Annotated in this window: 48 protein-coding genes and 1 pseudogene (2 of these 49 cut by a window edge); 20 read left to right on the top strand and 29 right to left on the bottom strand. The window is 70.4% G+C overall.

What is annotated here, in order from left to right:
* From ACVFYP_RS01545 to ACVFYP_RS01535, 3 genes are all read right to left on the bottom strand, one after another.
* Positions 1-776, bottom strand: partial view of a multidrug effflux MFS transporter gene (locus tag ACVFYP_RS01545; protein ID WP_499198358.1) — the 5' portion only. The gene continues 373 nt to the left of window position 1, outside the view; 776 of the gene's 1,149 nt are visible here — the first part of the coding sequence; the start codon lies at positions 774-776; the stop codon falls past the left edge of the window.
* A 154-nt stretch (positions 777-930) separates the two neighbouring features.
* Positions 931-1,794, bottom strand: coding sequence for a TIGR01459 family HAD-type hydrolase (locus ACVFYP_RS01540; RefSeq protein WP_499198357.1), 864 nt, complete (start codon positions 1,792-1,794; stop codon positions 931-933).
* Entirely contained in the window at positions 1,791-2,858 is a 1,068-nt protein-coding gene (locus ACVFYP_RS01535; RefSeq protein ID WP_499198356.1) for a quinone-dependent dihydroorotate dehydrogenase, read from the bottom strand. The genes ACVFYP_RS01540 and ACVFYP_RS01535 overlap by 4 nt, the downstream gene beginning before the upstream one ends.
* A 154-nt stretch (positions 2,859-3,012) precedes the next feature.
* On the opposite strand from ACVFYP_RS01535, the gene ACVFYP_RS01530 reads away from it, so the two are divergent.
* From ACVFYP_RS01530 to ACVFYP_RS01500, 7 genes are all read left to right on the top strand, one after another.
* Entirely contained in the window at positions 3,013-3,876 is an 864-nt protein-coding gene (locus tag ACVFYP_RS01530) for a DMT family transporter (protein ID WP_499198355.1), read from the top strand.
* Positions 3,877-4,088: 212 nt separating this feature from the next.
* Positions 4,089-4,175: a K(+)-transporting ATPase subunit F gene (kdpF, locus tag ACVFYP_RS01525; RefSeq protein WP_499199524.1), complete on the top strand. Its 87-nt coding sequence runs from the start codon at positions 4,089-4,091 to the stop codon at positions 4,173-4,175.
* The gene (gene kdpA / locus ACVFYP_RS01520) at positions 4,175-5,860 is read left to right on the top strand and encodes a potassium-transporting ATPase subunit KdpA (RefSeq protein WP_499198354.1); all 1,686 of its coding nucleotides are present in this window, start codon (positions 4,175-4,177) and stop codon (positions 5,858-5,860) included. The genes kdpF and kdpA overlap by 1 nt, the downstream gene beginning before the upstream one ends.
* A gap of 11 nt (positions 5,861-5,871) precedes the next feature.
* On the top strand, positions 5,872-7,899 hold the full coding sequence (kdpB, locus tag ACVFYP_RS01515) for a potassium-transporting ATPase subunit KdpB (protein ID WP_499198353.1): 2,028 nt from the start codon (positions 5,872-5,874) through the stop codon (positions 7,897-7,899).
* Positions 7,900-7,902: 3 nt separating this feature from the next.
* Positions 7,903-8,430, top strand: coding sequence for a potassium-transporting ATPase subunit KdpC (kdpC, locus tag ACVFYP_RS01510; protein ID WP_499198352.1), 528 nt, complete (start codon positions 7,903-7,905; stop codon positions 8,428-8,430).
* A gap of 20 nt (positions 8,431-8,450) precedes the next feature.
* Positions 8,451-11,108, top strand: coding sequence for an ATP-binding protein (locus tag ACVFYP_RS01505; RefSeq protein ID WP_499198351.1), 2,658 nt, complete (start codon positions 8,451-8,453; stop codon positions 11,106-11,108).
* A complete protein-coding gene (locus tag ACVFYP_RS01500) occupies positions 11,105-11,803 on the top strand; it encodes a response regulator (RefSeq protein ID WP_499198350.1) in 699 nt (232 codons plus the stop codon). Before ACVFYP_RS01505 ends, ACVFYP_RS01500 begins: the two co-directional genes overlap by 4 nt.
* A gap of 16 nt (positions 11,804-11,819) precedes the next feature.
* Here the strand turns inward: ACVFYP_RS01500 and ACVFYP_RS01495 are convergent, their stop codons facing one another.
* The 4 genes from ACVFYP_RS01495 to ACVFYP_RS01480 all read right to left on the bottom strand — a co-directional run bounded on the left by ACVFYP_RS01495 (position 11,820) and on the right by ACVFYP_RS01480 (position 18,135).
* Positions 11,820-13,403, bottom strand: coding sequence for a sensor domain-containing diguanylate cyclase (locus tag ACVFYP_RS01495; protein ID WP_499198349.1), 1,584 nt, complete (start codon positions 13,401-13,403; stop codon positions 11,820-11,822).
* A 176-nt stretch (positions 13,404-13,579) separates the two neighbouring features.
* Positions 13,580-15,055, bottom strand: a complete 1,476-nt coding sequence (locus ACVFYP_RS01490; RefSeq protein WP_499198348.1) for an MFS transporter — start codon at positions 15,053-15,055, stop codon at positions 13,580-13,582.
* On the bottom strand, positions 15,052-15,858 hold the full coding sequence (locus tag ACVFYP_RS01485; protein ID WP_499198347.1) for a TSUP family transporter: 807 nt from the start codon (positions 15,856-15,858) through the stop codon (positions 15,052-15,054). The genes ACVFYP_RS01490 and ACVFYP_RS01485 overlap by 4 nt, the downstream gene beginning before the upstream one ends.
* 3 nt (positions 15,859-15,861) lie before the next feature.
* A complete protein-coding gene (locus ACVFYP_RS01480; protein WP_499198346.1) occupies positions 15,862-18,135 on the bottom strand; it encodes a heavy metal translocating P-type ATPase in 2,274 nt (757 codons plus the stop codon).
* A gap of 152 nt (positions 18,136-18,287) precedes the next feature.
* Here ACVFYP_RS01480 and ACVFYP_RS01475 point away from each other — a divergent pair, with 152 nt between their 5' ends.
* The 4 genes from ACVFYP_RS01475 to ACVFYP_RS01460 are packed head-to-tail and all read left to right on the top strand — an operon-like array spanning position 18,288 to position 22,887.
* Entirely contained in the window at positions 18,288-19,265 is a 978-nt protein-coding gene (locus ACVFYP_RS01475; protein WP_499198345.1) for a Bug family tripartite tricarboxylate transporter substrate binding protein, read from the top strand.
* The gene (locus ACVFYP_RS01470) at positions 19,262-20,407 is read left to right on the top strand and encodes a mandelate racemase/muconate lactonizing enzyme family protein (RefSeq protein ID WP_499198344.1); all 1,146 of its coding nucleotides are present in this window, start codon (positions 19,262-19,264) and stop codon (positions 20,405-20,407) included. The genes ACVFYP_RS01475 and ACVFYP_RS01470 overlap by 4 nt, the downstream gene beginning before the upstream one ends.
* A 9-nt stretch (positions 20,408-20,416) precedes the next feature.
* Positions 20,417-21,328, top strand: coding sequence for a DMT family transporter (locus ACVFYP_RS01465; protein WP_499198343.1), 912 nt, complete (start codon positions 20,417-20,419; stop codon positions 21,326-21,328).
* Complete coding sequence (locus tag ACVFYP_RS01460; RefSeq protein ID WP_499198342.1) at positions 21,328-22,887, top strand: D-aminopeptidase; 1,560 nt, start codon at positions 21,328-21,330, stop codon at positions 22,885-22,887. The genes ACVFYP_RS01465 and ACVFYP_RS01460 overlap by 1 nt, the downstream gene beginning before the upstream one ends.
* A gap of 47 nt (positions 22,888-22,934) precedes the next feature.
* Here the strand turns inward: ACVFYP_RS01460 and ACVFYP_RS01455 are convergent, their stop codons facing one another.
* From ACVFYP_RS01455 to ACVFYP_RS01415, 9 genes are all read right to left on the bottom strand, one after another.
* Positions 22,935-24,335 carry an amidase family protein gene (locus ACVFYP_RS01455; protein WP_499198341.1) on the bottom strand — a complete coding sequence of 467 codons (1,401 nt, stop codon included), beginning with the start codon at positions 24,333-24,335 and terminating at the stop codon, positions 22,935-22,937.
* 52 nt (positions 24,336-24,387) lie between these two features.
* Positions 24,388-25,164 carry an enoyl-CoA hydratase/isomerase family protein gene (locus ACVFYP_RS01450; RefSeq protein WP_499198340.1) on the bottom strand — a complete coding sequence of 259 codons (777 nt, stop codon included), beginning with the start codon at positions 25,162-25,164 and terminating at the stop codon, positions 24,388-24,390.
* Positions 25,161-25,823 carry a 3-oxoacid CoA-transferase subunit B gene (locus tag ACVFYP_RS01445; RefSeq protein WP_499198339.1) on the bottom strand — a complete coding sequence of 221 codons (663 nt, stop codon included), beginning with the start codon at positions 25,821-25,823 and terminating at the stop codon, positions 25,161-25,163. The genes ACVFYP_RS01450 and ACVFYP_RS01445 overlap by 4 nt, the downstream gene beginning before the upstream one ends.
* 279 nt (positions 25,824-26,102) lie before the next feature.
* Entirely contained in the window at positions 26,103-26,783 is a 681-nt protein-coding gene (locus ACVFYP_RS01440; protein WP_499198338.1) for a 3-oxoacid CoA-transferase subunit A, read from the bottom strand.
* Positions 26,784-26,837: 54 nt separating this feature from the next.
* Entirely contained in the window at positions 26,838-27,698 is an 861-nt protein-coding gene (locus tag ACVFYP_RS01435) for a MaoC family dehydratase (protein WP_499198337.1), read from the bottom strand.
* Positions 27,699-27,700: 2 nt separating this feature from the next.
* Complete coding sequence (locus ACVFYP_RS01430; protein ID WP_499198336.1) at positions 27,701-29,779, bottom strand: acetate--CoA ligase family protein; 2,079 nt, start codon at positions 29,777-29,779, stop codon at positions 27,701-27,703.
* Between the two features lie 133 nt (positions 29,780-29,912).
* A complete protein-coding gene (locus ACVFYP_RS01425; protein ID WP_499198335.1) occupies positions 29,913-30,161 on the bottom strand; it encodes a hypothetical protein in 249 nt (82 codons plus the stop codon).
* A gap of 153 nt (positions 30,162-30,314) precedes the next feature.
* Positions 30,315-30,944 (bottom strand): NeuD/PglB/VioB family sugar acetyltransferase, encoded by a 630-nt coding sequence (locus tag ACVFYP_RS01420; RefSeq protein ID WP_499198334.1) that lies wholly within the window; start codon positions 30,942-30,944, stop codon positions 30,315-30,317.
* Between the two features lie 3 nt (positions 30,945-30,947).
* The gene (locus tag ACVFYP_RS01415) at positions 30,948-32,513 is read right to left on the bottom strand and encodes a transglycosylase SLT domain-containing protein (protein WP_499198333.1); all 1,566 of its coding nucleotides are present in this window, start codon (positions 32,511-32,513) and stop codon (positions 30,948-30,950) included.
* 387 nt (positions 32,514-32,900) lie between these two features.
* Here ACVFYP_RS01415 and ACVFYP_RS01410 point away from each other — a divergent pair, with 387 nt between their 5' ends.
* The 6 genes from ACVFYP_RS01410 (at position 32,901) to ACVFYP_RS01385 (ending at position 37,774) form a co-directional block, all read left to right on the top strand.
* A complete protein-coding gene (locus tag ACVFYP_RS01410; protein ID WP_499198332.1) occupies positions 32,901-33,458 on the top strand; it encodes a glycine zipper 2TM domain-containing protein in 558 nt (185 codons plus the stop codon).
* Between the two features lie 62 nt (positions 33,459-33,520).
* On the top strand, positions 33,521-34,363 hold the full coding sequence (locus tag ACVFYP_RS01405) for an ABC transporter permease (protein ID WP_499198331.1): 843 nt from the start codon (positions 33,521-33,523) through the stop codon (positions 34,361-34,363).
* A 3-nt stretch (positions 34,364-34,366) separates the two neighbouring features.
* Positions 34,367-35,113: an ABC transporter ATP-binding protein gene (locus tag ACVFYP_RS01400; protein ID WP_499198330.1), complete on the top strand. Its 747-nt coding sequence runs from the start codon at positions 34,367-34,369 to the stop codon at positions 35,111-35,113.
* Between the two features lie 57 nt (positions 35,114-35,170).
* The gene (locus tag ACVFYP_RS01395) at positions 35,171-36,394 is read left to right on the top strand and encodes an MFS transporter (protein ID WP_499198329.1); all 1,224 of its coding nucleotides are present in this window, start codon (positions 35,171-35,173) and stop codon (positions 36,392-36,394) included.
* Positions 36,395-37,042, top strand: coding sequence for a trimeric intracellular cation channel family protein (locus ACVFYP_RS01390; protein WP_499198328.1), 648 nt, complete (start codon positions 36,395-36,397; stop codon positions 37,040-37,042).
* 96 nt (positions 37,043-37,138) lie between these two features.
* On the top strand, positions 37,139-37,774 hold the full coding sequence (locus ACVFYP_RS01385) for a calcium-binding protein (RefSeq protein ID WP_499198327.1): 636 nt from the start codon (positions 37,139-37,141) through the stop codon (positions 37,772-37,774).
* A gap of 89 nt (positions 37,775-37,863) precedes the next feature.
* Here the strand turns inward: ACVFYP_RS01385 and ACVFYP_RS01380 are convergent, their stop codons facing one another.
* The 3 genes from ACVFYP_RS01380 to ACVFYP_RS01370 form a co-directional block, all read right to left on the bottom strand.
* Positions 37,864-38,274, bottom strand: coding sequence for a hypothetical protein (locus tag ACVFYP_RS01380; RefSeq protein WP_499198326.1), 411 nt, complete (start codon positions 38,272-38,274; stop codon positions 37,864-37,866).
* A gap of 81 nt (positions 38,275-38,355) precedes the next feature.
* Positions 38,356-39,468 carry an alanine racemase gene (locus ACVFYP_RS01375; protein WP_499198325.1) on the bottom strand — a complete coding sequence of 371 codons (1,113 nt, stop codon included), beginning with the start codon at positions 39,466-39,468 and terminating at the stop codon, positions 38,356-38,358.
* On the bottom strand, positions 39,468-40,592 hold the full coding sequence (locus tag ACVFYP_RS01370; RefSeq protein WP_499198324.1) for a pyridoxal-phosphate dependent enzyme: 1,125 nt from the start codon (positions 40,590-40,592) through the stop codon (positions 39,468-39,470). Before ACVFYP_RS01370 ends, ACVFYP_RS01375 begins: the two co-directional genes overlap by 1 nt.
* A 50-nt stretch (positions 40,593-40,642) precedes the next feature.
* On the opposite strand from ACVFYP_RS01370, the gene ACVFYP_RS01365 reads away from it, so the two are divergent.
* A complete protein-coding gene (locus tag ACVFYP_RS01365; RefSeq protein ID WP_499198323.1) occupies positions 40,643-41,758 on the top strand; it encodes a M20/M25/M40 family metallo-hydrolase in 1,116 nt (371 codons plus the stop codon).
* A gap of 63 nt (positions 41,759-41,821) precedes the next feature.
* Here the strand turns inward: ACVFYP_RS01365 and ACVFYP_RS01360 are convergent, their stop codons facing one another.
* The 5 genes and pseudogenes from ACVFYP_RS01360 to ACVFYP_RS01340 form a co-directional block, all read right to left on the bottom strand.
* Positions 41,822-42,961 carry an alginate O-acetyltransferase AlgX-related protein gene (locus ACVFYP_RS01360; protein WP_499198322.1) on the bottom strand — a complete coding sequence of 380 codons (1,140 nt, stop codon included), beginning with the start codon at positions 42,959-42,961 and terminating at the stop codon, positions 41,822-41,824.
* 10 nt (positions 42,962-42,971) lie between these two features.
* Complete coding sequence (locus ACVFYP_RS01355; RefSeq protein ID WP_499198321.1) at positions 42,972-44,519, bottom strand: MBOAT family O-acyltransferase; 1,548 nt, start codon at positions 44,517-44,519, stop codon at positions 42,972-42,974.
* 110 nt (positions 44,520-44,629) lie between these two features.
* Positions 44,630-44,792: pseudogene (locus tag ACVFYP_RS01350) on the bottom strand (argininosuccinate synthase); the annotation flags it as partial.
* 24 nt (positions 44,793-44,816) lie between these two features.
* A complete protein-coding gene (locus ACVFYP_RS01345) occupies positions 44,817-46,820 on the bottom strand; it encodes a leucine-rich repeat domain-containing protein (RefSeq protein ID WP_499198320.1) in 2,004 nt (667 codons plus the stop codon).
* A gap of 253 nt (positions 46,821-47,073) precedes the next feature.
* Positions 47,074-48,309, bottom strand: a complete 1,236-nt coding sequence (locus ACVFYP_RS01340) for an argininosuccinate synthase (protein WP_499198319.1) — start codon at positions 48,307-48,309, stop codon at positions 47,074-47,076.
* Between the two features lie 160 nt (positions 48,310-48,469).
* On the opposite strand from ACVFYP_RS01340, the gene ACVFYP_RS01335 reads away from it, so the two are divergent.
* Together ACVFYP_RS01335 and ACVFYP_RS01330 are read left to right on the top strand one after the other, a co-directional pair.
* Positions 48,470-49,498, top strand: coding sequence for an alpha/beta fold hydrolase (locus tag ACVFYP_RS01335; protein WP_499198318.1), 1,029 nt, complete (start codon positions 48,470-48,472; stop codon positions 49,496-49,498).
* Between the two features lie 50 nt (positions 49,499-49,548).
* Positions 49,549-50,529 (top strand): Bug family tripartite tricarboxylate transporter substrate binding protein, encoded by a 981-nt coding sequence (locus ACVFYP_RS01330; protein WP_499198317.1) that lies wholly within the window; start codon positions 49,549-49,551, stop codon positions 50,527-50,529.
* Between the two features lie 118 nt (positions 50,530-50,647).
* Here the strand turns inward: ACVFYP_RS01330 and ACVFYP_RS01325 are convergent, their stop codons facing one another.
* The 5 genes from ACVFYP_RS01325 to ACVFYP_RS01305 form a co-directional block, all read right to left on the bottom strand.
* A complete protein-coding gene (locus ACVFYP_RS01325; protein ID WP_499198316.1) occupies positions 50,648-51,943 on the bottom strand; it encodes a hypothetical protein in 1,296 nt (431 codons plus the stop codon).
* Between the two features lie 246 nt (positions 51,944-52,189).
* The gene (locus tag ACVFYP_RS01320; RefSeq protein WP_499198315.1) at positions 52,190-53,701 is read right to left on the bottom strand and encodes a tripartite tricarboxylate transporter permease; all 1,512 of its coding nucleotides are present in this window, start codon (positions 53,699-53,701) and stop codon (positions 52,190-52,192) included.
* A gap of 10 nt (positions 53,702-53,711) precedes the next feature.
* Positions 53,712-54,230: a tripartite tricarboxylate transporter TctB family protein gene (locus ACVFYP_RS01315; protein ID WP_499198314.1), complete on the bottom strand. Its 519-nt coding sequence runs from the start codon at positions 54,228-54,230 to the stop codon at positions 53,712-53,714.
* Positions 54,227-55,240 carry a Bug family tripartite tricarboxylate transporter substrate binding protein gene (locus ACVFYP_RS01310; protein WP_499198313.1) on the bottom strand — a complete coding sequence of 338 codons (1,014 nt, stop codon included), beginning with the start codon at positions 55,238-55,240 and terminating at the stop codon, positions 54,227-54,229. Before ACVFYP_RS01310 ends, ACVFYP_RS01315 begins: the two co-directional genes overlap by 4 nt.
* 73 nt (positions 55,241-55,313) lie before the next feature.
* On the bottom strand, positions 55,314-55,736 hold the 3' portion of the coding sequence (locus tag ACVFYP_RS01305; protein WP_499198312.1) for a GNAT family N-acetyltransferase. Its footprint extends 399 nt past the window's final position; 423 of the gene's 822 nt are visible here — the last part of the coding sequence; its start codon lies beyond the right edge, outside the window; the stop codon is at positions 55,314-55,316.

Genomic DNA, 55,736 nt, shown 5'->3' with positions numbered 1-55,736 from the left:
GAAAGCCGCCCCGCCAGCCAGTTGCCGGCGGCGAAGAACACCGAAATGCCCGCGAAGGCCATGGCGAAGGTCACCGGCGAGTAGCCCATGCCCTGCACCACCACATAGGGTGCGCCGCCGAGGAAGGCGAAGAAAATGCCCGTGGCGCAGGCGGTCAGCGCGGTATAGGCGCGGAAGGCCGGCAGCGCCCAAAGGCTGCGATAGGCCCGCAGGATGGCCCCGATTCCCGGCAAAGGCTGTGGCGCCGGCAGCGTTTCCTCCAGCCGCAGCCAGGCCACCAGCGCCAGGGGCAGGCCAAAGCCGAGGCAGGCCCACATGCTGGCGCGCCAGCCGAAACTCTGCTCCAGCAGGCTGCCGAGGATCGGGGCGATCATCGGCGCGATGGTCATGCCCATGGTGACATAGCCGAGCACGCTCGCCGCCTCGTCCCGCGCCCAGACGTCCCGGATCACCGCCCGCACCAGCACCACCCCGGCGCAGGCGCCCACAGCCTGCACCACCCGCGCTACCACCAGCGCCCCAATCCCCCCCGCCAGCGCCGCCGCTAGGCTCGCCAGGGCATAAAGAGCGAGGCCGCCCATCAGCAGCGGTCGCCGCCCGAAACGGTCGGAGAGCGGCCCGTAGATCAATTGCCCGGCACCCACCCCCAGCAGATAGAGCGTGACGGTAAGCTGGACGGTGGAGGTGCTGGCGCCCAGGTCCCGCCCCATGGCGGGCAGGGACGGCACCAGCACCTGCATGGTGAAGGGGCCGATGCCGATGATCGCGACCAGCAACCAGATCGGCGGGCGAGGGAGGGCGGCGCGCGGCGCGGACGCGGCCCCGGTCAGTGCATGAGGTTCCACGATGTGGGAGTTTACGCTCCCCATCCGGGTGGGGGACAGCCCCGCCCCCTGCAACCCGCCCCCGCGCCAGCCGCGCGGGGGCCTTCTACCAGCGCAGCCCGAACAGGGCGGCCACCGGCCGCACGCCCTCCGTCGCCGCCACCTGGGCCAGCACCTCGGGGTCCGGCGTCGCGCCATGGGCATGGGCGGCGAGGCCGGTCAGGGCCCAGACCGCATCGATGCCGGCGGATTGCGCGCCGGCGAGGTCCGTATGCGGGCTGTCGCCGATGGCCACCACGCGGCTGCGATCGCTCAGGCCCAGCAGTTCCAGCACCGGCGGGTAGCAGGCCGGGTCGGGCTTGCCGATCTCGATCGCCGTCGGCCCGCCGAGGCCGACATACATATCCGCCAGGGCGCCGGCACAGATCACCCGCTCATCGCCGACCATCACATGGCGGTCCGGATTGACGCAGAGCATCGGCAATTGCCGCGCCGCGCAGGCGGTCAGGATGGCGCGATAGGGCTCGACATCCGTATTGCCGCGCGCCGGTTCCGGCCCGGTGTTGAGGATGAAATCCGCCTCCTCCGCCGTGGCCACCAGCACCACATCGGTCTCGGCGGGCACCGAAAGGTCACGCTCCGGCCCGATATGCAGCGCCCTGGTGCGGAGCGCCGCGAAATCCGGCCGGTCGCGATGCTTCAGATGCCGCCAGGCCAGCTCGCCGGAGGTCATGGTGCCGTCCCACAAGGCGCGGTCCAGGCCCATGCCGGTCAGCAGCGCATCCACCACGAAGGACCGGCGCGGCGCATTGGACAGGAAGGCGATGCGCTTGCCGCGGGCCTTCAGCCGGCCCAGCGCATCGGCCACGCCCGGATAGGGCTTGCGGCCATCATGCACCACGCCCCAGAGGTCCAGGATGAAGCCGTCATAGCGGTCCGCCAGGGTCGAAACCCCGTCAAGGATCATCATCGCGCATCCACCCCGATGGCCTCGGCCACGTTCTTGAATCCGTCCCGCCGCAGCGCCGCCGCCAATTCCCGCTTGATGCGGGGAATCAGCGCCGGCCCGTCATAGGCAAACGCGGCATAGAGCTGCACCAGCGTGGCCCCGGCGCGAATTTTTTCCAGGGCCTCCGCCCCGTTGGAGACCCCGCCGCAGCCGATCAGCACCAGGTCGCGCCCCGCCGCCAGCCGCGCCACACGGCGCAGCATCTCCGTCGCCGCCGCCCGCAGCGGCGGGCCGGAGAGGCCGCCGGCCTGGGATTTCAGGGCGGAGCGCAGGGGCGCCGGGCGGGCGATGGTGGTGTTGGAGACGATCAGCCCCTGCATCCCCTGCGCCACCGCGGCCTCGACAATCGGCTCCACCGCCGCCGGCGACAGGTCTGGCGCGATCTTGATCAGGACCGGTGGTCGGGGGCCGGTGAGGCCGGCGCGGGTTTCGGCCAGCGCCGCCAGGATATCCCGCAGCATCGCCTCGCCCTGCAGGTCCCGCAGGCCGGGGGTGTTGGGGGAGGAGATGTTCAGCGCGACATAGGCGGCATGCGGGGCCACGGCCGCGTAGAGCGCCGGATAGTCCCGCAGGGGGGCCGCGCCATCCTTGTTGATGGCGATGTTCACGCCCAGCACCGCCGGGCGCACCGCCGGCAGTTGCGCGATCCGCGCCAGGAAGGCGGGCAGCCCGCCATTGTTCATCCCCATGCGGTTGATCACCGCCCGGTCCTCCGCCAGCCGGAACAGGCGCGGCTTGGGATTGCCGAATTGCGGTTTCGGGGTGACGGAGCCGGCCTCCACGAAGCCGAAGCCCAGCCGCATCAGCGGCAGGATGGCCATCGCCGACTTGTCGAAGCCGGCGGCGAGGCCGATCGGGTTGCGGAAGTCGCAACCCAGGGCGCGCGTGGCCAGGATCGGGTCATCCGCGCTGCGATCGGCGCCGGCGAGGCCGAATCGGAGGGCGCGCAGCGCCAGGTCATGGGCGCGTTCGGGGTCCATGCCGCGCATCAGCGGCATCAGGACGGAGGCGAGTTGGGGGGTCATGGCGCGCGGCTTGTGCCCTGTCTCGGCGTTCCTGGGAAGCTTCCCCGCGGCCCAGGGTCGGACCGGCGCCCGCAAGGCTGCCATGCGCGGCCCCTGGCATGGACTTCGCCGCGTGTCGCGGGCCATATCCGGGCCGGAGTCGGGGGAGGATGATGTGCGCGGTCCCGCGCTGATGCTGGCCGGGATCGGCCTGTTCGGGCTGCTGGACGCCAACAGCAAATTGCTGTCCGCGGGGCACGAGGTCTGGCAGGTGCTGCTGGTGCGTTTCGCGACGCTGCTGGTGGCGGTCTTCACCATCCGCGCCCTGGTCCCCGGCTGGGGCGGCACGCTGACCACCCGATTCCCGAGGCTGCACGCCGCGCGGTCCCTGGTGATGCTGGGCAGCGCCATCTGCTTCTTCCAGGCTTTTCGGCTGCTGCCGCTGGCGGAAGGGTATCTGGTGTTCTTCACCTCCCCCTTCCTGGTACTGGCGCTGTCCGCCTGGACCTTGAAGGAGAGGCCACCTGCGGCGGCCTGGGGCTGGTGCGCCGTGGGCTTCGGCGGGGTCGCCATCGGCCTGGCACCGGGCCTGGCTGGCATGGCGGGCGGCGCCCCCGTGCTGGGCTACCTCTACGCCCTCGGCGGCACCTTCTGCTATTCGGCGGTCTTCACCCTCAACCGGCAGTTGCGTGCCGAGCCCGGTATCGCCCGGGTGATGGTCTGGCCGTCCCTGCTCGGCTTCGCGGTGATGTTGCCGCTGGGGCTGAGCCACTGGTCCCCGCCCAGCGCGCTGACCCTGGCGCAGATGGTGGGCAATGGCGTGATCGTCGGCATGGCGACGGTCTGCCTCGCCGAGGCCTTCCGGCACGCCACGGCCAGCCGCCTGGCGCCCTTCGGCTACTCCGGCCTGGTCTGGAGCCTGACCTGGGACTTTGCCTTCTGGGGCCGCGTGCCGCCCTGGGCCATGCTGGCCGGCGCCGCCGTGGTGGTCTTCGCCTGCGTGATGAGCGAGCGCGCGGCCACTCCCCGCAAGCCGTAGGGCCGCCCTCCCCCTTTACGCCGTCTTTACGCGCGCCGCCCGCAATCCGAATGGCCCCCTTGCGCGCCCCCGGCCGATGGTCCCCTCGCCCGGGCGCCCTTCGCCCCGGCAGGGAGCCACCATGCTTGATGTCCTTCTCCTCGCCCTCGGCCTCGGCGCTTTCGCGCTGATGGCGCTCTACGCCCGCGCCTGCGCGCGGGTCTGAGGCCGCCATGCTGGAACTCATCCTCGGCGGCGCCGTCGCGGCCGGCCTGCTCGGCTACCTCCTATGGGCACTGCTGCGCCCGGAGCATCTGTGATGACCCTCATCGGCTGGGCGCAGATCGCCCTTCTGCTCACTTTCGTGCTCGCCACCGCCGTCCCGCTCGGCCGCTACACCGCCGCCGTGGCCGATGGGCGGTTGCGCTTCCTGAACCCCCTCGAATCCGGCCTGTACCGCGCTGCCGGCATCGACCCGGCACAGGGCATGGGCTGGCAGCGCTATGTGCTGGCCATGCTGGCGGTGAACGCGGCGGGGTTCCTGCTGCTTTATGCGCTGCTGCGCGCCCAGGGCTGGCTGCCGCTGAACCCGCAGGGGCTGCCAGGCCTGTCGCCCTGGCTCGCCTTCAACACCGCGGTCAGCTTCGTCACCAATACCAACTGGCAGGCCTATAGCGGTGAGACGGCGATGTCGCATCTCTCGCAGATGGCGGGGCTTGCGGTGCAGAACTTCCTCTCCGCCGCCACCGGCATCGCCCTGGCCCTGGCCTTCACCCGCGCCCTGGCGGCGGGCGGGGTGCGGGAGCTGGGGAATTTCTGGGCGGATCTGGTGCGGATCACGCTGTACCTGTTGCTGCCGCTGGCCCTCCTTCTGGGCCTGCTGCTGGTGGCGCAGGGCGTGCCGCAGACCCTGGCCGGCGCCGCGACGATCGAGGGTGGCCAGGCCATTCCGCTGGGTCCGGCCGCCTTCCAGGTCGCCATCAAGCAGCTCGGCACCAATGGCGGCGGCTTCTTCGGCGTCAATTCGGCCCATCCGCTGGAAAATCCGAACGCGCTCAGCAATCTGCTGCAACTCTGGGCCATCCTGGTCATCCCCTTCGCTCTGACCCTGACCTTCGGGCGGATGGTGGGCGACATGCGCCAGGGCTGGGCGCTGTTCGCGGCGATGATGCTGTTCGTCGTCGTCGGCACCGCCCTGACCTATGCCGCCGAGGCCGCGGGCAACCCGCTGCATATCGCCGCCGGGCTGAACCCGGCCGATGGCAATATGGAAGGCAAGGAAGTGCGGCACGGCATCGCCATGTCGGCGCTCTGGGCCGTGGCGACCACCGGCGCGTCCAATGGCAGCGTGAATGCCATGCATGACAGCTTCACCCCGCTCGGCGGGCTGGTGCCGCTGTTCCTGATCCAGCTCGGGGAAGTGCTGCCTGGCGGCGTCGGTTCCGGCCTCTATGGCATGCTGGTCTTCGTGCTGCTCGCGGTCTTCGTCGCCGGGCTGATGGTGGGGCGCACGCCGGAATACCTCGGCAAGAAGGTCCAGGCGCCGGAAGTGAAGCTCGCCATGCTGGCGGTGCTGGTGGTGCCGATCGCCATATTGGGCTTCACTGCGGTCGCCGCCGTGCTGCCCGTGGCGCTGGCCAGCGTGCAGGATGCGGGGCCGCATGGCCTGTCCGAGTTGCTCTACGCCTATTCCTCCGCCGCGGGGAACAACGGCTCGGCCTTCGGCGGGCTCACCGCCGACACGCCCTATCTAAACACCACGCTCGGCATCGCCATGCTGCTCGGCCGCTACGCCATCATCGTGCCGGTGATGGCCATTGCCGGCAGCCTGGCCGGCAAGCCGCGCGCACCCTCCTCCGCCGGCAGCTTCCCGACCCATGGGCCGCTGTTCGTCGGCCTGCTCTGCGGCGTCATCCTGATCCTGGGCGGGCTGCAATTCCTGCCCTCCCTCTTCCTCGGGCCGATCGCGGAGCATGTCGCGCTGACCGCCGGCCAGACCTTCTGAGGCATCCTGACATGACCATGATCGCCGCTGTTCCGGGCCGGCCGCTGCTGGCCCGCGCCTTGCGGGATGCGCTGCGCAAGCTCAGCCCCGCGCATCTGATCCGCAACCCCGTCATCTTCGTGACCGAGGTGGTCTCCATCCTGGTCACGCTGCTGGCGATCCTCGCCGCTTTCCGCGGCGACCCCTGGGCCTTCCAGGCCGGCATCGCCGCCTGGCTCTGGCTGACCGTGCTGTTCGCGACCTTCGCCGAGGCGATCGCGGAGGGCCGTGGCCGGGCGCGCGCCGAAAGCCTGCGCCGTGCCCGTGGCGAGGCACGCGCCAAGCTGCTGCTGCGCGCCGACGATCGCAGCCTGTGGCAGCCCCGCGCGGCGGCCGAGCTGCGCGAAGGTGAGATCGTCCTGGTCGAAGCCGGCGACATCATCCCCGCCGATGGCGAGGTGATCGAGGGCATCGCCAGCGTGAACGAGGCGGCGGTGACCGGTGAAAGCGCGCCGGTCATCCGCGAATCCGGCGGCGACCGCAGCGCCGTCACCGGCGGCACCACCCTGGTGTCCGACTGGCTGGTGGTGCGCGTCACGGCGGCGCCGGGCAACAGCTTCATGGACCGCATGATCGCGCTGGTCGAAGGCGCCTCGCGACAGAAGACGCCGAACGAGATCGCGCTCGACATCCTGCTGGCCGGGATGACGCTGGTCTTCCTGGTCGCGGTGGCGACCATCGTCGGCCTGGCCAGCTTCAACGGCACCTCCCCTTCCGTGGCGGTGCTCGCGGCGCTGCTGGTCACGCTGATCCCGACCACCATCGGCGGGCTGCTCTCCGCCATCGGCATCGCCGGCATGGACCGGCTGGTGCGCTTCAACGTGGTCGCCACCTCCGGCCGCGCGGTGGAAGCGGCGGGCGACGTGGATGTGCTGCTGCTGGACAAGACCGGCACCATCACGCTCGGCAACCGCCAGGCCACAGGCTTCATCCCGGCCCCCGGCGTGACGGTGGAGGAGGTGGCGGAGGCCGCCCTTCTGGCCTCGCTGGCGGATCAGACGCCGGAGGGGCGGTCCATCCTTGTCCTGGCGCGGGACCGCCACGGGCTGGCAGCGGAATTGCCCGCCAATGCCACGGTGATCCCCTTCACCGCGCAGACCCGCATCTCGGGCCTCGACTTTCCGGGCCGCGGCCGGTTCCGCAAGGGCGCCGTGGACAGCCTGGCCCGCGAGCTTGGCGCCGAGCCGCCACCGGCGCTGCGCGAGGCGGTGGAGCGCATCGCCCGCGCCGGCGGCACGCCGCTGACCGTGGCGAAGGATGGCCGCCTGCTCGGCGCGATCGAGTTGAAGGACATCATCAAGCCCGGCATGCGGGATCGCTTCGACGCGCTGCGCCGGATGGGCATCCGCACCGTCATGGTCACCGGCGACAACCGCCTGACCGCTGCCGCCATCGCCGCCGAGGCCGGGGTGGACGACTTCCTGGCCGAGGCGACGCCCGAGGACAAGCTCGGCTATATCCGCCGCGCCCAGGCGGAGGGCCGACTGGTTGCCATGGCGGGCGACGGCACCAACGACGCGCCGGCACTGGCCCAGGCCGATGTCGGGCTGGCCATGCAGACCGGCACCCAGGCGGCGCGCGAGGCCGGCAACATGGTCGATCTCGACAGCGATCCGACGAAGCTGATCGAGGTGGTGGAGATCGGCAAGCAGCTGCTCATCACCCGCGGCGCGCTGACCACCTTTTCCATCGCCAATGACGTGGCCAAGTACTTCGCGATTTTGCCCGCCATCTTCGTCGCGCAGTATCCGGGGCTGGCGGCGCTGAACGTGATGGGGCTCACAAGCCCCGAAAGCGCCATCCTGTCGGCCGTCATCTTCAACGCGCTGATCATCGTGGCGCTGGTGCCGCTGGCGCTGCGCGGCGTGGGCCGCGCGGGGCTGGGGGCGGCGGCGCTGCTGCGGCGGAACCTGCTGGTCTACGGGCTGGGGGGGCTGGTGGTGCCCTTCCTCGGCATCAAGGCCATCGACCTGTGTCTCACCTTGCTGGGGATCGTCTGAACCATGTTGACCCTGCTGCGTCCCGCCCTGGTGATGCTGGGCGGATTCACCCTGCTGCTCGGCCTGATCGTGCCGCTCGGCTTCACCGGCCTCGCGCAGGCGCTGTTCCCGCGTGAGGCCAATGGCAGCCTGATCGTCGAGGATGGCCGGGTGGTCGGCTCCGACCTCATCGCCCGGCCGATGGAAGGGCCGGAATGGTTCCAGCCCCGCCCCTCCGGCAGCGACAGCGGTGCGGCGCCGAGCAATCTCGGCCCCACCAGCGCCGCCCTTCTGGCCACGCTGCGCGCCCGCGCCGATGGCCAGCGTGACGTGCCGGCGGATGCGGTGACGGCCTCGGGCTCCGGCCTCGACCCGCATATCAGCCCGGCCAATGCCGCGCGCCAAGCGGCGCGCGTCGCCGCGGCGCGGGGCCTGCCGCTGGCCACGGTCCAGGCGCTGGTGGAGCGCCACAGCGAGGGGCGTAGCCTGGCTGTGCTGGGCGAGCCGCGCGTGAATGTGCTGCGCCTCAACCTCGCCTTGGGCGCGCTTTGAGGCCGGGCTAGACAGGCACCATGCCCAGCCCCCGCGACCCCGACCGCCCGGACCCCGACGCGCTGCTGGCGCTGGCGGCGCGGGAGGGGCGCGGGCGGCTGAAGGTGTTTTTGGGCGCCGCGCCCGGCGTGGGCAAGACGCACGAGATGCTGGCCGAGGCGCGCCGCCGCCTGGCCGGCGGCGCCGATATCCTGGCCGGCATCATCGAGACCCATGGCCGGGCGGAGACCATCGCCCAGATCGGCGACCTGCCCCTGCTGCCCCGCGCCCGCCTGGCGCATCGTGGCCAGGTGCTGGAGGAATTCGACCTCGACGCCGCCTTGGCCCGCCGGCCGGAAATCCTGCTGCTGGACGAGTTGGCCCACAGCAACGCCCCCGGCAGCCGCCACCCCAAGCGCTGGCAGGATGTGGAGGAACTGCGCGACGCCGGCATCGAGGTCTGGACCACGATGAACGTGCAGCATCTGGAAAGCCTCTCCGACCAGGTGGCGCGCATCGTCGGCATCCGCGTGGCGGAGACGGTGCCCGATGCCATGCTGGCCGGCGCCGATGCGGTGGAGCTGATCGACATCCCCCCCGCCGAGCTGCTGGAGCGGATGCGCCAGGGCAAGATCTACCGTCCCGAACAGGCGGCGCGCGCCCTGCGCGGCTTTTTCCGGGAGGGCAATCTGGCGGCGCTGCGCGAAATGGCGCTGCGCCGCACCGCCGATCGCGTGGATGCGGACGTCACCGGCTATATGCGCGCCAATGCCATCGCCGGCCCCTGGCCCGCGGGCGACCGCGTGCTGGCCCTGGTCGGCACCGATGCCTCGGCCGAGACGGTGGTGCGCCAGGGCCGGCGCATCGCCGATGCGCTGCACGCGCCGCTGGTGGTGCTGCATGTCGAACGCCCCGGCGCGGTCGAGGACACCGACCCCGCCCCCGCGCTGCGCCTGGCGGAGGAGCTCGGCGCGGAGGTGGAGACGGTGGTGGCGGGCGACCTGCCGCGCGCGATCCTGGCCCAGGCCCGGGCGCGCAACGCCTCCCACATCGTCATCGGGCGCGGCCAGCCCGGCATCTGGCGGCGCTGGCTGGGGGGAACGCTTTCGGCCACGCTGGCGCGCCGCGCCACCGACTTCACGCTGCATATCGTGCCGGGGCCCGTCGGCCGGGCACGCGCCGCCCCGGCGGACCCGGCGGTGCCACCGCCCTGGCTGGGGTGGCTCGCGGTGCCGGTCACCGTCGCTCTGGTCGTGGCGCTGGGCCACGCCGCGGAAGGCCTGCTGCCCGAGCGGACGTTGGGCATGGTGTTCCTCGCCGTGGTGGTGGCGCTGGCGGCGGCGCTCGGTCCCTGGCAGGCGGCGGCGGGGGCGGCACTGGGCTTTCTCAGCTGGAACTTCTTCTTCCTGGAACCGCGCTACACCCTCGACCTGCGGGACGGGGCCGATATCGTGGGCCTCGGCATCTTCGCCGCTGTGGCGCTGCTGCTGGCGGGCACCACCGGCCGCCTGGGCAGCTCGGTGCGGACGGCGCGGGCGCGGATGCTGGCCCTGCGCCGCCTGGTGGAGTTCAGCCGCCGCCTCGGCGAGCCGGGCGGCCTTCCCGAATTGCTGCCCGCCGTGGCGGAGGAGGCCGCGCGGGTGGCCGGCACCGCCAGCGCCGTCGTCATGCCGCTGGAACCGCTGCTGCCCGATGGCACCCCCGAGCCCGTGCTGCGGGCGGCCATTCCGGTGACGATGGAGCTTGATGAGACCGCCATGGCAGCAGCGCGCTGGTCACTCGCCCAGGGGCGCCGGGCGGGCCATGACACCGACACCCTGCCCCGCGCCGCCTGGCAGTTCCGGCCGATGCGCACCGCGCGCGGCGTGGTGGGGCTGGTGGCCGTGAAGCTCGATGACCGGCGTGAGCCGATGACCGGCGAAACCGACCGGGCCCTGACCGCGCTGCTGGATCAGGCCGCCGTCGCGATCGAGCGCGCGCAGCTGATGGAGCGCGAGGCGCGCGGCGCCGCCCGCGCCGAGACCGAACAGCTGCGCACGGCCCTGCTGACCTCGCTCAGCCACGATCTCCGCACCCCGCTGACCTCCATCCGTGGCGCGCTCGGCACCCTGCGCGCCTCCGGCGAGAGCCTGCCTGCGGAAACCCGCGCCGACCTGCTGCTGGCCGCGGAGGAGGAGACGGCGCGGCTGTCGCGCTACCTGGCCAATATCCTCGATATGGTACGGATCGAACATGGCCAGGTGGAACCGCGGCGGGAGCCGGTGAACATCCCGGAGGCACTGGAGGTCGCCGTCGACCGCGCCCGGCGCGCCTCGGGGCGGGAGATCGGCGTCACGCTGGGCGACCGCCTGACCGAACCCCGGCTGGACCCGGCGCTGCTGGACCAGATCCTGGGCAATCTTCTGGACAATGCCCTGAAATTCTCGGAAGGCGCGGTCCATCTCCGCGCGTGGCGGGAGGGGCATGAGGTGGCGATCGCGGTGGAGGATGATGGGGCGGGCATCGCGGAGGAGGATCTGCACCGGATCTTCGACCCCTTCTTCCGGGTGACCCGCGCCGACCGCACCGCCGCCGGCACCGGCCTCGGCCTTGCCATCTGCCGTGGGCTGGCCAAGGCGATGGGCGGGCGGATCGCCGCTGAAAGCCCGATCAACCCGGCGGGTGGCGGCACCCGCATCACGCTGCGCTTTCCCGCATGACCGGCGGCGAAGTGGCGCGGGTTCTCGTGGTGGATGACGAGCCGCAGATCCATCGCTTCCTGAAGCCGGCGCTGGAGGCCGCGGGCCTGGCGGCGCTGCGCGCCGACACGGCCGCCGAGGCGCTGCGCCTGGTGGCGACGCAGGCGCCCGATCTGGTCCTGCTCGACCTCGGCCTGCCCGACATGGATGGGCAGGCGCTGCTGGTCCGGCTGCGCGGATTCAGCGCGGTGCCGGTCATCATCGTCTCGGCGCGGGAGCGGGAGGCAGAGAAGGTGCAGGCGCTCGATGCGGGTGCCGATGACTATGTGGAGAAGCCCTTCGCCCTGGCGGAGCTGCTGGCGCGCATCCGGGCCGCGCTGCGGCGCAGGGCGGCGCCGGGCGCGGCGACGGAGGCGGTTCGCCGCTTCGGCCCGCTGGAGGTGGATTTTCCGCAGCGCACCGCCCGGCTGGACGGGCAGGACCCGCTGCGCCTGACCCCGCGCGAATGGGATCTGCTGGCGGCACTGGTCCGGGCGGGGGATGGCCGGGTGGTGACGCAGCGGCATCTTCTGGCGACCGTCTGGGGTCCGGCGCATGTGGAGGATACGCAGTATCTGCGAGTCTATATCGCGCAGCTCCGCCAGAAGCTGGGTTCCGCCGCCTCGCTGATCCGCACGGAGCCTGGCGTGGGCTACCGCTTCGGCGAGGCGCGCTGAGGGGACGCCTGCGCCGTCAGCGGGACAGGTTGCTGGCGCGCATTTCCTTCGGCACTTCGATCACCATCCGCACCTCCACCCGGTTGCGGCCCTTGGTCTTTGCCAGGAACACCGCGGCATCGGCGCGCCGCAGCATCTCCTCCGCCGAAGCATCGCCGGGCAGCAGGCCGGTGACGCCGAGGCTCGCCGTCATCCGCGCCGGCACCTCGTCACCCTCGAAGGCAAAGCTGTGGCGTGCCACGGCGGCGCGCAGCCCCTCGGCCAGCGCCGCCGCCTCCGCCGTGCCGGCGCCGGGCAGGGCGATGGCGAAGACCTCGCCGCCGATGCGGCCGATGATCGCGTTCCAGCCTTCCAGCTGCGCGGTGCAGAGCCCGGCCAAGGCGCGCAGCGCGGCGTCGCCCGCGGCATGGCCGCGCATGTCGTTCAGCGGGCGGAAGTGGTCCAGGTCGAGCAGCACCAGCCCGAGCGGGCTGCCCTGGCCGCGGCAGGTGGCGAAGGCCTCCTGCATCCGGCGCAGGAAATGGCCGCGATTGCCGATGCCGGTCAGGTCGTCGGTCTCGGCCCTTTGGCGCAGCTCCGCGGTGCGGTCGGCGACTTCCGCCAGCAGCCGGACGTTGCTTTCGGCCAGCAGCGCCTCCGCCTCCCGCCGCTCGCTCAGCAGCGCCATCAAGGCGAGCGCGTTGGTGGCCATCAGCACGATCATCATGCCGACGGCGCGCAGCGGGTTCGGCACGACATCCGGCTGGAACGGGCCGAGCCCGGCCAGGGTGCCCACCGTCGCCACCACGCTGATCAGCGTCAGCAGCGCATAGGCGGCGCGCAGCGAAATGCGCAGCGTCACCCAGGTGACGGGGATGGTCAGCAGCGCCACCGCCTCCGGCTGCACCAGCGCCGCCATCGGCCGCGGCAGGGCGAAGACCAGCGAGGCGACGCCGGCGGTGGCCGCCAGCACCAGCGCATCGCCGCGCGCGATCCGCTGGCCGGGGAAGGATGGCGTGCGCTCCACCCCCAGCCACAGCATCACCAGCGGCGCGAAGAAGAACACGCCCCCCGCCTCGCACAGCGCCCAGCGGGAGAAGGTGGAATAGGCCGCCTCCAGCGGCACGGTGCCGGTGACCAGCAACGCGGCGGTGCCACCGAGCCCCGCGAGCAGCGCCTGCAGCGCGACGCTGCCGGCAACGAAACCCAGCACGCCGCGCAAGCGGGTGAACAGCCCGGTCGGCGGGCGCATGGCGCGTGTCAGCAGCGCGCCCGCCAGCGGGCCGAGGCTGTTGGAGAGGGAGATCAGCGAGGCCGAAACCAGCCCGGCATCGAGCAGCAGCCAGTTGACGGCGAAGGAGCCCAGGAAAAGCCCTGGCACGAGGCGCGCGCCACCGGTCATGCAGGCCACGGCGGCGATGCCGGCGGGCAGCCAGATCGGCGCCGGAAACAGGCCATACCGCGCGAAGAACAAGCCGACCGCCGCGCCAAGCCCGGCATAGAGCAGGGCCGCCAGAAGGTTGCCGGCCAATAACCGCAGCGGCGACCGCAGCAGCGCCTGGCCGGGCCAAGCGGAAGGCGCGGCGACCTGCGCGAAGCCGGCCGACGAAGGATGGTGCATCGGCGCGAAAGGCCTCATTCGAGACAGGATCGGCTGGAAGCCATTGCGGGCCGATTCGCTGCGAGGTGGAAAGCCGGTTGACGACCCGCGATTGACACATCCCATCCTGCCATTGCCGCCCCTTGGCGGCAACGTCAGGTTGGTCGGAATCCGTGACCGACGACCTGGACTTGCAATCAGTTCCGTCTCTGCAATGCCAGCCTGCGGCCGAACAGGGCGACGGCCAGCACCGGCAAGGCCAGCCCGAGCAGCGTCACCGCGATCACCAGGGCCGGCAGCGCCGCGTAATCGCCGCGCCCCACGACGAACACCGCGTTCAGCCCGCGCGACAGGATCGCGCCCGCCTGCAAGGCGAGGTTCATCAGGGAAGCCATCAGCGCGAACCAGGTGGCACGCCGGCCTTCCGGCGCATGCATGGCGATCAGCGTCAGCATCGGAATCATCGCCAACTGCGCCAGCGGCGCGGAGAAGGCGGTGTCGATCAGCCCGATGGTCCGCGCGCCGAAGCCGAGATTTGCGGCGGTCCATTCATGCAGGCCAAACAACATGCCGATGCTGGGCAGCATGAAGGCGGCGTTCAGCACCGCCAGCCACAGGAACACCGGACCCAGCGGCCAGCGCACGATCCGCCCGCCCAGCAGCAGCGCGCCCGCGATGGTCAGCCCGGTGCCCAACTGCGCCAGGGTGCCGAAGAAGCCCTGGGAATAGCCCAGCACGTCGATCTGCCACCATTGCAGCGCCGGGCCCGGCAGAGGCGCGGCGCGGAAGGCGAAGATGATCAGGCCGGCGGCGGCCATGGCGCGCTTCGTCGCCGCCGGCACCTCCGCCACTGTCATCCGCAGCAGCGCCAGCAGCACGCCGAGCGTCAGCAGGAAGCCGACCTCCTCGGCGAAGGGCGGCTGGAAAACGCCCAGCGCCGCCATCGCCGCGCCGAAGCCGAGCCCGCCCCACAGGATGCGGCCATCCCGCGTGCCCGGCGCCTCCCCGCTCTCGCGCAGCATCGCCGCGGCGATCAGGGAGGGCAGCGGCAGCAGCGCCGCGAGCAGGAAGATGGTCGAAGCCGGCAGGATCTGCGCCAGCCAACCGCCGGCGCCAGCCACGGCGAAGGCGCCGCCCATCACCGCGACGCGGCCCAGCACCTGCACATCGCCGAGCTCGGCTTGCACATCCGCCTCCGGCCGCGGCGTGCCATCAGGGTGGGTGCGGTCCACCACCTCCGTCGTCATCGCATCCGCCACGCTGTCCTGCACCACCAGCCCGAGCACCGCGGCGAGCGAGGCGGCGACATAGGCGGCCTCCGCCGGCACCGGCGCGGTCAGCCCGGCAGCAGCGGCGGCCAGGATCAGATTGGCGGCCACCTGCAGCGCCGCGCCGATCAGCACATAGGCGCGGCGGCGGGAGCCGAGGATGGGCACCGTATCGACCAGATGGCCGATCACCATCTTCAGCGTCCAAGGCACCGTCAGCCAGGCCGCCAGCGCCAGCAGCGCGGCCGGCGACAGGCCCAGATGGTCGCGCACCCAAAAAGTCTCGGCGATCGCCGCGAAGCCGCTGGCGCCGGCGACCAGATAGATCAGCAGCGGCGGCGCGGTGCGCCGGTTCAGCATGGCGAGGGGTGCCAGCAGCGGCCGGCGCGGCGCCTCCCCGCTCATCGCAGCAGCACCCGCAGGGCGATGGCCGAGAGGCTGAGGGCGAAGAGCCGCCGCAGCACCACCTCCGGCAGCTTTCCGGCGCAGCGGGCGGCGATGGGGGCGGCCAGCATGGCCGGCACGGAGAGCAATGCCGCCGCGCCCAGTGCCACCTGGCCGACCGCATCCGGCGTGGCGGCCCGGGGCGCCAAAGCGAAGACCAGCGTGGCCGGTGCCGAGACGGCCAGGTTGAACACCGCCCCTGCCCCGGCGGCACGCCGCAGCGCCACGCCGAACAGGCCGAGCACCGGCCCGCTGAGCGTGCCCGCGCCAATGCCGAGCGCCGCCGCCAGCCCGCCCAGCAGCAGCGGCGGCAGATGGCCGGCGGGCGGCGGGGGCGGCAGCGGTGCCAGCACCCAGCCGCCCCCCACCCCCATGCGCAGCGCCAGCAACACCAGGATCAACGCGAACAGCGAAACGGAGAGTGCCGGCGGCAGCCAGGGGGCCAGGGCAAGGCCGATCACGCCGCCCGCCAGGATCGCCGGTGTCCAGCCGCGCAGGATCGAAAGCTCCAGCGTGCCGGCCCGGGCATGGCCCCAGGCCGCCGGCAGCGCGGCCAGCGCCACCACCAGATGGGCCGTGCCGATGGACAGCGGCAGCGCCGCCTGGGGCGCCAGACCGTCGGCGCCAAAAACCTCCAGCAGCACCGGCACCGCCACCACGCCGCCACCGATGCCAAGCATCCCGCCCATGGCACCGATCACCACCCCGGCCAGAGCCAGGATCAGCGCATTCACGGGGTCATAAGCCGCCAGCCAGGAGATCACCCGCTAGCTGTCGCGCGAAGCGGCCGGCGCGTCCAGCCCCGCCAGCACCTCCTCCTCCATCGCCAGATGCAGCCGCAGCAGCGCCTCCAGCGCGAACAGGGTGCGGCGCAGCTCGGCCTCCCCCGCCGCCACGCCAGCCGTCGCGGCGTGGCGCAGCAGGGCGGCGAGGCGTTCGGCCAGGGATTCGATCTCGGCATGCATGCGGATCAGCGGCCCCATCGGGTCCTGGCCGCCGAGCAGCCGCGCCGCCGCCGGGTACAGCGCCTGTTCCTCCGCCCGCTGATGCGGAATCAGCTCCGCCCGCAGCCGCGCCTCCAGCGCCGCCAGCACCGGCAGGTCGGGGGAGTCCGCCGCCTCGCCCAGCGCCTCCGCCAGTTGCAGCAGCCCCGCATGTTCGCCGTGCCGCGCCGCCAGCCCCGCCGCTTCCGGCAACGCGGCCGGCGCCGCATCCTCCCGCCCCGGGCGCAGGGCGGTCAGGGCATAGAGAATGGCGGCGACGTCGATCGCCTCCTGCACCAGGGCACCGGCCAAAGGCGGCAGCAGCCCGGCGGCGGCGAAGCCCATGGCGATGACGGACAGCCCCATGCCGAGCCAGATCGCCCGCAGCGCGATGGCGCGCGACCGGCGGGCGATCGCCACCGCCTCCGCCACCCGGTCGACGCGGTCCACCAGCAGCACCACGTCGCCGGCCTCCGCCGCCGCCGCCGTGCCGGTGGCGCCCATGGCGATGCCGACATCGGCGGCGGCGAGCGACGGCGCGTCATTCACCCCATCCCCCACCATGGCGGTCGGCGCGGCGAGGACCTCGGCGCGGATCGCCGCGAGCTTCTGGTCCGGCGACTGCTCCGCCAGCACCGCATCCAGGCGCAGAACCCGGCCGATGGGCGCTACCGCGGCCTCACGGTCGCCGCTGAGCAGCACGATGCGGCGGATGCCCAGCTCGCGCAGCCGGCGCACGGCGCGGGGCGCATCCTGGCGCAGCCCATCGGCCATAACGAAGGCGGCCGCCATCCGTCCCTCCACAGCCAGCCAGGCGACGGAGCCGGCGGCGGCGCCGACCTCCGCGGTCAGGCCGAAGCCGGGATTGGCGGCGATGCCCTGGTCGTCCAGGAAGCCCTCCGATCCCAGGAGCAGCGCCTGGCCCTCGACGGTGCCCGTCAATCCGCCACCCGCCACCTCCGCCACCTGCTCCGGCACCGGCAGCACCAGGCCCCGGGCCTGGGCAGCGGCGACCAGGGCGGCGGAGACGGGGTGGGTGGAGCCTTGGGCCAGCGCGGCCGCCAGCCGCAAGGCCGGCTCCCGGCCCAGCGCCGGATCGGCATCCATGGCGGCCAGGCGCGGATGGCCGGGCGTCAGCGTGCCGGTCTTGTCGAAGACCACCGTGCGCAGCCGCGCCAGCCGTTCCAGCGCGCCGCCACCCTTCACCACGATGCCGCGCCGCGCCGCCCGGCCGATGCCGGCCATCAGCGCCACCGGTGCCGCCAGGATCAGCGGGCAAGGTGTCGCTACCACCAGCACCGCGACGGCCCGCAGCGGATCGCCGGAGAGCATCCAGGCGCCGCCGGCCAGCAGCGCCGTGGCGGCGGTGAAGCCCAGCGCCCAGCGATCCGCCAGCCGGGCCAGCGGCGCCCGCGCCTCTGCCGCCTGCCGCGTCAGGCGGATGATGGCGGCATAGGTGCTGGCCTCGGCGGATTGCCCGGCCCGCATGCGGAAGGCGCCGCCGGCATTCACCGCACCGCTGCGCAGCGGCGCGCCGGCGGCCAGGGCGACCGGCAACGCCTCCCCGGTCAGGGCGCTTTCGTCGAGGGTCGCGGCCGCATCCTCCAACCGGCCATCGGCGGGAATCTGCGCGCCGGGGCGGATCAGCAGGCGGTCGCCGGGGCGGATATCGGCCACCGGCACCTCCTCCGCCACGTGGCCTTGCAGGCGCAGGGCAAGGCGCGGGGCGCGGGCCATCAGGCTGGTCAGCGCATCCCGCGCGCGGCCCTGGGCCCAGCCCTCCAGCGCCTCCCCGCCCGCCACCATCACGGCGATGACGGCGGCGGCGGCCATTTCGCCCACCGCGAGGGTGCCCAGGATGGCGGCCAGCGCCACCACATCCACACCCAGCCGCCCGCCGGCCAGCGCCCGCAGCAGGCTGAGGGCGACATGCAGCGCCACCGGTAGCGCCGCGGCGGCGAAGACCCAGCCGGCCGCCTCGGGCATTCCGGCGAGGCGCAGCACGAGGCCGGCCGAAAGCCCGCCCAGGACGCAGAACAGCAGAAGATGTCGGCGCATGGGCTGGCTTTCCCGGTCAGGATGGCTCGCGGCCGCATCCTGCGCCCTTTCCGACAGGCTTGGCTTGCGCCGCATCAAGCGGGCCCAGGCTGGTCGACCGTTTTCCACCGCGCCATGATGGCCGCAGGAACGCCCCAACGGAGAACGGCCCCATGCCGCAACGTCGAACCCTGCTGGCCACCGCCCTGGCGGGCCTGGCCTTGCCGCATATCGCCCGGGCGCAGGCCTGGCCCACGCGCCCGGTGCGGCTGGTGGTGCCGGATGCGCCAGGTGGCGGCAATGACAGCACGGCACGGATCTTCGCCCATCACATGGAACAGGCGCTGGGCCAGCCGGTGCCGGTGGAAAACCGGGCCGGCGCCGGCGGGCGGATCGGCGTGGAGAACGCTTTTCGGTCCCCGGGCGATGGCACCACGCTGCTGCTCGGCAATGCGGGGTCCAACGGCATCAATGCCGCGCTGTACCGCGACCTGCCATATGATCTTGAGACCAGCTTCGTCCCCATCTCCCTGCTGGTGACCGGCCCGAATGCCCTGGTGGTGAACCAGCGGGCCTTCCCGGTGGACAATCTGGCGGAGCTGTTGGCGATGATCCGGTCCAAGCCGCCGGGCCATTACAACTACGCCACCGCCGGCGCGGGCTCCTCGGCGCATTTCTCCACCGAGCTGTTCAAGGCGATGACGCGCACGGACATGGTGCATGTGCCCTATCGCGGCGCGGCGGGCATGGTGCAGGCCGTGGTCTCCGGCGACGCGCCCTTCCTGATTGCCAATATGGTGAACGTCATGCCCTTCGCCCGGCGGGGGGAGGTGAAGATGCTGGCGGTGACCAGCCTCGACCGCTGGCCCGACGCGCCCGAAATCCCCACGCTGCACGAATCCGGCCTGCCCGGCTTCGAGACCATCGCCTGGAATGGGCTGTTCGGCCCGCCCGGATTGCCAGCGGAGGTGGTGACGCGGCTGGTGCCCGAAATGCAGCGCATCGGGCGGCTGCCGGAGGTGATCGAGCGTATCAACCTGCTCGGTGGGCGCATCGTCACCAGCACGCCGGATGTGCTGATCCAGCGCGTGCGCAGCGACATCGCCAAGTGGAAGGCACTCGCCGCCAGCGCCAACATCACCATCTCATGAAGATCGCCGACATCGCCTTCCGTGGCTTCAACGTCACGCCGAAGACCAACTGGTCCTTCCTGGAGGTCCGCACCGAGGACGGGTTGGTCGGGATCGGCGAATGCACGCTGGCGAATCACGAGCCGCTGATGGCGGCGGAGGTTTCGCGGCTCGCGGCCAATCTGCAAGGCACCGATGCGCGGGACCGCAACCGTATTGCGCGCTACCTGCCGCATGCGCCGGGCGGGTTGGTGACGGCCACCGCGATCTCCGCGCTGGACCAGGCGCTGTGCGACCTGGCAGCGCAGCGGAATGGGGAGCCGCTGCACCGGCTGCTGGGCGGTACCTTTTCAGACAGCGTTCGGCTCTATGCCAATATCAACCGCGGCGCCAATCCTCGCACGCCCGAGGGCTTTGCGGCCGCGGCGAAGCGCGCCGTGGCGGAGGGATTCGGCGGCGTCAAACTGGCGCCCTTCGAGCCGATGGTCTGGGAGGATGGCCGCACCCCCGCCAATCGCGCCGCCTATGCCGAGGGTCTTGCGCGGATTGCCGCCGTACGCGCGGCGATCGGACCGGATATCGACCTGATGGTCGATGCGCATTGGCGCTTCTCCGCAGGAGGCGCCGCCCAGCTCATCCGCGATGTGACTGAGGCAAATCTGTTCTGGCTGGAATGTCCGGTGGCGGAGGCCAATCACCCGGAAATCGTCCGTTTGCGTGGCCTGGCCAATGCGCGCGGCATGCGGCTGGCCGGGGCCGAGAGCCTGTCGGGCCTCGCCGCCTATCGCCCGCTGGTCGAGGCCGGCTGCTATGATGTGCTGATGCCGGATGCGAAGCACGCCGGCGGGCTCGACGAAATCCGCCGCATCGCAGCGCTGGCGCAAACTGCCGGGGTGGAGATCGCGCCGCACAACCCGACCGGCCCCGTCTGCCACGCCCATTCCGTGCATCTCTGCGCCACCATCCCGAATTTTCTGGTGCTGGAAGTGCAGTATGGGGAGACGGAGGCCTTCTTCGACATCGTTCAGGGCGCGAGCCTGCGCTTCGTCGAGGGCACGGCGGTGCTGCCGCAGGGGCCGGGCCTCGGCATCACGCTGAACCCCGGCGCCTTTCCCGCATGGAAACGCATGGACCGCCCTTGGCTGGACCCGCGGCTGGGCTGATAAGGCGGTATGGTACCTGGCTGGATCGGCTTCACCCTCTCCGCCGCATTGCTCCAATGCTGGCGGACCGCGCAGCAACAGAAGCTGCGCGGGCAACTCTCCGTCAATGCGGCGGGGGTGGTGCGCTACTTCTATGGCGTGCCGGTGGGGCTGCTCATCTTCGGGCTCTACGGCGCGATCATTGGCGGCGTGCTGCCACCGCTTTCCGCCGCCGTGCTGGCGCTGTGTGCCATCGGCGGCTTCGGGCAGATCCTGGGCACCAACCTGCTCATCATGGCCTTCGGGCATCGCAACTTTGCCGTCGGCACCGCCTATTCCAAGACCGAGGCGATGCAGGCCGCGATCGTGGCCACGGTGCTGCTGGGCGAACATCTGGCGCCGCTCGCCTGGATCGGCATCGCGGTCGGCGTCGGCGGCGTGCTGTACCTGTCGCTGGCCGGGCGCGGCACCAGGCCCAGTGAGCTGCTGCGCGGAGTGACGCAGCCGGCGGCGCTCTGCGGCATCGGTGCCGGCTTCTGCTTTGGCTTCACCGGCGTGCTCATCAAGGCGGCGAACCAGACGATGCCGGGCGCGGATGTGATCTACAAGGCGCTGCTGATCCTGGTCATCACCAATGCCATGCAGACGCTGATGCAGGGCGCCTGGCTGGCCTGGAAGGAACCCGCGCAGTTCCGCGCCGTCTTCGCCACTTGGCGCGACAGCGCGCAGGTGGGCGCGCTGTCGGCCATGGGGTCGGCCTGCTGGTTCTCCGCCTTCGCGCTGGCGCCCGTCGCCCTGGTGCGCGCCGTGGGGCAGGTGGAAATCCTGTTCACTTTGGCCTTCAGCCGCTTCTACCTGCGGGAGAAGGCCACACGCTCCGACATTATCGGCGCGCTGATCGTCGTGGCGGGCGTGGTGCTGGTGCTGTGGGGAAGCCGCTGATGTCCGATCTTTCGACGCGCCTGGACCGCCTGCTGCGCGACCTGCCGCGCCGCTATCCCGGCCCCGGCGGCGCCATCGCGGTGTTGCAGAAAGGCGAGGTGGTGGTCCGCCACGCCTGGGGTTTCGCCAATGCCGAGCGGCGCATTCCCTTCACCCCCCGCACGCTGTTCCGCATGTGCTCCATCACCAAGCAATTCACCTGCGGCACCATGCTTGCTGCCGTGGGCCAGCCGGAGGCGCTGGATGCGGCGATCCGCGCGCGCCTGCCGCGGCTGGGGGAGGACGCGCCGCCGACGCGGCTGCTGGCGCACAACCAGTCCGGCCTGCGCGACTATTGGGCCGTCGCCATGCTGCACGGCGCGCCCGCCGAATCCGCCTTCGGCGACGTGGAAGCCGCGCGCGTCATCGGCGAGACTAGCGCGCTGCACTTCACCGCGGGCACCCGCTATTCCTACTGCAACCAGAATTTCCGGCTGATTTCGGATGCCCTGCAGGACGTCACCGGCCGCAGCTTCGCCGAGCTTCTGCGGACCCACATCTTCGCGCCTATCGGCATGGAGAGCGCGATTCTCGCCGCCGAGACGGGCGCCATGCCGGACGGCACCGAAGGCTATGAGGGCACGCAGGCCACCGGCTTCCGCCCCGCGGTGAACCGGGTGATCTGGACCGGCGATGCGGGGCTCGGCGCCAGCCTGGACGACATGATCGCCTGGGAACGCCATATCGACGCCACGCGCGACGACGCGGAGAGCCAGCACGGACGCCTCGCCGCGCCGGTCACCTTTGGCGATGGCGCGCCCGCGCCCTATGGCTTCGGCCTGGGCCGCGCCGAGGCTTTTGGAACGCCGATCCTCGGCCATGGCGGCGCGCTGCGGGGATGGCGCAGCCATCGCTTCTACGCGCCGGCGGAACGCATCTCGGTCGTGGTGATGTTCAACCACCTGTCGGACGCCAATGCCGCTGCGATGGAGGCGCTTGCCGCGATGCTCGGCGCCGAGTCGCCGCAGCCGGATACGGCGCTGCCGCCGCCCGACTGGCTCGGCGCCTATGTTGAGCCGGAGACGGGCCTGGCCGTGCGGATCGACAGCGCGGCGCCCGGCGCGGTGCGGCTGCGCTTTGGCCATGGGGCGGAACGGCTCGACCTGCGCGCCGATGGCGGCGCCGGCACCGGCCGCACCCGCCTGCGGCCGACGCCGGAAGGCCTCTGGATGGACCGGCCGCAGGAGAATCAGGCGAGCCTGCTCGTGCCCCGCCAGGGCGAGGCGCCCACGGACATCGCCGGCCGCTACCGCTGCGCCGAACTGGGCGCGGAGCTGCTGGTGACCGATGGCGGTGGCGTGGCCTATGGCGGCTTTTCCGGCCATCTGGGCCAAGGGCGGATGGAGCAGCTGGAGCCGATCGGGCCGGACCTCTGGGCCCTGCCCTGCTGGCGCGCGCTGGACCACACGCCGCCAGGGGATTGGACGCTGGCCTTTCGGCGCGATGCGTATGGCCGCGTCAGCGGGGTGATGGTGGGGTGCTGGCTGGCGCGGCGGCTTGAGTATGGGCGGATGAGGTAGCCCCTCACCCCAACCCTCTTCCCCTGTCAGGGGGAGAGGGGAGCGTCTTACCCCCCAAACGGCTCCACCGGGCTCGCGGGGATGCCGGCGGCCTCGATGACCTCGGCGGCGGCGAAGAGCAGGTCCTCGCGATAGCGGCCGGCCAGGAGCTGGGCGCCGACCGGCACGCGGCCGACCAGGCCGGTGGTCACCACCAGCCCCGGCAGGCCCATAAGCGGCAGGCCGACCTGGGTCAGCTGCGCCTCCATGATCTCGCGGAACCGCGCTGGGCTGCTGACATCGTCCTGGTCCGGGAAGGGCAGTTCGGCCGAGACGGGGGTGATGGCCACGGGATAGCGCTCGAAGAAGGCCATCCAGGCGCGGACAAAGCCGGCGCGCTTCTGCAAGCCGTCCATGAAGGCGTTCAGATCAGGTTGGGCGCACAGCGCCTCCATCTCGCCGAAGATGAAGGTGGCGTCGGGGTCGGCTTCCTGGTGCAGGCTCGCGTTTAACCCGCGACGGCTTTCGGCCAGCCAGAGCATGGCCTGGATGGCGGCGGGTTCGCGCAGGGGCGGGCATTCCACCTCCTCCACCACCCAGCCATCGGCCTCCAACCGCTTGGCGGCGTCGCGCAGGGCGGCCTCGACCTCTGGCGCGGTGGGCATGCCCTCCGGCCGGATGCAGAGCGCGGCGCGCTTTTCCACAGGCGGGCCGTCATGCGCCGCATCGACCCACCATGGATCACGCACATCCCGCTGGCTCATCGCGGCGAAGGCCAGCCGCAGGTCGCCGATGGTGCGCGCGATGGGGCCGGACACCGCCATGATCTGCCCGCCGATCGCCCGCTCGGCGCCGGAGGCATTCCACACCGGAATCCGCCCGAGCGTCGGCCGCAGCCCGTGCACGCCACAGGCATAGGCCGGGTAGCGGATGGAGCCGCCGATATCCGTGCCATGCCCCACGGCACCAATCCCCGCCGCCACGGCCGCCGCCGCCCCGCCGGAGGACCCGCCCGGCGTGATCCCCGGATCGCGCGGATTCTTCGTATGCCCATGCAGGCTGTTGCGGCAGAACCAGCGCAGGGAGAAGGCCGGCGTATTGGTGCGCCCCAGCAGCACGGCGCCCGCCTTGCGGAAATTGGCCACCACCGGATTGTCTTGCGTCGCCACCAGATCCTTTTGGATGCGCAGGCCGTTCGTGGTCGCATAGCCGGTCTGGTCGACATTGACCTTGATGGTCACCGGCACGCCGGCCATCGGGCCGGGGTCCTCGCCGCGCGCCAGCGCCGCGTCGATCACCGCGGCCTGGCCCAGCACATCCTCCGGCCGATGATCCACAACGGCATTGATGGCGGGGTTCGCCGCATCCAGACGGGCCAGCGCGTCCCGCGCCACCTCCGTCGCACTCACCTGCCCACCACGCACCAGGGCGGCGATATCGGTGGCTGGCAGGCGCCAATACTCGGTCATGTCGCGGCTTCCCCTTGCGTCGCCACAAGGCTGCGTCGCGCGACGGCGACGGTCAACCGCCGCCGAACACCGGCTCCCGCTTGCCCATGAAGGCCGCACGTCCCTCGGCATGATCGGCCGAGAGGAAGCACATGGTCTGCCAGTCGCGCTCCCGCTCCAACGCCGCATCCAGCCCCTCGGCCAGCATGCGTTTTGTCAGCGCGATCGGCAGCGCGGCCTGAGCAGCAAGGCCCGCCGCGACGCGCTGCGCCTCGGCCAGCGCCTCGCCCTTCGGCACCACGCGATCCACCAGCCCGATCCGCTCCGCCTCGGCGGCGCCCATCGGCTCCGCGTAGAACAGAACCTGGCGCGCCCGCGCCACGCCGATGCGCGCGGGCAAGGTGAAGGGCAGGCCGAGATCGGCCATGAGGCCCACCTTGTTGAAGCCCGCCATGAAGCGCGCCTCCGCGGACGCCACGATGGTGTCACTGGCGCAGGCCACCGACAGCCCCGCGCCAACGCACCAGCCCTCGACGGCCGCCACGATCGGCAGCCGCCCGCCGACCATCAGGCGGATGATGCGATGCGTGCGTCGCATCCTCTCCCGCCCCTGCTCGGCATCCCGCACATCCATGCCCGAAATGTCGCCACCCGAGCAGAAGGTCCCGCCCGAGCCGGTGACCACCACCGCGCGCACGCCCGCATCGCCCTGTGCCGCCTCCAGCGCCTCGAACAACTGCTCCCGCAGCGGCACCGACAGCGCATTGCGCCGCGCCGGATTGTCGAGCGTCAGCGTCAGCACCGCGCCATCGCGCGCCTGTGCCACGCGCATCACCGGAGCGTCACTCATGCGTCGGTGTGCAGCACGGCGCCGGTCTGCGCCTGCAATTCCGCGAAGGACATGCCCTCCGCCAGAATCTCCCGCAGCACGAAGCCACGGCCCTGCACCACATCCACCACCGCCAAGTTCGTATAGATCCGCTGCACCGCGCCCGGCGCCGTCAACGGATAACCACACACCTCCACCAGCTTCGGCCGCCCATCCTTGGTCGTGTGGTCCATCACCACCCAAAGCCGCTTGGCGCCCGCGGCGAGGTCCATCGCGCCACCCACCGCCGGCGCCGAGTCATTCTCACTCGTCGCCCAATTCGCGATGTCGCCATTCTCCGCGACCTCGAACGCCCCCAGCACGCACAAATCAATGTGCCCGCCCCGGATCATCCCAAAGCTGTCCGCATGGTGGAAAAAACTGCCGCCCGGCCGCAACGTCACCTGCTGCTTGCCGGCATTCACCAGCCAGGCATTGCCCTTCCCCGGCTCCGGCGCCGGACCCATGCCCAGAACACCATTCTCGGAATGCAGGATCACCTCCCGCTCCACCGGCACATGATCCGCCACCATCGTCGGAATCCCAATCCCGAGATTGACGAACCACCCCTCCGGAATGTCCCGCGCCACCCGCGCCGCCATCCCCTGCCGCGTCACACCCGCCATCAGCTTCGACTCCATCGGATCGTCCAGAGGGCACGTCTGGGGCGTGCCTTGGGTTGGGCTGCGTGATTTGCAGGAGGGGCTCTGCCCCTCCCGCACCCTCCCCGCCAGGAGGAAGTGGCCTCCTGGACCACGGGACCTTGAGGGGAAATGGAGAGGGGCCGGAGCGCCCGCTTGTTCGGCGCTCCCTCTGGCCCCTCTCCATTTCCCCTCATGAATCGAAGGGTTCCAAGGGGCCACTGCCCCTTGGCGGGAGGGTGCAGGGAGGGCGGAGCCCTCCTTGCGAACCACCCAGTGCTACACCCAAGGCGCCCCGCGTTCCACCTGGACGACCCGTTGGACGAAGATGCCGGGGGTGTGGACGTGGTCGGGGGGGATGTCGCCGAGGTCCACCACGTGGTGGGTTTGGGCGACGGTGAGGGTGGCGGCCATGGCCATGACCGGGTTGAAGTTCCGGCCGGATTCTCGGTAGGTCAGGTTGCCCCAGCGGTCGGCTTGCCAGGCTTCGATCAGGGCGACGTCGCCGGGCAGGGCTTGTTCCAGGATGTGTTCGCGGCCGTTGAAGACGCGGCTTTCCTTGCCTTGGGCGAGTTTGGTGCCGGCGCCTGTGGGGGTGAAGAAGGCGGGGATGCCGGCGCCGGCGGCGCGCATGCGTTCGGCCAGCGTGCCTTGCGGGACGATTTCGAGGTCCAGCTTGCCGGCGCGGTAGAGTTCTTCGAAGACGGTGGAGCCGGCGGAGCGGGGGAAGGAGCAGATGATCTTCCGCACGCGGCCTTCCATCATCAGGCGGGCGAGGCCCACCTTGCCGGCGCCGGCGTTGTTGGCGACCACGGTCAGGTCGCGCGCGCCTTGTTCCAGCAGGCCTTCGATGAGTTCGTCGGGCTGACCGACGGCGCCGAAGCCGCCCATCAGGATGGTGGCGCCGTCTTTCACGCCTTCCAGCGATTCGGCGATCGACTGGACGATCTTGTTGATCATGTCCGCCCTCTGGTTGCGGGTGTCAGGTAAACGGCTTGGCTTGGGGCGTCCAGATCAGCGGATGCGGAAGGCGCCGTGGCTGATGACGGTGATGTCGCGTTCCACAACTTTCGCGCGGAAGGCCGCGCCGCCGGGGGTGCGCCAGATTTCGGTGCGGATGGTCTCGCCCGGGAAGACGGGGGCGGAGAAGCGGCATTCCATGCGGCCGAAGCGGTCCGGGTCGTGGTCGCAGATGGTGGCGAGCAGGGCGCGGCCGACCACGCCGAAGGTGCCGAGGCCGTGCAGGATCGGGCGCGGGAAGCCGGCCTTGGCGGCAAGCGCGGGGTCGCTGTGGAGAGGGTTGTGGTCGCCGTTCAGGCGGTAGATCAGCGCCATTTCGGGCCGCGTCGGCAGGTCGAGTGTGAGGTCGGGCGCGGTGTCGGGCTCGGCCGCCAGGCGCTTCACAGGGCCATCCGGCCCTCCGAAGCCACCATCGCCGCGCAGAAAGGTTGTGTTCTCCACCGTGGCGAGTTTCTGGCCCGTGGCTTCGTCCAAAATGTCGCGCGCGGTGTAGAGCAGCGCGCCCTTCCCGGCGCCGCGATCCACCAGGCCGGTGACGCGGGATTTGCCGACCACCGTGCCGCTGGTGGGCAGCGGCGCGAAGAGTTCGACGGCCTGTTCGCCGGCCACCAGCTTCACCGCATCCACGCCGGTCGCCGGGTCCGCCAGCCAGAAGCCGGGATAGCCGAGCACCACCGCCATGGTCGGCAGCGCGCGCATCGCGGGGCCTTCAGTGACGTAGCGCAGCGCCGCGGTGTCCATCGGGTCCTGGCCGAGGCCGAGCGACAGGGCATACAGGGACGAATCCTGCCAGCGCAGATCCTGGCGGATTTCCGGGATCGGGAAGTTCAGCAGCGTCTGATAGTCGATGGGCATGATCAGTCCGTGAGTTCGAGGACGGCGTCGGCGGCGAAGGCGCCCTGGCCCGCAGGCAGCACCAGCAGCGGGTTGATCTCGGCCGAGGCCAGGCGTAGTCTGGCCGCCGCGCCGAAGCGGGACAGCGCGACCAGCGCCTGGGCGAGCGCGGCCACATCCGCCTTCGGCTTGCCCCGCGCGCCATCCAGCAGAGGAAAGCCGCGCAGGGACCGGATCATGGCTTCCGCCTGCGCTGGATCGACGGGGCAGCGACGGAAGGCGACGTCGGCAAAGATCTCGATGAAGACGCCGCCGAGGCCCACCATCGCCATCGGCCCGAAGACCGGGTCCCGTACCACGCCGAGGGCGATTTCGGTGCCGCCGACCACCTGCTTGGCGATCAGCACGCCGTCGATGCGCGCGGTCGGCGCATGGGCGCGGGCGCGCTGCTTCAACAGGGCGAAGGCTTCGCGCACCGCGCTGGCATGCGCCAGGCTCAGCAGTACGCCGCCGATCTCTGATTTGTGCAGGATGTCCGGCGACAGGATCTTGGCGACCACCGGATAGCCGATGGCCTCCGCGGCATTCACCGCATCCTCCACGCTCTCACAGGCGGCCTCCGGCACCATGGGGATGCCGGCGTCTTCCAGGATGCGCTTGGCCTCGGCCTCGTTCGGCGAGGTGTCGGGCAGTTCGATGTCCGCCAGGGTTTCGGCCGGTGCCGGTGATGCGGCAAAGGCTTCACCAAACCGCCCCATCGCGGCCAGCGCCACCACGGCGCGGGAGGGGTCTTCCATGCACAGGAAGCCGTCCGCCTCCCATTCCCGCACGCGCTCGACCGGGGCGAGGATCGACAGCAAGAAGATGCGGTCGGGATGCGCGTCCAGCACCTTCTTCAACTCGGCCCGCAGGCGCGGCGCCATGGAGGGGCTGGCGCCCCATTGGGTGAAGAAGGCGATGACGCTGGCATAGCCGCCATCGGTGACCATGCTTTCGGCGAAGGCGCCTATCACGCTCATGTCGTTGAAGGCCTGCGCCGTGCAGTCCACCGGATTCAACGGCGAGGAGAAGGGCACCAGCGCCTTCAGCTTCTGCTGCGCCGCCTCCGGCATCGGTGGCATCGGCAGCCCTGCGGCCTCCGCGGCATCGGACATCAGCACGCCGGCGCCGCCCGAAATGGTGACCACGCCCAGCGAGTTGCGTTTCGGAAAAATGCCGCGCTGGGCGACGTAGCAGACGTCCAGCAATTCCTCGGTGGTACGAGCGCGGTGCACGCCGAATTCGGCCAGCACCGCATCCATCACCCGGTCGTCGCCGGCGATGGAGGCGGTGTGGGACTGCGCCGCCGCCTGGCCGAGCGCGCTGCGCCCGACCTTCATCATCACCACCGGCTTTTTCGCCGCGCGGGCCGCTTCCAGCGCGGCGATGAAGCGCGGGCCGTTCTGGATGCCCTCGGCATAGGCGGCGATGACCTGCACCTCCTCGCTCTCCGCCATCCAGCCGATGATGTCGGACAGGCCGAGATCAGCCTCGTTGCCGGTGGTCACCAGCACGGGCGTGGCGATGCCGCGGTCGCGGGCCGCGGCGAACAGGTGGCTGCCATAGGCGCCGGACTGGCTGGCGATGCCCACACCGCCCATGCCCGGCCTGGCGGAACGGGGCCAGCCATTCTCGAAGCTGGCCGAGAAAATCGGAAAGTAGCCGAGCGTGGCGTTGAACATGCCGAGGCAGTTCGGGCCCAGCAGCCGCATGCCGGAAGGCCGCGCCGCCTCCAGCAGCCGGGCCTGCATCGCGGCGCCGGCCTCCCCGGTCTCCGCGAAGCCGGCCGTGAAGACGATGGCGGCGCCGCAGCCGCGAGCACCGAGATCGGCCACGGCCTGAATCGCTGCCTCGCCAGGGATCGCGACAATGGCGGCATCCGGCGCCTGTGGCAGGGAAGCGACGCTGGCGAAGGCCGGCACCCCCTGCACCGTCGCCCGGTTCGGGTTCACCGGCATCAGCGCGCCGCCAAAACCCTGGGAGAGCATATAGGCCAGCGGCCGCCCGCCAATGCGCGTGGCATCGTCCGAAGCACCAACCACGGCGACGGAGCGCGGTCGCAACAGCCGATCGAGATCGCGGAATGCCAGTGCTGCCTCCCCTTTCGCGCCTTGCGCGGGATGGGAAGCGATGATCCCCGCCCGCGGGCCACCCAAATTGCGGGAGGCACCGAGCAGCGGCAAGCCCCAGGGGAGATCAGCCGATCAGAAGGCCGATCGCCACCATGCCGAGCAGCAGCACCGCGCCGGCGCCGACCGCCGTCAGGAAGTTGCTGCGCTGGTCATTGCCCGACGCGTCCTCATTGTCCCAGCCGGAGGAGATGACGGGATAGTCCGGGCGTTCCGGCTGCGGCGTATCCGGCGTGGGCGTGTCGCCGATTTGGGTCGGGGACCGCAGGCCGAGCAGGGCTCGGGGTTCGTCCGGTCGGTGGATGTCGGTGGCCATGGCAAGGATTATTCGCCACGTGAGAGTAATTTTCCACCACCTACAGGGCCGTATCTCGCTTTTTTGTGACGTATGATAGCGCGAACTATCTCGAATATTACAACCATACCGGGCGTCGTGCGGGATGACTCGCGCCTTGGTCGCTGTCCGAGCTCAGCCTTCGCCAACGGGGCGGGCCGGAACGCCACCATAACGGCCACCGGGTGGCACGGTGCAGGCCACCGCCGCACCCGGCGCCACCAGGGCATCGGCGCCAATCACAACGCCCGGTCGCAGCACGGCCCCCGCCGCCACCAAGGCGCGTGGGCCGATGCGGGACGCCCCACAGAGGACGGCGCCGGGACCGATATGCGCCGCCTCCTCGATCTCGCATTCATGTTCGACGATGGCGCCGGTGTTCACCAAGGCCATCCGGGCCACGCGCGACTCGGGTCCCAGCACCGCCCGGGCCATGATCTGGCACCCTTCTTCCAGGATGGCGCTCGGTGAGATCAGGGCGCTGGGATGCAGCAGCGGTGGCAGCACGAAGCCTGCCGTCTCCGCCGCCCGGCCGAGCCGCGCCCGGGCGGCATTGTCACCGATTGCGACGGCCAGTTCGACCAACCCCTCCGCCCGCAGGGCGGAAAGGCTTTCGGTGCCGCCGAGAACGGGGCAGCCAAGCACCGGAGCGCGCGCCGGCCCGTCATCCAGAAGGCCGGCCACCATGCAGCCATTGGCATGGAGCAGTTCGATCACCACCCGCGCATGCCCGCCGGCGCCAATCACCAGCACCGGCGCCCGCATCGATCAGGCGCCTGGCGCCACCACCATGCAGGCACCGCGGCCACGTATCCGCTCGCAGGCCGCCTCGGCGGCCGAGCGGTCGGCGAGGCCGATGACGCGCGCGCGATACAGCGTGCTGCGGCCCTGCGACGTCGGCTGCACCACCAGGCGCGTGCCGGAGCTGCCGACCCTGTCGCGAGCCTCCCCGGCCGCGGCGCGGGCCAGGTTTTCGGAGGCGAAGGCGCCGACCTGGATCGCCCATCCGCCCCCGCCTGCCGGCGCGCCCGTCGTCGCGGGGCGCGGTGCCGCCGGCAGGGTGCTGGCATAGGCCTGCGGGATCAGGGAGAAGCCGCGCGGCGCCGGGGATGCCGCCAGGCCGGGCGGATCGACGCGCACGAAGGGCGAGGCCGGCGGCGCGGCCGGCGACAGCGCCGTCACGGTCTGCGCCGGGCGCGGCGGCGGGGCGGTGGCGGCGATGCGCGCGGCGGGCGGGGCCGGCGGCGGCGCGATCATCGAGAGCGACTCGCTGCGGATGCTGCCGGGGTCGCCCGGGCTGACCACCGGCGCCATGCTGGCGGCGGGTGCCTGCGCCGTCTGATAGCTCTCGAAGCTGGCGCCGAGGCTGCTGCCGGAGGCGGTAGCGGCCGGTGCGTCGTCACCCGGGCTGCGGATCGGCTCCATCCGGTTCTGGAAATCGCCCAGGCTCGCCACCGGCGCCATGGCCACCACGCTGCCCTGTGGCGCTGACGAAATGCTCGCCGCGGCGGCGTTCGAGACCATGAAGCCGCCGGCGGAGGCCAGCTGCGTCGGCTGGCTGGTCGAGCCATCCGGAATCGGGTCCATCCGCACCACCGGGCCCGGCGGCAGGGCGGCCACCCGGACGCCCGGATCGACGGCGCGGCGCTGGTCGCGCAGCGCCAGCATGGTCGCCGTATTGCCCTGGCGCGGCCCGGCCGGGATGCTCAGCGGGAGCTCGGCGGCCGCATAGACCTCCGGCGCCGCGCGGCGGTTCGGATGCGCGCCCTGGATGCGCGGGCCGATGCGGGCGACGTAGTTGCGGGTTTCCGCCGGCAGGCCGCGGCCACCCCACAGATAATCCTCCAGCCGCCGCGGGCCGGCATTGTAGGCGGCCAGGAAGCCCGGCGCGCCGTACAGCTCATACATTTCCCGCAGATAGGCGGTGCCCGCCATCAGGCTGTCCCACGGGTGGTAGGGGTCGGAACCGAGACCGTACTTCGCCTGCAATTCGCGATAGGTGCCCGGCATCACCTGCATCAGACCCATGGCGCCGACACGCGAGGTGGCGGAGACGCGGCCGCCGGATTCCTGGCGCATCACCTCCCGGATCCAACGCTCGGGAATGTCGAAGCGCTGCGAGGCCTGGCTGATATAGGGGCCCCAAGGGTCGTGTGCCGGGCCGGGCGCGTCATAGCTGCTGGGCCGCGCCCATTGCGAATTGGACGCGAGGCTCGCCTGGGTCGCCGGCCGCTGGGTGGTCTGGCCGCAGGCGGCAAGCGCGCCGAGCAGCAGGCAGGCCGCCACGGGCCGTGCCCACCGGCGACCCTCGCGCACAGCGCTGAACCGGTTCATGCAGGCTCTCCGTCGGTTGCGGGTGCCGTTCCCCGAGGCCTGCCCCCCCGGCCCGCATATCGCCCCCAAGCGATATGCCGGCCCAGGCCAACCCCGACTTCCGTCCCGTCGTTCAAGTCCGCTCGCAAGTCTCTGGGAAGCAGGCCTAACCCATTGCGACCGGCGGAGGCAAGGACGAGATCATGGCAATGCGCGCCCTGATCGCGCCACGGTGGGGTGTAACAAGATGAAATTCCGTCAGGCCCATGGTCGCGCTACATAGCCGCCCAGATAGCCGTCCAGCTAACGCGGACCTCTTTTGACGCCCCCCCCGTGCCGACAGCTGCGGCGGGGTCGAACCCAGACCGGCCGAGAGGCTCGGTCAGCAATGCGTGAGGATGTGTTGATATGCGCCTGTCCCAGAGGTTGATCCCCGCCGTCGCGGCGCTGGCCCTGGTCGCCGCGCTGCCCGGCTGCGCGCCCAGCCAGACCGGCAACACGGTGTCCGCCCGCTCGCTCGGCAGCGCGGCCCATGTCTCCTACGGCACCATCGTCGGCAGCCGGCCCGTGCAGGTGCAGGGCGGCGGTAGCGGCATCGGCACGGTCGGTGGCGCGGTGGCCGGTGGCATCGCCGGCAGCTTCATCGGCGGCGATGTGCGGTCCAACGTGCTGGCCGGACTCGGCGGCGCGCTGCTGGGCGGCCTGGCCGGCACCGCGGTGGAAGGGGGCCTGACCAGCGGCACCGCCATCGAATTCGTGGTGCGGGAGGATCGCGGCGGCGACATCGCCGTGGTGCAGACCAACGAGGCCGGGCTTCAGGTCGGCGACCGCGTGGTGATCAGCCGTGGCGACCGCGTGCGGCTCTCGCGCGCCGCGGGCGGCCCGCCGCCCCAGGGTTACGCGCCCCAGGGCTACAGCGCGCCGCAGGGCTATGCCGATCCGGCCTCCGCCGGCGGCGCCAAATAGACCTTTCCCCGCGCCCCGGCGCACCTCTGGCCCGGCCGATGCGGCCGGGCTATGAGCCGCCCATGTCCGACTCTCCCGCCGCACCGATGCCGGCCTATCACGTCGATGCGGCGGACCCGCAGCGACTGCGCAAGGCGCTTGAGGATGTGCGGCTCGGCGTCAGCCGCTGGCGCCTGGCCTCCACCCTCGCCTGGCTTGATATCCGGAACCGCTACCGAGGCTCCGTCCTCGGCCCCTTCTGGCTGACGCTGTCGACCGGCGCGATGCTGCTCGGCCTCGGCCTGCTCTATTCGGCGCTGTTCCAGATGTCGCTGCGGGAATACCTGCCGCATCTGGCGGTCAGCCTGGTGATCTGGAACGCCATCAGCCAGATGGTGAACGACGCCACCATCAGCCTGACATCCTCCGAAGGCATCATCCGGCAGTTGCCCCTGCCCTATACGGTGCATGCCCTGCGCTGCGTCATGCGCAATGCCATCATCGCCGCGCATAACTTCCCGCTGATCCTGGTGGTCTTCCTGGTCTGCGGCCATCTGCCGGGGCCGGAGGCCGTGCTGGCCATTCCGGGCTTCCTGCTGATCGCGATCAATTCGGTGGCCGCGGCGCTGTTCCTCGGCATGCTCTGCGCCCGCTTCCGCGACATCGGGCCGATCGTCGGCAGCACCATGCAGTTGGCCTTCTTCCTGACACCCATCCTGTGGAAGCCACGGCTGCTGGGGCATTGGGAGGCGTGGATGCCCTTCAACCCCTTCTACGCGATCCTGGAGACCGTGCGCGGACCGCTGGTCGAAGGCGGCGGCCCGCCTTTGGCCTGGCTGGCGGCGATTATCTATACATTGCTCACGGTGACGGTGGCGGCGGTGTTCTTTGTGCGCTTCCGCGGCCGTGTGGCCTTCTGGGTGTAGCGCATGGCCCTGATCGAAGCCCACGGGCTCTGCCTCGACTTCCCCTACTACCACATCGGTGCCCGCTCCCTGAAAAAGCGGCTGATGGGCAAGTCGCGGCTGCATACGGACCCATCGAACCGCATTGTCGTCACGGCCCTGCGCAACCTGAACTTCCGCATCGGCAAGGGGGAACGGGTGGCGCTGGTCGGGCCGAATGGCGCGGGCAAGACCACGCTGCTGCGCACCATGGCCGGGGTCTATGAACCTGTCGCGGGCAGCCTGACCGTGCAGGGCCAGATCGGCGCGCTGATCGATGTCGCCGCCGGCATGGACAGTGAATCGACGGGGCGGGAAAATGTCCGCCTGCGCGGCCTGTATCGCGGGCTGACGGATGCCGAATCGGACAAGCTGGCCGAGGAGGTGGCGGCCTTCGCCGGGCTCGGCGACTTCTTCGACGTGCCGATCCGCACCTATTCCGCCGGCATGGGCGTGCGGCTGGCCTTCGCTTTGGCCACCGCCATGCAGCCGCAGGTGCTGCTGATGGATGAGTGGTTCCTGGCCGGCGATGCCGCCTTCATGGCCAAGGCGGAGGAACGCCTGGCCCGGCTGGTCGGCGGCGCCGATATCATGGTGGTCGCCACCCATGACTTCAGCGTGGTGCGCCGCTGGTGCAACCGCGCCATCCGCATGGAAGGCGGCGTGATCCTGGCCGATGGGCCGGTGGAGGAAGTGCTGCAGGGCCTGGAAGCGGCCACAGCCGCGGTTTGACCTCGCCGGCCTGCCGGATGCACTCTGCGCGGAGTAGCCGCGGAGCGCTGATCCGGCATGCCTTCCATCCCTGAAACGCCGCCGACCAGCCAGGATGCGCGCATCCTGGCGCTGATCGGCACCGGACATTTCCTCAGCCATTTCTACATGCTGTGCCTGCCGCCGCTGTTCCTGGTCTGGCGCGACGAATTCGATGTCTCCTTCGCCGCGCTCGGCCTGGCGGTGGCGCTGATGAGCGGCGTGACGGCAGCCTTGCAGACCCCGGTGGGCTTCCTGGTGGATAAGCATGGCGCGCGGCCCTTCCTGGTGGGCGGCGTGCTGCTGATGGCGCTGTCCATCGCCGCGATGGCCGCAGCGCCGGGCTACTGGGCGATCCTCCTGCTGGCGCTGCTGTCCGGCGTGGGCAATTCGGTGATCCACCCGGCGGATTACGCCATCCTCGGCGGGTCGATCCATCCGAGCCGCATCGGCCGCGCCTTCGCCATGCACACCTTTACGGGCAACCTCGGCTTTGCCTTCGGCCCGCCGGTGATCGCGGCGATGCTGCTGGTGATGGGCTGGCGGCCGGCGCTGCTGATCCTGGGCCTGATCGGCCTGCCGGTGGTGCTGGCGATCCTGTGGCAGAGCCGCATCCTGCGGGACCAGGCCAAGCCCAAGGACCGCAAGGCCGGCCCGACGGGGCGGGAGTTGCTGCTGTCGCGGCCGATCCTGCTGTTCTTCGGCTTCTTCCTGCTCTCCGCCATGGCCGGCACCGCGATCCAGGCCTTTTCCATCACCGTGCTGGGGGAGCTTTGGGGCACGCCGGTGGCCGTCGCCTCCCTGGCGCTGACGGGTTACATGATGGGCGCGACGGGGGGCACGCTGGTCGGTGGCTGGTTCGCCGACCGGTCGAAGAAGCACCTGCCCTTCATCATTATCCTGACCGTGACCTCCGCCGCGCTGCTGCTGGTGATGGGGCTGGTGCCGGTGCCGGACTGGCTGCTGCCATTGGTGGCCGGCGCGGCCGGGCTGGCACTGGGGTCGTCGCGCACGCCGCGCGACGTGATGCTGAAGGACGCCATCCCGCCCGGGCAGATGGGCAAGGTCTTCGGCTTCGTCTCCTCCGGCCTGCCGCTTGGCGGCGCGATCACGCCGGTGCCCTTCGGCTGGCTGATCGACCTGGGACTGGCCGCGCTGGTGCTGCCGCTGGCCGCCGCCCTGCTGCTGGCCTCCCTGTTCTGCATGGGCAGCGCCCGCAGCGCGGCCCTGGCGGCGCGGCCCATTGCCGTGCCGGCGGAATAATTGGGCGGGCTGGATACCGCGCTGCGGGCGCTCGACCTGCTGGGCATCGCGGTCTTCGCCGCCTCCGGCGCCCTGGTCGCCAGCCGCAAGCAGTTGGATGCCGTGGGCTTCGTGCTGATCGGCATGGTGACCGGCTTCGGCGGCGGCACGGTGCGGGACCTTCTGCTGGGGCGTACGCCGCTGTTCTGGCTGCGCCAACCGGAACTGCCGGCCATTGCCGCCGCCGCCGCGCTGCTGGTGTTCTTCTTCGCCCATCGCGTGGAAAGCCGTTTCAAGGCGCTGCTCTGGGCGGATGCGCTGGGCATGGCGCTATTCGCCGTGCTGGGGGCGGAGATCGCGCTGATCGCCGGGGCGGACGCTTGGGCGGCGGTGCTGCTCGGCACCGTCACCGCCACCGCCGGCGGCATTTTGCGGGATGTGATTTGCGACGAGCTGCCGCTGATCCTGCGCAAGGAGATCTACATCACCGCCGCGGCCGCCGCCGCGCTCGCCTATGTGGCGCTGCGCCTGGCGCCCTTCCCGCGCGACATGTCCCTGATCGCCGCCATCGCTCTGGGCTTTGGCATCCGCGGCGCCGCGATCTGGCGCGGCTGGTCGCTGCCGCCCTTCAAGCCGCGCCCGGCGCGGGACTATCCGGACCAGCGCTGACAATGCGCCATCGGATTTGCCATGGGCGGCGATAGACAGAATCCTGTTTCGTGACCGCATCCGCCATGGCATCACCGCCTCGGAGGGGAACAGGCCATGACGACACGTAGTCCATCCACGCCAGCCGACGCGTCCGATGACGGCAAGATCGAACTCGACATGTCGGCGCTCGACCAGGTGGTCGGCGGCATGGCCGATCCGACACCGGTCTGGGAGATCCACACCGACGTGGAAGCCCGGATCGGCACCTGGCAGGACGACCTGATCCTCGGTGACAACGACCGGCAGCTGATCATCGCCGGCGGTGGGGATGATGCCATCTTCGGCGGTGGTGGTGACGACGTGATGCTGGGTGGTGGCGGGCACGACAAGGTCTTCGGCGGCGATGGCAATGACATCCTGGCCGGCGGCACCGGCGTCGACGTCGTCGATGGCGGCGCCGGCGACGACCTGGTGGTCTGGAGCCCGGGCGACGGCAACGACATGCTTCATGGCGGCGACGGCACCGATGAATTGCGGCTGGAGCGCACCGGCCTGACGATCGAGCAGGTGCTCGCCGGCATGACGCTCGATCCCTGGTCGGCCGCGCCGGTCGCCGTGGATGGCGGGATCAACCTGGCCGGCGTCAGCGGCAGGATCACCATTGGTGGCGAGACATTCTCCTTCTCCGGCTTCGAGCGGCTGACCCTGTCGAACGAGGATTCGCTCTGGGTGCCGGAGGGCTTTCCCTGATCCCGGCGCGGCCTGCTGCCTGGTCTTGATCGCCATGCTGGCGGCAGGCCAGCCAGGCGGATGGCGCGCCGACGTTCAGACGGGCGCCATCAGCCGCAGGTGACGGCCAAGGCGGCGGCCTCGAATCCCTCGAACTCCGCCGACTGCTCCCGCGCCTCGATCCAGCGCAGCATGGCGGCGCCGTCTTCGATCCGTGCGGTGCCCTCGATGACACGGCCGGCGAAGAGCGCGCTCTGGCGGCGGTAGGACAGCGCGCGGCCGGACTCGGTGATGCGCCAGGACAGCACCGGCAGCGGCCGGCAGAGGAAGAAGGCGCGGACCGCGATCAGCCCGGTGCCGTCGCCAGCCAATAGAAGCCGGGCGTCGCCCGCCTCGCTTTTCAGCCGCGCGGTGCGGTCCACCCATTCCGGAAAGGGCGGCACCGGGCGGCCGGCGCGCGCGGCCGGGGAAAGCAGCAAGGCGGGCAGCAGCAGGGCGGCCCGGCGGGGAAGTCTGGCCATGGCGGCGACCGTGTGTCGGTGAAGCTCGCGACTTTCGCGAGCGTGACAGCCGCCAGCAAGATTTGTGACACTTCGTAACGCCTACCAGCCGTTCACCCGGTCCCACACGGCGATCACCCGGCCGGTCTCGTCCAGCACATGGTAGTGGTCATGCGCGGCGGCCGTCAGGCAGACATGGTTCGGGGCCACCCGCAGGCGGGTGCCGACCTTCAGCCGGTCCAGGTCCAGCCTGCCGCCTTCCGCCGCGCGCACCTCGCCATGTTCCTGATGCACGCGGACCACCATGGCGTCGCCCAGGCTCGGCCGGCCCTCCACATCCAGCACGCGGCCGAACTTCCAGTCGCGCGGCGCGGCCTCGGTGCTGCGGTCCTTGGACAAAGCCAGCGCGCCGGCATCCACCAGCACGGCATTGCGCGCCGGGTAGCGGCCGGTGACGCTGGTCAGCACGGTGACGGCGATATCCTCCAGCGGATGTACGCCGAGCTGCGCCTGCAACAGGTCGCCCATCATATAGACGCCGGCCCGCATTTCGGTGACCCCTTCCAGATGCGCGGCATACATGGCGGTGGGAGAGGCGCCGGCCGAGACGATCCCCACGACATGCCCGGCGGCACGCAGCCGGTCCGCCGCCTGCACGATGCCGGCGCGCTCGATCTCCGCAAGCTCCGTCATCGCGGCCTCGCTGCGGCCGGCATAGGAATGGCCGGAATGGGACAGCACGCCCGCCAGTTTCGGGCCGAGCGCCGCGCCGATCGCCAGCAGCGCGTCACTGTCCGGCGCCACGCCGGCGCGACCCTCGCCGATATCGACCTCGATCAGGGTGGGCAGGATGCCGGGATGGGCGGCGATGGCCTGGGCGGTCTCCAGGTCATCGGTGATGATCCGCACCTGCCCGCCCTCGGCATTCAGCGCGGCGACGGCATCCAGCTTCGCGGGCGTGATGCCGACCGCATAGATCTGGTCGCGAAAGCCATGGGCGGCGAAGTAGCGCGCCTCCGCCAGGGTCGAGACGGTGATCGGCCCGCCGCCTGGCGCCACAAGCTGGGCGACGGCGGCGGATTTCGCGGTCTTCAGATGCGGCCGCAGCACCAGCCCGGGGTGGCGCGCGATGGCGGCCGCCATGCGGGCGATGTTGCGCTTCAGGATGGGTAGGTCGAGCAGCAGGCAGGGGGTCGGCAGGTGATCCAGCGACATCAGATTTCGACCCCCAGGAATTCGGCATAGCGCGGCGTGGCCTTCAACCCGGTACCGGTCAGCACCACCACCGTCGTCTCCCGCTCCGCGATGCGGCCCTCTGCGTGCAACTTGCTGAATGCGGCGGCGGCCTGGGCGCAGGTGGGCTCCACATAGAGACCGGTGCGGGCCAAGGCGAGCGCGGCCTCGGCGATCTCCGCCTCCTCCAGCAGCACGGCACCGCCCTGGGATTCGCGTAGCGCGGTCAGGCATTCCGGCAGGCGGATCGGCTGGGCGATGGCGGTGCCCTCCGCGAGGGTCGGCTTGGCGTCCATGGCTGGCAAGCCCAGCGCCGCGCGCGCGATCGGCCCGCAATTGGCCGGCTGCGCGGCCCAGATGCGCGGCAACCGGTCGATCTGGCCCGCCCGCAACAACTCGGAAAAACCGAGCCAGCAGCCCAGAACATTGGAGCCGGCGCCGCAGGGGACGATGACGTTATCCGGCACCTTGAAGCCAAGATCCTCCCACAGCTCATAGGCGAGGGTCTTGGTGCCCTCCAGGAAGAAGGGCTGCCAGTTGTGGCTGGCGTAGAAAAGCTCCGCCGACTTCGCGAGCGCCGCATCGGCGCAGTCCTGGCGCGAGCCGGGGATCAGCTCGATCGTCGCGCCCGCCGCGCGGGACTGCACGGTCTTGGCAGGGCTGGTGCTGGCGGGGACGAAGATGGTGGCGGCCATGCCGCCCGCCGCGGCGTAGGCAGACACGGCCGCCCCGCCATTGCCCGAGGAATCCTCCAGGACGCTCGCCACGCCCTGGTCGCGCAGCAGTGAGAGCATCACGCTGGCGCCGCGATCCTTGAAGCTGCCGGTCGGCATGAACCATTCGCATTTCAGCAGCGCCGTGCCGCCGGGCAGTGCGCGCTCCACCAGCGGCGTGCAGCCCTCCCCCATGCTGATCGGCGCCTTGGGCATCCAGGGCAGCGCGGCGGCGTAGCGCCAGATGCTGCGGGTGCCGCGCTCGATCTCGTCGCGGGACAGGCCGGGGCGCGGCGTCAGCAACAAGGGGGCCTGGTCGTCGCCACACCAGCGGGGGACATCCAGCGACCAGGTCCGGCCGCTGCGAGGGTCGAGATAGAGCTGCGCGTTCATGCGCCCATCCTCCCTTGCCGGGGCGGACGCGGCAAGCGACCCTGCCGCGCATGAGCCTCACCGAACCTGTGCTGCGCCTGGCAGCCGACCTCATCGCGATCGACAGCCGATCCGCCCTCTCCAACCTGCCCGTCGCCGACCGAATCGAGCGTGAGCTTTCGGGATTTGAGGTGGAGCGGCTGGACTACACAGACGCGAACGGCATCCCGAAGCGGGCGCTGGTGGCGCATAGGGGGCCGAAGGGCGGCTATGCCCTGTCCGGCCATATGGACACGGTCCCCGCCACGGGGTGGGAGAGCGATCCCTGGACGCCGCGGCTGGACAATGCCGGGCTGCTGCACGGGCTGGGCAGCGTCGACATGAAGGGCCAGGTCGCCGCCGCCATCATCGCTGCGCGACTGGCCCCGGCGGATGTGCCGGCGACCCTGCTGATTACCACCGATGAGGAAACCACCAAGCAGGGCGCGCGGCGCATCGCGCAGGACAGCGCCCTGGCAAGATCGCTGAATCTGGCCGGCATCTTCGTGGTGGAGCCGACCGGGCTGGTGCCGGTGCGCGGCCATCGCAGCCACATCGCCTTCACCGCCACGGCGCATGGGGTGCAGGCGCATTCCTCCACCGGCAAGGGCACGAATGCCAATTGGAAGCTGCTGCCCTTCCTGACCGCCATGCGCGCCGTCCATGACGAGCTGCGCAGCAACCCCGTGCTTCAGGATGCGGATTACGACCCGCCCTTCTCCGACTTCAACCTGATCCTGGACAACCACGGCACCGCCATGAACGTGACGGTCGCGAAGGCCACCGCCCAGATCAAGTTCCGCTACAGCGCCAAGGTGAACCCGAAGCCGATTCTCAACGCGGTCCGCGCCGCGGCGCGGGAGGCCGGGATCGATCTGGCGGAACAGATGGAAGGCTTCCCGCCGGAACTGCCGGCGGACCACCCGCTGATTGTCCTGGCGACCCGGCTGACCCGCGAGCCCGCGAAGACCGCGCCCTATGGCACCGATGCCAGCGAGTTGCAGGCCCTGGCCCCCTGCGTGGTGCTCGGCCCGGGCGATATAGGCACCGCCCATACGCCCCGCGAATGCATCCATACCGGCCAGTTGCTGGCCGCCCTGCCGGTCTTCGCGAACGCCTTTGCGGCGGGGCGCCCCGCAGGGGCGTAAGCGCTTAGAGACCGTTTGAGAATGCCGGCGGCGGAGGGCCCGCCGGGGTTCTCAAACGGTCTCTTACAGCCCTTGCTCCGCCAGCCAGGCGGCCAGCGCCCGGTCATCGGCGTTCAGGGGCTGGTTCAGCACCCGTTCCGGAAACTCCCAGACCAGCAGTTTCGGCGGCGTCTCCCGCCAGGCGACGCTGCCGAAGAATTCCCGCGCGGCGCCGGCGAAGCCGCCGCCGGCCTGGCTGAGATTGCCGATGGGCGCCGAGAGCGCCTGTTGCAGCGCGCCCTCGAAATTGGCGTTGCGGGAGAAGGAGCTGCCGAGCAGCACCACCTCCGGCACCGGCGCCTCATCCAGGATCGAGGCCTCCGCCGCCTCCGCCGCCTCGGTGGCTTCCAGCCTCTGCCGGTCGGCGCGCGGTCGCAGCGAATCCGGCACCTGGTCCAGGCTCATCAGCCGCAGCAGGTCACCGACGAAAAGGCTCTCCTCCGCCGCGCGGGTGGTCTGGAAGGCCGTGTCGCGCGCCAGATCATCCGGCATGGCGGCAGCGATGGCCTGGGCGGCGCGGCGGGCGCCTTCCTGGTTCCAGTGGGTGTCGGTGCGATAGAACAGCGCCGGGCCCTCCGGCAGCAGCACCGGCGCCAGATCGACAACCGCCAGCCCCGTGCCCTCCAGCAGCAGCCGGAACGCCTGGCCGCGCGCCGCGGCTTCCGCCGAATAGGGCGCGCCACACAGCATCGGCGCGGCGGCCCGTGCCTTGTCCGGCACCGGCACCACCCGCAGCTCGATACCCCGCGCCGCCAGCAGCGCCGCGACGCGGGTCAGCAGCCGCGCGCGTTCGGCCATCGCTTCCTGGCCCTCGGCGCCCCAGGGGCGCAGCTCCTCCGTCAGGAACAGCCAGTCATCGCAGCCGGGCGCGACCGTGGGGCCGCCAGACCCGAAAACCTTCCAGCGCAGCACGCCGCCGGCCGCCCGCAGCAGCCCATCGGCCGGCAGGTCCTGCGCCATCACCTGGTTCACCGCCGCTGCCGTTCGCCCGGCCAGAAAGGCCTCTCCGTTCAGGGTCGGGGCCAGGCGGCGCCCGGCCTGCGGCGTCGACATGGCCGACACCCCCTGCCAGAGGCCAAGCGCCAGGATCGCGGCCATGGCCACGCCGAGGGCGGCGCAGGCTGGCCGCAGGCGGGGATCGACGGAGGGGTCCGGCTGGGACATCGGCGCCTCCTCAGAACTGGAAATACAGGAAGGGCACGGCGGCGCGGCTGTAGAGCAGCACCATCGCGAGCAGGAAGGCCAGCAAGGGCCAGCCGGCCCAGCACAGCCGCGCCAGCGCCCCGCCCTCTCCGGCGCCGGGCAGCAGCCCGCGGCGCCGCAGCGCGGCCAGCGCCAATGGCAGATAGACGAAGCCGATGGCGAGGACGAAGGTGGCGACGCGATCCGGCGTCAGGTGCCAGGCCAGGGCATCGGACAGCGCCCCGCCCCGCAGCCCGAGCATCCCGGCATAGATGGCCGTGGCGCTGGCAAGGTCGGTGGCCCGGAAGATCACCCAGCCGAGCATCACGCAGAGCAGTGTCAGCGCATGGCCGAGCAGCCAGGGCATCGGCCGGCGCGCCGCCGCGCGGCGATCCACGCCGCGGCGCAGATCCTCGCCGGGCAGGGGCTGCGGGAAGGCATCGCGCCGCTCCTCCCCCCGCCGGTCCGCCCGCTCGGCCCGCATCGCCCCCTGGCCGCGCGTGCTCCAGGCCCGGTGCAGCGCCAACAGCCCGCCATGCCAGAGGCCCCAGATGAGGAAATTCCAGCTCGCTCCGTGCCAGAAGCCGCCGATCGCCATGGTCAGCAGCAGGTTCACATAGGTCCGCGTCACGCCGCGCCGGTTGCCGCCCAGCGGGACATAGAGGTAGTCGCGCAGGAAGCTCGACAGCGTCATGTGCCAGCGCTGCCAGAAGGCCTGGATGGAGCCGGCGAGGTAGGGGTCGTCGAAGTTGCGCGGGAAGTGGAAGCCGATCATCAGGCCGAGCCCGATGGCCATCAGCGAATAGCCGGCGAAGTCGAAGAACAGTTGCAGGGTGTAGGTGGTGGCCGCGATCCAGGCATCGGCCGCGGTTGGCGCCGGCAGGGCGAAGGCCGCGTCCACCACGGGGCTCAGCGTATCCGCCAGCACCACCTTCATGGCGAAGCCCACCATGAACTGCCGCGACCCGGCGCCGAATTGCGCAAGGTTCTGCCGCCGCGTTCGCAGATCGGCCGAGACATCCGAATAGCGCACGATCGGCCCGGCGATGAGCTGGCTGAACAGCGCCTTGTAGGCGGCATAGTCGATCAGGCTATGCGTCGGCTGCACCGTGCCGCGGCGGACATCGACCAGGTAGCTGACCGCCTGCAAGACGTAGAAGGACAGGCCGACCGGCAGCACGATCTCGGCCCAGCCCATCGGGGCATGGCCGATCATCCGCATCAGGTCGTTGAAGGTGTCCACGCCGAAATTGGCGTATTTGAAATAGGCGAGCACGCCGATATCGCCGGCAACGCCGAGCCCCATCAGCCAGCCGGCGCGGCGCGAGCCATGGCCGGCACGCTCTATGGCCAGCGCCATGAAGAAGGTGAAGACCGTGACGCCGACGAGCAGCGCCAGGAAATCCACCCGCCACCAGGCGTAGAATCCCCAGGAGAAGACGAGGATCAGCGGATTCCGCCAGCTGCCCGGCGCCAGCATATAGGCGGCGAGGAAGACCGGCAGGAACAGAAAAAGAAACTCGAAAGACGCGAAGATCATGCCAGCCCCTTCAGCATGGCCGGAGGGATTGTGGCACGGTCGTCACGCCTTCCCCAGTGGCGGATCCGTCCTTTTTTGAACTCGGCTAATTTTCTAGAGGATGTTGCCGCGCTGGCTTGGCTCTCATCGATCAATGCCTGCAAACCGGGGCTGAACCAGAAGCCGGTGTAGATCACCGCCGCGTAGCGCGGCATCAGGCTGTCCTTGAGGTGGCAGGCGGTCCAGCGTCATGGATTCCATGGCGCGATGCGCGGGGTGCAGGATGGTGCCGCCCTCCGCGATGACCTGCCGTTGTCTTCATTCAGAACGAAGCTGCGGAAGGCCGCGCGCGCGCCGTGCCCCTAGGAAGGCAGCGTACACTTCGGGTCCGATCTGGGTGCCGTCCAGATTCAGGCGCTCCAAGGCGGTGAGGTGGATGAGCGGCGCCAAATCGACTATCCGGGTGCCCTCCAGGTTCAGCCTCTGCAGGGCGGTGAGGCGGGCAAGCGGTGACAGATCGGTGACCCGAGTATTCTTCAGGCTCAGGCCCTGTAGGGCGGTGAGGCGGACGAGCGGCGCTAGACCTGAGATCTGGGTGTTCGCTAGATTTAGGCTCTGCAGGGCGGTGAGGCTGGCGAGCGGTGCCAGATCGGCGACCCGGGTGTTCGCCAGATTCAGGCTCTGCAGAGCGGCGAGGCTGGCGAGCGGCGCCAGATCGGCGACCCGGGCGCCCACCAGGTCCAGGCTCTGCAGAGCGGCGAGGCTGGCGAGCGGCGCCAGATCGGCGACATGCGTGTCCCTCAGGTCTAGGCTCTGCAGGGCGGTGAGGCTGGCGAGCGGCGCCAGATCGGCGACCCGGGTGCCCATCAGGTCCAGGCTCTGCAACGCGGCGAGGTTGGCAAGCGGCGCCAGATCGGCAACCTGCGTGCCGATCAGGTTTAGGTTCTGCAGGGACGTGAGGCTGGCGAGCGGAGCCAGATCGGCGACCCGGGTGTACGACAGATCCAGCCGTTGCAGGGCGGTGAGGCGAACAAGCGGCGCTAGATCGGCGACCGGAGTATACTGTAGGTTCAGGCTCTGCAGTGCGGTGAGGCGGGTCAGCGGCGCTAGATCGGCGACCGAGGTAAACTGCAGATTCAGGCTCTGCAGTGCGGTGAGGCGGGCGAGCGGAGTCAGATCGGTGACTTTGGTCGCCGCCAGATTCAGATTCTGCAGGGCGGTGAGGCGGACGAAAGGCGCTAGATCAGCGAAATCCTTGCTTGATCCAAATCGCGCGTCGGTGATCCAGGGGGCGACGCGGGTCCAAGGACCATCGGCGCGCGCAAAGCTCTCGGGTGCGAAGCTGCCGGCTGGCTCGATGACAAGGGCACCCTGCTGCAGAGGGTCGTCGCTTACTGGCAGACCAACCCGCGTCAGTGCGGCAAGGTCCCGGGCATCCAACTCCGGTGGCGACGGGCTAGGGGCGGGCCGGGTAGGCGCGGCTTCACGCAGGCGCCGCGCCGCTTCCTGAAGCGCATCGCCCAGATCACGCGTCTGCCGCACCGTCGTCCCGACCCACTCCGTCAGGAAGTCCACCAGCCATCGGCCGAGGGGTTCCGCGGCGTTGGCGCCTGCGCTCAACCCGCGGCCGGCGGCCTCGATCAGATCGGGGGTCCGACGGAAAGCGGTGGAAACGCCGTCGAACCAGCGCGCGACCGTGCTCCGCTGCCGCAGTTCGGACCGAGCGGCCAGGGCCAGGTTCTCGCTGTCGCGCAGGCGCCGGCGTAGCAGATCGCCCGGCTCCGTCGCGGACACGCCACGCGCATCGAGTTGCCCGACACCTTGGCGCAGACGGCCCACCACCTGCTCGGTCTGCGCCTCGACACCGCCAAGCTTCGCCGCGGCCGTCGGCACCGCCACATCGTCGGGCTGCACCGCATCCTCGACGACCACCCCGGCCTGCGCCCGGTATTCGTCGAGGGCTGTTGTCACGGCAGCCAGCAGGCCGTTCACCTGCTGATCGAGAAGCATGCCGCGGGTGAAGCGGGGCTGCTCGGCATCCTCGGGCGTGGTGGAGGCGCCTTCTCCCTCGATACCGAAATGCTCACGCCGGAGCTTCGGCAGGGCGTTGCGGGCCAGTTCAAGCTGCGGGCGGCAATTCTCCGCCGTGCCTTCCGGCAAGGCTGCCAGCGCCGTGCAGAGATCGTGGAGTGCGGCCTTCGGGAAATCTGGCGGGATGACGTTCAGCTTGTCCAGCGTCACGATCACCCCAAGCGCTGCCTCCGCGACCTGCTGCAATTCGCGGCCGAGTGGGCCGTCGGGCGGTCCGTAGGAAAGCGGCATCGAAGGTTCCGGACGATCCGGCCACGCCGCATGGAGAAGCAGGCGGCGCGACCTGTGGCTTGCTTGAGGCAGAGGGATACACGATCGCACTGGCGCCTACCAAGGCGAATGGCGCTCCGCGCCTACTCCGCGGGGGGCTTGAAGCTCCCCGCCCGCCAAACCTGTTCTGAACGCCGAAGACGTCAAACGAACGCAGCTACAGGCGCCTCAGGCTCCCGTGGACGGTGCAGGGGGGCAAAGCCCCCCTGCGGCGCTACAGCGCGCCGCCGCGCCGGCCGGCCATGGCGCCCAGACGCAAACGCAGCGCGTTCAGCTTGATGAAGCCCTGGGCGTCGAACTGGTCGTAGGCGCCCTGGTCGTCCTCGAAGGTCACGTGCTTCATGGAATACAGGCTGTTGGGCGACTGCCGGCCGGTGACGATGGTATTGCCCTTGTACAGCTTCAGCCGGACGGTGCCGGAGACGCTGTTCTGGCTTTCGTCGATCAGCGCCTGCAGCATCCGCCGCTCGGGCGAGAACCAGAAGCCGTTATAGACGATCTCCGCATAGCGCGGCATCAGGCTGTCCTTGAGGTGGCAGGCCTCCCGGTCCAGCGTGATCGATTCCATGGCGCGATGCGCCGTGTGCAGGATGGTGCCGCCCGGCGTCTCGTAGCAGCCGCGGGACTTCATGCCGACGAAGCGGTTTTCCACCAGGTCGAGCCGGCCGATGCCGTTTTCCTTGCCGAGCGCGTTCAGCTTGGTCAGCAGGGTCGCCGGGGACATGCGTTCGCCGTTGATGCCGACGGCGTCGCCACGCTCGAACTCGATGGTGATTTCCGTCACCTTGTCCGGCGCGTCCATCGGGCTGACGGTGCGCTGCCAGACCATCTCATCCGGCGCGTCCCAGGGCTCCTCGAGGATTTTGCCCTCGGAGCTGCTGTGCAGCAGGTTGGCGTCGACGCTGAAGGGGCTTTCGCCGCGCTTGTCCTTGGCAATCGGGATCTGGTGCTGTTCGGCGAAGGCGATCAGCGCGGTGCGGCTGGTCAGGTCCCATTCGCGCCAGGGGGCGATGACCTTCACATCCGGCTTCAGCGCGTAATAGCCGATCTCGAAGCGGACCTGGTCGTTGCCCTTGCCGGTCGCGCCATGCGCCACGGCATCGGCGCCGACCTGCTCGGCGATCTGGATCTGGCGCTGGGCGATCAGCGGGCGGGCGATGGAGGTGCCCAGCAGGTACATGCCCTCATACAGCGCATTGGCCCGGAACATCGGGAAGACGAAGTCCTTCACGAATTCCTCGCGCAGGTCGTCGACGAAGATGTTCTCGGGCTTGATGCCCAGCAGCAGGGCCTTGTCGCGCGCCGGGCCCAGCTCCTCCCCCTGTCCGAGGTCGGCGGTGAAGGTCACCACCTCGCACTGATAGGTGGTCTGCAACCACTTCAGGATCACGCTGGTGTCGAGCCCGCCGGAATAGGCGAGCACGACCTTCTTCACGTCCTTGACGCGCATCGGAGAACCCCTGGAATTCGGCCGGGGCTGGTCGAGACGGACCCGCCCGGAAAGGGGGCGGAACATGCCGGTCCTGCCGCTCGCCGGCAAGGGTCGCGGCATGATTCTCGCTGGACATGGGCATCGACCTTTGGTTCCATCACATCACGAGATGTTGAAGATGGCCCACCGTTTCGTGCTCTGCCTCCTCGCCCTGGTGTCGATCGCCGGGGCGACGGGCCATGCCCAGACCCCGCCTTTGCTGGATTCGGCGCGGGTGCCCCATGTGGGAGAGGGCGGAAGGGCGGATTACCGCCGCTTCCTGTTGCAGGCGACCCCGCGGGCCTTCGCCCTGTCGGAGAACGGCGCCTGGGGCTGGGCCTCCGCCATCGAGCCGGACATGGCGGCGACGGAGGCGCGGGCGCTGGCCAATTGTGCCGCTTACGGTGGCAGGGCGTGCCGCATCTATGCGCGGGACCTCGATATCCTCTGGCCGGAACCCGCCCCCGCCCCTGCCCCGCCCGCCCAGGCGCTGACCGGCGGGCCGGGCTGGGCGCTGGTGCCGGATGGGCGCTTCCTGTGGCAGGGGCCGCGCGCGGCACGCGGCGCCTATCTCTGGGCGCATGGGCGGGCGGCCGGGGGCGCCGACAGCCGCGGCAGCCAGCCCCAGCCGCATGCCCGCGCCTTCAACAATGCCGGCTACGATGTGCTGCGCCTGGACCGGGACCCGGAGACGGATGAGACGACGGCCGGCGCCGAACGCATGCGGGCAGCCTTGGCGGAGCTTCGCGCGCGTGGCTATGCGCGGGTGGTCGCGGCCGGCCAGTCGCGCGGCGCCTGGGATGCGCTGGCGGCGCTGGATGCGCCGGGCCGCGCCGATGCGGTGATCGCCATCGCCCCCGCCGCGCATGGCCCAACCGGCAGCGTCGCCCATGCCTGGGCCCTGGACGACCTTGCCCGCATCGTCACCACGGCCAGGGCGCCAACCACCCGCGTCGCCATCGCCACCTTCGCCGGGGATGAATACGCCCCGGACCCGCCAGGCCGCGCCGCCGCCTTCGCCCGGCTGGCGCCGCGCACCGGCGCGCTGCTGCTGCTGGACCGGCCGGCGGGGCTGGAAGGCCATGGCGCGGGCGCCGATTGGCGCTTCACCCTGCGCTATGCCGCCTGCCTTTTGGATTTCGCTGAGGGGCGACGCACCGGCTGTTGAGGCCGATGCGGCTCTGATAGCCTGCCGGCCCAACCGCCGGAAACGTTGCAATGAACAATACTTTCCTCTCCCGCCGCGTGGTGCTGGCGGCAGGCGCCGCCACGGCCCTGGCCGCTCCGGCCATCGCCCAGTCCCGGCCCATCGTCCTGGTCGTGCCCTATGCCCCCGGCGGCGGCACCGATCTGACGGCGCGCGAATTCGCGCATTCGCTGAGCGAGGCGCTCGGTGGGCAGACCGTGGTGATCGAGAACCGCGGCGGCGCGGCGGGCCATATCGGCTCCGTCAGCGTGGCGCGGGCGCGGCCGGATGGGCTGACGCTGCTGTTTGCCGTCTCCACCAATCTGGTGGTGAATCCGCATATGCAGGGCAGCGACGGGCCAAACCTGATCACCGCCCTGGCGCCGGTGGCGCAGGTGACCTCCTATCAATACGTGCTGGTCATCGACCCGCGCCTGCCGATCAACAATCTGCAGGAGCTGATCGCCTATGCCCGCAGCAAGCCGAAGGGGGAGCTGACCTATTCCTCGGGCGGCGTTGGCAACGCCAATCACCTGGCCGGCGTGCTGTTCAGCGACGCGATCGGGGTGGAGATGGAGCACATCCCCTATCGCGGCACCGGCCCTGCCCTGCTGGATGTGGTGGGTGGGCGCATCACCATGAACTTCTCCTCCCCCCCGCCGGCGATCCAGCTGGCGCGGGAGGGGCGGCTGCGCGCCATCGCGGTGACCGGCGACGGCCGCATCGCGACGCTGCCGGACGTGCCGACCCTGGCCCAGGCCGGGCTGCCGGGCGTGTCCATCACCGGCTGGCACGGCATTTTTGCGCCCGCCGGCGTGCCCGCGGATCAGTTGGAGCGGCTGGAGACCGCGGCCCGCCAGGCCGCCGCGAATCCGCGCTTCGCCGGCAGGCTGGAACAGGACGGGCTGGAAGCCTCCCCGATCCGTTCGCGCGACGCCTGGTTCGAGGCGGTGAAGGAGGAGCACGGCTTCTGGGGCCGCAAGATCCGGGAGCTTAACATCCGGCTGAACTGAGGCGTCTCAAACCTCGCCCGACCAGCCGCATCAGTCGGGGCAGGACGTCCTAGATCGTGCGGGCCCCTGCCGGGCCCGCAAGGATCTTGCTATTTTGTGGCCTCCGGAACTTTTGGCTTTACCTGATCGGGGGCGTCCGGCAGCGAGACCTATCGAAGGACTGTATCTCGCCGAACCGGCTCGCGATGGCAGTCCAGATCTGACGCAGTCGCAGTATCGCCAGATCATCGACCATGATCTCGCAGAGCCGCTCGACTTCTTGCACGCGATCTTCCAGTACCTTGACATCCGTCGTCTGCGGCGCATTCAGCAGCACGCTCGCTAGATGCATTTTCAGGGAAGGCGGCGTTCTATTTCCAGGCCCGAGCATCCGCTCAAAGTCGAAAATTGTTCTTACGCCAAGATTCCGCAGCGTCAGAAAACGCGCCACCCCGACGGCAGTCGCAAGCTGTGCCTGGCCTACCCAGTCGATGCTCTGATAGATACCGAAGGGTGTCTCGACGAATAAAATGATTGGATTGGCCGTCGCGAGGTTCTGCACATCATAAAGGTTGTGATCCTCCAGCCGGGATCGTATATCGGCATCAATTCCCTCGATAAGCTCCAGCGGGATGATTCGGGTTTCATCCAGGGCACGACTGTCGATCTGCTTGATCATTCCCTGGCGCCACAGCTTGGTCAGCAGCCGCTCACCGAGGGCAGGATAGAGCCCGATGACAAACGCAATGGCGATCCATGGCGCGAAGCTTTCAGTGCCGGTGATAGAGAAGGTGAGAGCCGCACCCGCACGCCACAGCACTATCGCCGCCAAGACGGAGGCGACAATCTGCAGATTGGCGCGGAAAAACGTCAGGGGCGTCAGATCGAAATTCGCGACAGCGCGAATGAACAGTTTCAGTGACGCCAGATAGGCTCCAAGAAACGCGAATACAGCGATAGTCAGAGCCGACTGGTGACTTTTTATGAGCTCAGGCCCGGTCAACGGCGATTCGCCGCCCACAAGGAAAATGGAGGGCAGGAGCGCGCTGCGGCCGATCCAGCATTCCGCACGCTCATTCTCCAAAGCACTGAAGCAGTCGCTCACCGAAAACGTGAAAGCATAGATCATCAAAACAAAGCAAAGCACGACGAAAATCAGCACGGATACAGAAAAAAATCCTATCGGTACTTCGCCTTCCCTGTTGATACCCTCCTCATTGAAATACTTTGCCTTGACGAATTCGAATTCGAAGGATGGGATGACCTGCCCTCTGTCGGCGGCCTCCTGCCGGTTGCTTTTCCGAAAAATACCCCAAGCGCGGAAATGATCTCCCGCCGCCGCGCTCTTACATTGTCGCGGCTGACAAGAATCCCGAGCGGCATGGCCACCGCCAGCATCAGAATCCCAGCCGGCACCAGCATATTCGACAACCAAGCGCTCAGTGGAGGATATTGTGGGTCAACAGCCGCAGCGGCCGGCGCAAAACCTATGACAAGAAATAGCACCAGACGCCATCGCATCGCTGATCTCCCGCGCCGGGTCGGGCCATTTCGTCCCGGCGGGAGCTAGCACTTTTCGTAGCGATTTTGCAATATTTTTTCAATCGTCTATCAGCAATACCACGCAACAATATTGTTTTCTGGCACTCCGAACCATGGAGTATCGACCCCTCGCCGCTCCTCAGCCTGCTGAGGCACGCCGCCCAAACACCCCCATCAGCCGCGGCACCAGCCCCGGTATCGCCCAGACGACCGCCAGCAGCGTCAACGCACACAGCGCCATGCTGATCGGCCGGGTGAAGAAGGGCGAGATGTCGCCGCCGGTCAGCACCAGGCCGCGCAGCAGGTTCTTGTCCAGCAGGTCGCCCAGCACGATGCCCAGCACCAGCGGCGCCACCGGAAAGCGCAGTTCCCGCAGGATGAAGCCGACCAGCCCCGCGCCCAACATCACCCAGATGTCGAAGAGGCGGGAGGTGATGGCGAAGGCGCCCACGGTGCACAGAACGAAGACGATGGGCATCAGCCGGGCGCGGGGGATCAGCAGCACCCAGAGCAGCGGCTTCACCAGCACCATGCCGTAGAACAGCTTCACCATGTCGGCGACCACCAGCATGGCGACGATCTGGTAGATGAATTCGGGGTTGGTGATGGCCAGCATCGGCCCGGGGTTCAGCCCGTGGATCATCATCGCCGCCATCAGCACGGCGGCCGGGGCGGAACCCGGCACGGCCAAGGTCAGCACGGGGATGATGGCGCCGGGCACACAGGCGCTTTCACCCGTCTCGGCGGCCATGAGACCCTCGACGCTGCCCTTGCCGAACAGCTCCTTTTCCTTCGAGGCGCGCTTGGCGGCGGCGTAGCTGGTCCAGGCGGCGATATCCTCGCCCAGGCCCGGCATGGCGCCGATGAAGGTGCCGATGGCGCCGGACCGGAAGATGGTGCGCCAGTACTGCGCCACATCGGCGATGCGCGGGATGACGCTGTCGATCTTGCTCGACACCGCCTTCACCGCGGGGCCGCGCATGGCGTTCAACACCTCCGCCACGCCGAAGACGCCGACCAGCACCGGCAACAGCCCGAGCCCGCCAGCCAGGTCCGGATTGCCGAAGGCGAAGCGGGCATAGGCGTGGTTTGTCTCCTGCCCCACCGTCGCCACCAGCAGGCCCAGGAAGCCCGCGATATAGCCCTTCAGCGCATCGCCGCCGGAGAGGCTGCCGGCGATGACGATGCCGAACAGCGCCACCCAGAACATCTCATAGCTGCCGAATTTGAGCGCAAACTCCCCAAAACTCGGCGCGAACATCGCCAGGATCAGCGTGCCGAACAGCGTGCCAAGCCAGGACCCCAGCGTGGAGATGCCCATCGCCCGCCCCGCCAGCCCCTGCTTGGCCAGCGGAAAGCCATCCAGCGTCGAGGCGGCGGAAGCGGGTGTGCCGGGGATGTTCAGCAGGATGGCGGAACGGCTGCCGCCATAGATGGCGCCGACATAGACGCAGACCAGCACCAGCATGGCGACCTGCGGCCCCATGGTGAAGGTCAGCGTGGTCAGCAGCGCGACGCCCATGGTGGCGGTCAGGCCCGGCAGCGCGCCGACGACAATGCCGATCAGCACGGCCCAGAAGGCGTGGAAGGCGGCACCGCCGGCGAAGACATGGGCGAAGCCGTCGCCCAGCATCGTGATCGGGTTGTTCAAGCGCCCATCCTCACGGCAGTCGCACCAGGAAAATCCGCTCGAAGACCAGCGTCACCGCGCCGCCGGTGGCCAGGCCCAGCAGCGCCGCCTCGATCAGCCGGCGCGTCCTGCCGGCGGGGCCGAGCTGCCATTCGAAGGCGGCGGTGAAGCCGAAGACGAACAGCGCCGTCGCCAGCCAGAAAGGCAGCGTGCCCACCAGCACCCCGGCGTAGAGAATGCCGAGCCCCGCGGCGGTGCCAAGCTGGCGCGCGTCATCCTTGCCCCAGGCAGGCTGCCCTGCCCCACCCGGCTTCAGCGCGCCGCGCCTGATGGCGCGTAGGCCGAGCAGCACGGAGAGCACCGCCACCACCATGGCGTGGAAGCCGGGCACGATGCCCGGCGCTGTCAGGCCGGTGCCGGATTGCTCGACGAAGGTCGGCATCCGCCAGGCCAGCGCCATCACCCCCAAGCCCAGCGCCAGCAGCACCGCCGCCGTCGCGAGGTCGACCCTCGGCGGCAGCGGCGCCTTGTCGTCAGCCTCGCCGCTCAAAGCCGGGCGATGCCCAGCGTGTCGGGGCTGACCCGGGCCTTGCCGCCGTCGAAGTAGAGCCAGGCGGTCTGGCGGACCATCTTCCAGGCCTCGTCATGGGCGTTCTGGCCATAGAGCGGCGAGAAGACCGCGGCGCGCTGATTGGAATAGTCCTTCAGTCGCTGGCTGTTGGCGATCTTCTCCGCCCAGACCTGGTTCATGGTGGTGATGACGTTCTCCGGCACGCCCTTCGGCGTCCAGATCCCGAAGTAGTTCAGCGGGGCGGGAATGTCGGAGAGCCAGCGACGGATGGAGGGAATTTCCCCCACGCCTTGCAGGGTCACCGGCTGTTCCGCCTGCACCGCCAGCGGGATCAGTCGGCGGGCGCGGATCATCTCGGCGGCTTCGACCAGCAGCACGGCGCCGAGCGGCGTCTCGCCGCCCACCGTCGCGATCATCGCCGGGTTGCCGCCGTCATAGGTGGCGTGGCGATACTGCACCTGGGTGGCGGCGCGGATCGCCTCCATCATGTTGTGGCCGGCGGAGGAGACGCCGGCGGTGGCGACCGCGGTATTCGCGCCGCGCGTGCGAAAGGCCTCCATCGCAGCGCCGAAGTCGCGGATATTCGCCGAAGGATTGGCCACCAGCACGTTCACATTGGCTACGGCGAAATACAGGTTCCAGTCGGTCAGCGCGGTGTCCAGCAGGCCGAGCACCTTGTAGCAGCCGACATCGACGGCGGCGCCGGCCGCCCAGGTCATGCCGTCCTTCGCCGCTTCCAGCGCATTGCGCGTGCCGATGGAGCCGGAGGCGCCGGGCTGGTTCACCACGACGAAGCGCTGGCCGAGCGCCGCTTCCAGCTCCGCCGCCACGATGCGCGCCATCTGGTCGGTGGACCCGCCGGCGGCCCAGGGCACGATGACGGTCACCGGCCGGTCCGGCCGCCAGCCGCCGGTCTGTGCCCGCACGATCGACGGCGCCACGAGCGTCGCGGCCCCCGCCGCCAGAAGCGTCCTGCGTTGGATCGTCATGTTGAACCGTTCCCTTGTTCTTGATGGGTAACCCACCGGTTACCTGGATGGTGAAACCCCTTCGCGCCCGCCGTCAACCGAACTCCGGCCCGGCCAGAAGAAAGTTTTTTTCCAGCTGGCCGGGTGGCGGGGTGCCGAAGACCATGCGGGTGAAGGGGCGCTGCGGTGCGGCGCCATGTTCGGCCAGTAGCGCGGTCAGGTCCTGGGCGGAGTCGGGCAGGTCCGCCACGGCCGGCACGCCCAGCGCATCCCGCGCCGCAGCCAGCAGGGCCTGGGCGGTGGCGGCATCCTCGGCGACGAGCGGGCCGATCTGCGGGCCCCGCAGCCCATCCCGCGCCAGCACGAAACCGCCCGGCGCGACCAGCGCCGCGCCCGGGCAGCGCGCGGCGAAATCGCGCAGCAGGGCGCCGCGCGGCGCGCCAAAGGCGGTGAGGTCCTGCGCCAGGATGGCGGGCCAGTCCGTCTCGATCATAGGCCGCACTTCGATCCCGGCCGG

This window comes from Roseomonas sp. F4, from assembly GCF_053891155.1.
The sequence above is the reverse complement of the archived record's forward strand: the minus strand, read 5'-3'. Positions and strand labels throughout refer to the sequence as shown.

What these genes read in the sequence shown, in the direction of transcription:
- ACVFYP_RS01540 (WP_499198357.1), bottom strand. Translation starts at nt 1,794, where the DNA reads ATGATGATCCTTGACGGGGTTTCGACCCTGGCGGACCGCTATGACGGC.
- ACVFYP_RS01535 (WP_499198356.1), bottom strand. Translation starts at nt 2,858, where the DNA reads ATGACCCCCCAACTCGCCTCCGTCCTGATGCCGCTGATGCGCGGCATG.
- kdpF (WP_499199524.1), top strand. Translation starts at nt 4,089, where the DNA reads ATGCTGGAACTCATCCTCGGCGGCGCCGTCGCGGCCGGCCTGCTCGGC.
- kdpA (WP_499198354.1), top strand. Translation starts at nt 4,175, where the DNA reads ATGACCCTCATCGGCTGGGCGCAGATCGCCCTTCTGCTCACTTTCGTG.
- kdpB (WP_499198353.1), top strand. Translation starts at nt 5,872, where the DNA reads ATGACCATGATCGCCGCTGTTCCGGGCCGGCCGCTGCTGGCCCGCGCC.
- kdpC (WP_499198352.1), top strand. Translation starts at nt 7,903, where the DNA reads ATGTTGACCCTGCTGCGTCCCGCCCTGGTGATGCTGGGCGGATTCACC.
- ACVFYP_RS01505 (WP_499198351.1), top strand. Translation starts at nt 8,451, where the DNA reads ATGCCCAGCCCCCGCGACCCCGACCGCCCGGACCCCGACGCGCTGCTG.
- ACVFYP_RS01500 (WP_499198350.1), top strand. Translation starts at nt 11,105, where the DNA reads ATGACCGGCGGCGAAGTGGCGCGGGTTCTCGTGGTGGATGACGAGCCG.
- ACVFYP_RS01495 (WP_499198349.1), bottom strand. Translation starts at nt 13,403, where the DNA reads ATGCACCATCCTTCGTCGGCCGGCTTCGCGCAGGTCGCCGCGCCTTCC.
- ACVFYP_RS01490 (WP_499198348.1), bottom strand. Translation starts at nt 15,055, where the DNA reads ATGAGCGGGGAGGCGCCGCGCCGGCCGCTGCTGGCACCCCTCGCCATG.
- ACVFYP_RS01480 (WP_499198346.1), bottom strand. Translation starts at nt 18,135, where the DNA reads ATGCGCCGACATCTTCTGCTGTTCTGCGTCCTGGGCGGGCTTTCGGCC.
- ACVFYP_RS01475 (WP_499198345.1), top strand. Translation starts at nt 18,288, where the DNA reads ATGCCGCAACGTCGAACCCTGCTGGCCACCGCCCTGGCGGGCCTGGCC.
- ACVFYP_RS01470 (WP_499198344.1), top strand. Translation starts at nt 19,262, where the DNA reads ATGAAGATCGCCGACATCGCCTTCCGTGGCTTCAACGTCACGCCGAAG.
- ACVFYP_RS01465 (WP_499198343.1), top strand. Translation starts at nt 20,417, where the DNA reads ATGGTACCTGGCTGGATCGGCTTCACCCTCTCCGCCGCATTGCTCCAA.
- ACVFYP_RS01460 (WP_499198342.1), top strand. Translation starts at nt 21,328, where the DNA reads ATGTCCGATCTTTCGACGCGCCTGGACCGCCTGCTGCGCGACCTGCCG.
- ACVFYP_RS01455 (WP_499198341.1), bottom strand. Translation starts at nt 24,335, where the DNA reads ATGACCGAGTATTGGCGCCTGCCAGCCACCGATATCGCCGCCCTGGTG.
- ACVFYP_RS01450 (WP_499198340.1), bottom strand. Translation starts at nt 25,164, where the DNA reads ATGAGTGACGCTCCGGTGATGCGCGTGGCACAGGCGCGCGATGGCGCG.
- ACVFYP_RS01445 (WP_499198339.1), bottom strand. Translation starts at nt 25,823, where the DNA reads ATGGAGTCGAAGCTGATGGCGGGTGTGACGCGGCAGGGGATGGCGGCG.
- ACVFYP_RS01440 (WP_499198338.1), bottom strand. Translation starts at nt 26,783, where the DNA reads ATGATCAACAAGATCGTCCAGTCGATCGCCGAATCGCTGGAAGGCGTG.
- ACVFYP_RS01435 (WP_499198337.1), bottom strand. Translation starts at nt 27,698, where the DNA reads ATGCCCATCGACTATCAGACGCTGCTGAACTTCCCGATCCCGGAAATC.
- ACVFYP_RS01425 (WP_499198335.1), bottom strand. Translation starts at nt 30,161, where the DNA reads ATGGCCACCGACATCCACCGACCGGACGAACCCCGAGCCCTGCTCGGC.
- ACVFYP_RS01420 (WP_499198334.1), bottom strand. Translation starts at nt 30,944, where the DNA reads ATGCGGGCGCCGGTGCTGGTGATTGGCGCCGGCGGGCATGCGCGGGTG.
- ACVFYP_RS01415 (WP_499198333.1), bottom strand. Translation starts at nt 32,513, where the DNA reads ATGAACCGGTTCAGCGCTGTGCGCGAGGGTCGCCGGTGGGCACGGCCC.
- ACVFYP_RS01410 (WP_499198332.1), top strand. Translation starts at nt 32,901, where the DNA reads ATGCGCCTGTCCCAGAGGTTGATCCCCGCCGTCGCGGCGCTGGCCCTG.
- ACVFYP_RS01405 (WP_499198331.1), top strand. Translation starts at nt 33,521, where the DNA reads ATGTCCGACTCTCCCGCCGCACCGATGCCGGCCTATCACGTCGATGCG.
- ACVFYP_RS01400 (WP_499198330.1), top strand. Translation starts at nt 34,367, where the DNA reads ATGGCCCTGATCGAAGCCCACGGGCTCTGCCTCGACTTCCCCTACTAC.
- ACVFYP_RS01395 (WP_499198329.1), top strand. Translation starts at nt 35,171, where the DNA reads ATGCCTTCCATCCCTGAAACGCCGCCGACCAGCCAGGATGCGCGCATC.
- ACVFYP_RS01385 (WP_499198327.1), top strand. Translation starts at nt 37,139, where the DNA reads ATGACGACACGTAGTCCATCCACGCCAGCCGACGCGTCCGATGACGGC.
- ACVFYP_RS01380 (WP_499198326.1), bottom strand. Translation starts at nt 38,274, where the DNA reads ATGGCCAGACTTCCCCGCCGGGCCGCCCTGCTGCTGCCCGCCTTGCTG.
- ACVFYP_RS01375 (WP_499198325.1), bottom strand. Translation starts at nt 39,468, where the DNA reads ATGTCGCTGGATCACCTGCCGACCCCCTGCCTGCTGCTCGACCTACCC.
- ACVFYP_RS01370 (WP_499198324.1), bottom strand. Translation starts at nt 40,592, where the DNA reads ATGAACGCGCAGCTCTATCTCGACCCTCGCAGCGGCCGGACCTGGTCG.
- ACVFYP_RS01365 (WP_499198323.1), top strand. Translation starts at nt 40,643, where the DNA reads ATGAGCCTCACCGAACCTGTGCTGCGCCTGGCAGCCGACCTCATCGCG.
- ACVFYP_RS01360 (WP_499198322.1), bottom strand. Translation starts at nt 42,961, where the DNA reads ATGTCCCAGCCGGACCCCTCCGTCGATCCCCGCCTGCGGCCAGCCTGC.
- ACVFYP_RS01355 (WP_499198321.1), bottom strand. Translation starts at nt 44,519, where the DNA reads ATGATCTTCGCGTCTTTCGAGTTTCTTTTTCTGTTCCTGCCGGTCTTC.
- ACVFYP_RS01345 (WP_499198320.1), bottom strand. Translation starts at nt 46,820, where the DNA reads ATGCCGCTTTCCTACGGACCGCCCGACGGCCCACTCGGCCGCGAATTG.
- ACVFYP_RS01340 (WP_499198319.1), bottom strand. Translation starts at nt 48,309, where the DNA reads ATGCGCGTCAAGGACGTGAAGAAGGTCGTGCTCGCCTATTCCGGCGGG.
- ACVFYP_RS01335 (WP_499198318.1), top strand. Translation starts at nt 48,470, where the DNA reads ATGGCCCACCGTTTCGTGCTCTGCCTCCTCGCCCTGGTGTCGATCGCC.
- ACVFYP_RS01330 (WP_499198317.1), top strand. Translation starts at nt 49,549, where the DNA reads ATGAACAATACTTTCCTCTCCCGCCGCGTGGTGCTGGCGGCAGGCGCC.
- ACVFYP_RS01310 (WP_499198313.1), bottom strand. Translation starts at nt 55,240, where the DNA reads ATGACGATCCAACGCAGGACGCTTCTGGCGGCGGGGGCCGCGACGCTC.